The organism is Phaeobacter gallaeciensis (assembly GCF_001678945.1).
Taxonomy (GTDB): domain Bacteria; phylum Pseudomonadota; class Alphaproteobacteria; order Rhodobacterales; family Rhodobacteraceae; genus Phycobacter; species Phycobacter gallaeciensis_A.
Genome location: NZ_CP015124.1, coordinates 3,936,699 through 3,991,303 on the forward strand (window position 1 = coordinate 3,936,699; position 54,605 = coordinate 3,991,303).

The 54,605-nt window shown below is 61.4% G+C and carries 55 protein-coding genes and 1 tRNA gene (2 of these 56 cut by a window edge); 30 read left to right on the forward strand and 26 right to left on the reverse strand.

All coding sequences use genetic code 11. The annotated features are described in order from the left end of the window. The 7 genes from JL2886_RS18520 to JL2886_RS18550 all read right to left on the reverse strand — a co-directional run. Positions 1-800: the 5' portion of an acetyl-CoA C-acetyltransferase gene (locus JL2886_RS18520; RefSeq protein ID WP_065273343.1), read on the reverse strand. It extends 412 nt beyond the left edge of the window; the window shows 800 of its 1,212 coding nt (coding positions 1-800); it begins with the start codon at positions 798-800; its stop codon lies beyond the left edge, outside the window. A gap of 10 nt (positions 801-810) precedes the next feature. Next, positions 811-1,443, reverse strand: a complete 633-nt coding sequence (locus tag JL2886_RS18525; protein ID WP_065273344.1) for a glutathione S-transferase family protein — start codon at positions 1,441-1,443, stop codon at positions 811-813. 30 nt (positions 1,444-1,473) lie between these two features. After that, positions 1,474-2,625: an acyl-CoA dehydrogenase family protein gene (locus tag JL2886_RS18530; RefSeq protein WP_065273345.1), complete on the reverse strand. Its 1,152-nt coding sequence runs from the start codon at positions 2,623-2,625 to the stop codon at positions 1,474-1,476. A gap of 35 nt (positions 2,626-2,660) precedes the next feature. Then, complete coding sequence (locus JL2886_RS18535; RefSeq protein ID WP_065273346.1) at positions 2,661-2,873, reverse strand: hypothetical protein; 213 nt, start codon at positions 2,871-2,873, stop codon at positions 2,661-2,663. An 84-nt stretch (positions 2,874-2,957) separates the two neighbouring features. Beyond that, positions 2,958-4,739 (reverse strand): acyl-CoA dehydrogenase C-terminal domain-containing protein, encoded by a 1,782-nt coding sequence (locus JL2886_RS18540; RefSeq protein WP_065273347.1) that lies wholly within the window; start codon positions 4,737-4,739, stop codon positions 2,958-2,960. Positions 4,740-4,817: 78 nt separating this feature from the next. Then, positions 4,818-5,219, reverse strand: coding sequence for a MerR family transcriptional regulator (locus JL2886_RS18545; protein ID WP_065273348.1), 402 nt, complete (start codon positions 5,217-5,219; stop codon positions 4,818-4,820). 371 nt (positions 5,220-5,590) lie between these two features. Continuing rightward, positions 5,591-5,959 carry a MerR family transcriptional regulator gene (locus JL2886_RS18550; protein WP_065273349.1) on the reverse strand — a complete coding sequence of 123 codons (369 nt, stop codon included), beginning with the start codon at positions 5,957-5,959 and terminating at the stop codon, positions 5,591-5,593. 173 nt (positions 5,960-6,132) lie between these two features. Here JL2886_RS18550 and JL2886_RS18555 point away from each other — a divergent pair, with 173 nt between their 5' ends. The 3 genes from JL2886_RS18555 to JL2886_RS18565 are packed head-to-tail and all read left to right on the forward strand — an operon-like array spanning position 6,133 to position 8,406. After that, on the forward strand, positions 6,133-6,555 hold the full coding sequence (locus tag JL2886_RS18555) for a PaaI family thioesterase (RefSeq protein WP_065273823.1): 423 nt from the start codon (positions 6,133-6,135) through the stop codon (positions 6,553-6,555). After that, positions 6,552-7,070, forward strand: a complete 519-nt coding sequence (locus JL2886_RS18560; RefSeq protein ID WP_065273350.1) for a PaaI family thioesterase — start codon at positions 6,552-6,554, stop codon at positions 7,068-7,070. The genes JL2886_RS18555 and JL2886_RS18560 overlap by 4 nt, the downstream gene beginning before the upstream one ends. Before the next feature lie 13 nt (positions 7,071-7,083). After that, on the forward strand, positions 7,084-8,406 hold the full coding sequence (locus JL2886_RS18565) for an MATE family efflux transporter (protein WP_065273351.1): 1,323 nt from the start codon (positions 7,084-7,086) through the stop codon (positions 8,404-8,406). Here JL2886_RS18565 and arsC read toward each other — a convergent pair. The 4 genes from arsC to JL2886_RS18585 are packed head-to-tail and all read right to left on the reverse strand — an operon-like array spanning position 8,403 to position 10,562. Next, positions 8,403-8,744 (reverse strand): arsenate reductase (glutaredoxin), encoded by a 342-nt coding sequence (gene arsC, locus JL2886_RS18570; protein ID WP_065273352.1) that lies wholly within the window; start codon positions 8,742-8,744, stop codon positions 8,403-8,405. The genes JL2886_RS18565 and arsC overlap by 4 nt on opposite strands. Beyond that, complete coding sequence (locus JL2886_RS18575; RefSeq protein WP_065273353.1) at positions 8,741-9,799, reverse strand: quinone-dependent dihydroorotate dehydrogenase; 1,059 nt, start codon at positions 9,797-9,799, stop codon at positions 8,741-8,743. The genes arsC and JL2886_RS18575 overlap by 4 nt, the downstream gene beginning before the upstream one ends. Beyond that, entirely contained in the window at positions 9,796-10,227 is a 432-nt protein-coding gene (locus JL2886_RS18580) for a DUF1330 domain-containing protein (protein ID WP_065273354.1), read from the reverse strand. The genes JL2886_RS18575 and JL2886_RS18580 overlap by 4 nt, the downstream gene beginning before the upstream one ends. Then, entirely contained in the window at positions 10,224-10,562 is a 339-nt protein-coding gene (locus tag JL2886_RS18585) for a DUF952 domain-containing protein (RefSeq protein ID WP_065273824.1), read from the reverse strand. The genes JL2886_RS18580 and JL2886_RS18585 overlap by 4 nt, the downstream gene beginning before the upstream one ends. A 174-nt stretch (positions 10,563-10,736) precedes the next feature. Here JL2886_RS18585 and JL2886_RS18590 point away from each other — a divergent pair, with 174 nt between their 5' ends. Next, a complete protein-coding gene (locus tag JL2886_RS18590) occupies positions 10,737-12,314 on the forward strand; it encodes a bifunctional metallophosphatase/5'-nucleotidase (RefSeq protein WP_065273825.1) in 1,578 nt (525 codons plus the stop codon). Positions 12,315-12,420: 106 nt separating this feature from the next. Here JL2886_RS18590 and JL2886_RS18595 read toward each other — a convergent pair whose 3' ends face one another. Next, positions 12,421-14,646, reverse strand: a complete 2,226-nt coding sequence (locus JL2886_RS18595; RefSeq protein ID WP_065273355.1) for a hybrid sensor histidine kinase/response regulator — start codon at positions 14,644-14,646, stop codon at positions 12,421-12,423. Between the two features lie 707 nt (positions 14,647-15,353). On the opposite strand from JL2886_RS18595, the gene JL2886_RS18600 reads away from it, so the two are divergent. Continuing rightward, on the forward strand, positions 15,354-16,316 hold the full coding sequence (locus JL2886_RS18600; RefSeq protein WP_065273356.1) for a Gfo/Idh/MocA family protein: 963 nt from the start codon (positions 15,354-15,356) through the stop codon (positions 16,314-16,316). Between the two features lie 131 nt (positions 16,317-16,447). Here the strand turns inward: JL2886_RS18600 and JL2886_RS18605 are convergent, their stop codons facing one another. The 4 genes from JL2886_RS18605 to JL2886_RS18620 all read right to left on the reverse strand — a co-directional run bounded on the left by JL2886_RS18605 (position 16,448) and on the right by JL2886_RS18620 (position 19,937). After that, the gene (locus JL2886_RS18605) at positions 16,448-17,761 is read right to left on the reverse strand and encodes a TRAP transporter large permease (protein WP_065273357.1); all 1,314 of its coding nucleotides are present in this window, start codon (positions 17,759-17,761) and stop codon (positions 16,448-16,450) included. Next, positions 17,754-18,260: a TRAP transporter small permease gene (locus JL2886_RS18610; protein WP_065273358.1), complete on the reverse strand. Its 507-nt coding sequence runs from the start codon at positions 18,258-18,260 to the stop codon at positions 17,754-17,756. Before JL2886_RS18610 ends, JL2886_RS18605 begins: the two co-directional genes overlap by 8 nt. A 75-nt stretch (positions 18,261-18,335) precedes the next feature. Beyond that, positions 18,336-19,358 carry a TRAP transporter substrate-binding protein gene (locus tag JL2886_RS18615; protein WP_065273359.1) on the reverse strand — a complete coding sequence of 341 codons (1,023 nt, stop codon included), beginning with the start codon at positions 19,356-19,358 and terminating at the stop codon, positions 18,336-18,338. Positions 19,359-19,475: 117 nt separating this feature from the next. Continuing rightward, entirely contained in the window at positions 19,476-19,937 is a 462-nt protein-coding gene (locus JL2886_RS18620) for a MarR family winged helix-turn-helix transcriptional regulator (protein WP_420480632.1), read from the reverse strand. Between the two features lie 102 nt (positions 19,938-20,039). Here JL2886_RS18620 and JL2886_RS18625 point away from each other — a divergent pair, with 102 nt between their 5' ends. Genes JL2886_RS18625 through JL2886_RS18660 form a run of 8 tightly spaced genes read left to right on the forward strand, consistent with a single transcriptional unit; the run spans position 20,040 to position 28,311 of the window. Beyond that, the gene (locus JL2886_RS18625; RefSeq protein WP_065273361.1) at positions 20,040-20,984 is read left to right on the forward strand and encodes a PDR/VanB family oxidoreductase; all 945 of its coding nucleotides are present in this window, start codon (positions 20,040-20,042) and stop codon (positions 20,982-20,984) included. A gap of 10 nt (positions 20,985-20,994) precedes the next feature. Continuing rightward, the gene (locus JL2886_RS18630; protein ID WP_065273362.1) at positions 20,995-22,335 is read left to right on the forward strand and encodes an aromatic ring-hydroxylating dioxygenase subunit alpha; all 1,341 of its coding nucleotides are present in this window, start codon (positions 20,995-20,997) and stop codon (positions 22,333-22,335) included. After that, positions 22,332-22,805 carry an aromatic-ring-hydroxylating dioxygenase subunit beta gene (locus JL2886_RS18635; protein WP_065273363.1) on the forward strand — a complete coding sequence of 158 codons (474 nt, stop codon included), beginning with the start codon at positions 22,332-22,334 and terminating at the stop codon, positions 22,803-22,805. The genes JL2886_RS18630 and JL2886_RS18635 overlap by 4 nt, the downstream gene beginning before the upstream one ends. After that, the gene (locus tag JL2886_RS18640; RefSeq protein WP_065273364.1) at positions 22,802-24,406 is read left to right on the forward strand and encodes an AMP-binding protein; all 1,605 of its coding nucleotides are present in this window, start codon (positions 22,802-22,804) and stop codon (positions 24,404-24,406) included. The genes JL2886_RS18635 and JL2886_RS18640 overlap by 4 nt, the downstream gene beginning before the upstream one ends. Beyond that, on the forward strand, positions 24,403-25,572 hold the full coding sequence (locus tag JL2886_RS18645; protein WP_065273365.1) for a thiolase family protein: 1,170 nt from the start codon (positions 24,403-24,405) through the stop codon (positions 25,570-25,572). Before JL2886_RS18640 ends, JL2886_RS18645 begins: the two co-directional genes overlap by 4 nt. Next, on the forward strand, positions 25,569-26,819 hold the full coding sequence (locus JL2886_RS18650) for an SDR family NAD(P)-dependent oxidoreductase (protein ID WP_065273366.1): 1,251 nt from the start codon (positions 25,569-25,571) through the stop codon (positions 26,817-26,819). The genes JL2886_RS18645 and JL2886_RS18650 overlap by 4 nt, the downstream gene beginning before the upstream one ends. After that, on the forward strand, positions 26,816-27,589 hold the full coding sequence (locus JL2886_RS18655) for a cyclase family protein (protein WP_082996133.1): 774 nt from the start codon (positions 26,816-26,818) through the stop codon (positions 27,587-27,589). Before JL2886_RS18650 ends, JL2886_RS18655 begins: the two co-directional genes overlap by 4 nt. Continuing rightward, positions 27,586-28,311: an SDR family NAD(P)-dependent oxidoreductase gene (locus tag JL2886_RS18660; RefSeq protein ID WP_065273368.1), complete on the forward strand. Its 726-nt coding sequence runs from the start codon at positions 27,586-27,588 to the stop codon at positions 28,309-28,311. The genes JL2886_RS18655 and JL2886_RS18660 overlap by 4 nt, the downstream gene beginning before the upstream one ends. 151 nt (positions 28,312-28,462) lie before the next feature. Here the strand turns inward: JL2886_RS18660 and JL2886_RS18665 are convergent. Both JL2886_RS18665 and JL2886_RS18670 read right to left on the reverse strand, forming a co-directional pair. Then, positions 28,463-28,538: transfer RNA gene (locus JL2886_RS18665), tRNA-Ile, on the reverse strand. A 37-nt stretch (positions 28,539-28,575) separates the two neighbouring features. Beyond that, positions 28,576-29,505, reverse strand: a complete 930-nt coding sequence (locus tag JL2886_RS18670; RefSeq protein ID WP_065273369.1) for a LysR family transcriptional regulator — start codon at positions 29,503-29,505, stop codon at positions 28,576-28,578. Positions 29,506-29,624: 119 nt separating this feature from the next. On the opposite strand from JL2886_RS18670, the gene JL2886_RS18675 reads away from it, so the two are divergent. The 4 genes from JL2886_RS18675 to rnd all read left to right on the forward strand — a co-directional run bounded on the left by JL2886_RS18675 (position 29,625) and on the right by rnd (position 33,600). Beyond that, positions 29,625-30,593, forward strand: coding sequence for an MBL fold metallo-hydrolase (locus JL2886_RS18675; RefSeq protein WP_065273370.1), 969 nt, complete (start codon positions 29,625-29,627; stop codon positions 30,591-30,593). Positions 30,594-30,719: 126 nt separating this feature from the next. Continuing rightward, positions 30,720-31,766 (forward strand): phosphoribosylformylglycinamidine cyclo-ligase, encoded by a 1,047-nt coding sequence (gene purM / locus JL2886_RS18680; protein ID WP_065273371.1) that lies wholly within the window; start codon positions 30,720-30,722, stop codon positions 31,764-31,766. Further along, positions 31,763-32,359, forward strand: coding sequence for a phosphoribosylglycinamide formyltransferase (gene purN / locus JL2886_RS18685; protein ID WP_065273372.1), 597 nt, complete (start codon positions 31,763-31,765; stop codon positions 32,357-32,359). The genes purM and purN overlap by 4 nt, the downstream gene beginning before the upstream one ends. A gap of 83 nt (positions 32,360-32,442) precedes the next feature. Beyond that, a complete protein-coding gene (rnd, locus tag JL2886_RS18690; RefSeq protein ID WP_065273826.1) occupies positions 32,443-33,600 on the forward strand; it encodes a ribonuclease D in 1,158 nt (385 codons plus the stop codon). 113 nt (positions 33,601-33,713) lie between these two features. Here rnd and JL2886_RS18695 read toward each other — a convergent pair whose 3' ends face one another. Then, a complete protein-coding gene (locus JL2886_RS18695) occupies positions 33,714-34,223 on the reverse strand; it encodes a hypothetical protein (protein ID WP_065273373.1) in 510 nt (169 codons plus the stop codon). Positions 34,224-34,358: 135 nt separating this feature from the next. Between JL2886_RS18695 and JL2886_RS18700 the strand changes: the two genes are divergently transcribed. Then, positions 34,359-34,769: a SufE family protein gene (locus JL2886_RS18700; RefSeq protein ID WP_065273374.1), complete on the forward strand. Its 411-nt coding sequence runs from the start codon at positions 34,359-34,361 to the stop codon at positions 34,767-34,769. Positions 34,770-34,787: 18 nt separating this feature from the next. On the opposite strand, the gene JL2886_RS18705 is transcribed toward JL2886_RS18700, so the two are convergent. Further along, positions 34,788-35,501 carry a helix-turn-helix transcriptional regulator gene (locus tag JL2886_RS18705; protein ID WP_065273375.1) on the reverse strand — a complete coding sequence of 238 codons (714 nt, stop codon included), beginning with the start codon at positions 35,499-35,501 and terminating at the stop codon, positions 34,788-34,790. 96 nt (positions 35,502-35,597) lie between these two features. Between JL2886_RS18705 and JL2886_RS18710 the strand changes: the two genes are divergently transcribed. Further along, positions 35,598-36,227 carry a glutathione S-transferase family protein gene (locus tag JL2886_RS18710; protein WP_065273827.1) on the forward strand — a complete coding sequence of 210 codons (630 nt, stop codon included), beginning with the start codon at positions 35,598-35,600 and terminating at the stop codon, positions 36,225-36,227. 30 nt (positions 36,228-36,257) lie between these two features. Here the strand turns inward: JL2886_RS18710 and JL2886_RS18715 are convergent, their stop codons facing one another. Beyond that, complete coding sequence (locus JL2886_RS18715) at positions 36,258-36,983, reverse strand: DUF1638 domain-containing protein (protein ID WP_065273376.1); 726 nt, start codon at positions 36,981-36,983, stop codon at positions 36,258-36,260. A 1-nt stretch (position 36,984) separates the two neighbouring features. Further along, positions 36,985-37,686 carry a corrinoid protein gene (locus JL2886_RS18720; protein WP_065273377.1) on the reverse strand — a complete coding sequence of 234 codons (702 nt, stop codon included), beginning with the start codon at positions 37,684-37,686 and terminating at the stop codon, positions 36,985-36,987. Positions 37,687-37,908: 222 nt separating this feature from the next. Here JL2886_RS18720 and JL2886_RS18725 point away from each other — a divergent pair, with 222 nt between their 5' ends. Then, complete coding sequence (locus tag JL2886_RS18725; RefSeq protein WP_065273378.1) at positions 37,909-38,988, forward strand: PA0069 family radical SAM protein; 1,080 nt, start codon at positions 37,909-37,911, stop codon at positions 38,986-38,988. Between the two features lie 43 nt (positions 38,989-39,031). Next, positions 39,032-39,250 carry a DUF6500 family protein gene (locus tag JL2886_RS18730; protein ID WP_065273379.1) on the forward strand — a complete coding sequence of 73 codons (219 nt, stop codon included), beginning with the start codon at positions 39,032-39,034 and terminating at the stop codon, positions 39,248-39,250. Between the two features lie 104 nt (positions 39,251-39,354). On the opposite strand, the gene bmt is transcribed toward JL2886_RS18730, so the two are convergent. From bmt to JL2886_RS18745, 3 genes are all read right to left on the reverse strand, one after another. Further along, on the reverse strand, positions 39,355-40,377 hold the full coding sequence (bmt, locus tag JL2886_RS18735; RefSeq protein WP_065273380.1) for a betaine--homocysteine S-methyltransferase: 1,023 nt from the start codon (positions 40,375-40,377) through the stop codon (positions 39,355-39,357). A 70-nt stretch (positions 40,378-40,447) separates the two neighbouring features. After that, positions 40,448-42,427 carry a phosphatidylglycerol lysyltransferase domain-containing protein gene (locus JL2886_RS18740; protein ID WP_116560306.1) on the reverse strand — a complete coding sequence of 660 codons (1,980 nt, stop codon included), beginning with the start codon at positions 42,425-42,427 and terminating at the stop codon, positions 40,448-40,450. Positions 42,428-42,557: 130 nt separating this feature from the next. Continuing rightward, on the reverse strand, positions 42,558-42,875 hold the full coding sequence (locus JL2886_RS18745) for a DUF1476 domain-containing protein (protein ID WP_065273829.1): 318 nt from the start codon (positions 42,873-42,875) through the stop codon (positions 42,558-42,560). Between the two features lie 209 nt (positions 42,876-43,084). Here JL2886_RS18745 and purC point away from each other — a divergent pair, with 209 nt between their 5' ends. The 7 genes from purC (at position 43,085) to JL2886_RS18785 (ending at position 52,380) form a co-directional block, all read left to right on the forward strand. Further along, a complete protein-coding gene (gene purC, locus JL2886_RS18750) occupies positions 43,085-43,846 on the forward strand; it encodes a phosphoribosylaminoimidazolesuccinocarboxamide synthase (protein WP_065273381.1) in 762 nt (253 codons plus the stop codon). Positions 43,847-43,961: 115 nt separating this feature from the next. Beyond that, positions 43,962-44,192: a phosphoribosylformylglycinamidine synthase subunit PurS gene (purS, locus tag JL2886_RS18755; protein WP_065273382.1), complete on the forward strand. Its 231-nt coding sequence runs from the start codon at positions 43,962-43,964 to the stop codon at positions 44,190-44,192. Between the two features lie 202 nt (positions 44,193-44,394). Further along, the gene (gene purQ / locus JL2886_RS18765) at positions 44,395-45,063 is read left to right on the forward strand and encodes a phosphoribosylformylglycinamidine synthase subunit PurQ (protein ID WP_065273384.1); all 669 of its coding nucleotides are present in this window, start codon (positions 44,395-44,397) and stop codon (positions 45,061-45,063) included. Positions 45,064-45,099: 36 nt separating this feature from the next. After that, a complete protein-coding gene (locus JL2886_RS18770; RefSeq protein WP_065273385.1) occupies positions 45,100-46,884 on the forward strand; it encodes an ATP-binding protein in 1,785 nt (594 codons plus the stop codon). Positions 46,885-46,911: 27 nt separating this feature from the next. Beyond that, complete coding sequence (locus tag JL2886_RS18775; protein ID WP_065273386.1) at positions 46,912-48,249, forward strand: sigma-54-dependent transcriptional regulator; 1,338 nt, start codon at positions 46,912-46,914, stop codon at positions 48,247-48,249. 608 nt (positions 48,250-48,857) lie between these two features. Continuing rightward, positions 48,858-51,914 carry an Rne/Rng family ribonuclease gene (locus JL2886_RS18780; RefSeq protein WP_065273387.1) on the forward strand — a complete coding sequence of 1,019 codons (3,057 nt, stop codon included), beginning with the start codon at positions 48,858-48,860 and terminating at the stop codon, positions 51,912-51,914. 58 nt (positions 51,915-51,972) lie between these two features. Next, complete coding sequence (locus tag JL2886_RS18785; protein WP_065273388.1) at positions 51,973-52,380, forward strand: nuclear transport factor 2 family protein; 408 nt, start codon at positions 51,973-51,975, stop codon at positions 52,378-52,380. A 48-nt stretch (positions 52,381-52,428) separates the two neighbouring features. Here JL2886_RS18785 and JL2886_RS18790 read toward each other — a convergent pair whose 3' ends face one another. Next, the gene (locus JL2886_RS18790; RefSeq protein ID WP_065273389.1) at positions 52,429-52,662 is read right to left on the reverse strand and encodes a sulfurtransferase TusA family protein; all 234 of its coding nucleotides are present in this window, start codon (positions 52,660-52,662) and stop codon (positions 52,429-52,431) included. 93 nt (positions 52,663-52,755) lie between these two features. Between JL2886_RS18790 and JL2886_RS18795 the strand changes: the two genes are divergently transcribed. Together JL2886_RS18795 and JL2886_RS18800 are read left to right on the forward strand one after the other, a co-directional pair. Next, complete coding sequence (locus JL2886_RS18795) at positions 52,756-53,508, forward strand: cytochrome c biogenesis CcdA family protein (RefSeq protein ID WP_065273390.1); 753 nt, start codon at positions 52,756-52,758, stop codon at positions 53,506-53,508. Positions 53,509-53,578: 70 nt separating this feature from the next. Continuing rightward, positions 53,579-54,605, forward strand: the 5' portion of a protein-coding gene (locus JL2886_RS18800) for a hypothetical protein (protein WP_065273391.1). Its footprint extends 266 nt past the window's final position; 1,027 of the gene's 1,293 nt are visible here — the first part of the coding sequence; its start codon is at positions 53,579-53,581; the stop codon falls past the right edge of the window.

Sequence of the window (54,605 nt, forward strand, 5' to 3'; positions counted from 1 at the left end):
ACGGCGGCAGCGCCATCGACGATGCCAGAGGAGTTGCCCGCGTGGTGGATATGGTTGATCCGCTCCAGGTGCGGGTACTTCAGCTTTGCCACAGCATCAAAGCCGGGCATCTGTTCACCCATCATCTGGAACGAAGGGTTCAGCGCACCAAGGCTCTGCATGTCGGTCTGGGGGCGCATGTATTCGTCGCGGTCCAGAATGGTCAGACCGTTCTGATCGGTGACGGCGATCACCGACTTGTCGAAACGGCCATCGTCCCAGGCTTCCTTGGCGCGGCGTTGCGATTCAACGGCCAGCGCATCGGCCTGCTCACGCGAAAAGCCGTATTCTGTGGCGATGATATCGGCTGAGATGCCTTGCGGGACGAAATAGGTTTCCATCGCAACCGAGGGATCCACGGCGATGGCGGCGCCATCGCTGCCCATGGCAACGCGGCCCATCATCTCAACGCCGCCCGCGATATAGGCCTTGCCTGCGCCGCCCTTCACCTGGTTGGAGGCCAGGTTCACGGCCTCCATGCCCGAGGCACAGAAACGGTTGATGGCGAGGCCCGGAATGCTTTCGTCCAGATCCGAGGCCAGAACCGCGGTGCGTGCAAGGCAGCCGCCCTGTTCCATGACCTGGGTGACGTTGCCCCAGATCACGTCCTCGACGGCGTGACCGTCCAGATTGTTGCGCGCCTTCAGAGCGTTCAGGGTCAGCGCGGACAGGCGCACCGAGGTCACCTCGTGCAGGGAGCCGTCCTTGCGGCCCTTTCCGCGCGGGGTGCGGATCGCGTCATAGATATAAGCTTCGGTCATAAGTATCTCCTCAAGCTCGGTCCGACGGGTTGCCGGGCATCAGATCATAGGGGTGTTTCCAGCCGGGCGTTTCGCTGAGACGGGTCAGCCAGGCGTCGATATGGGGCCATTCGGCACGGTCAAAGCCGAAGGGTTCGGGATAATAAAGGTAGCCGCAGCACGAGAGGTCAGCATTGGTGATCCCATCGCCAACGATCCAGTCACGTCCGTCCAGATGGGCGTTCAGGGTCGCATAGGCGGCCTTGAGGCGTCCCTGCATGAAGCCAATCACCTGGTCGGGGCGCTTGTCTTCGGGTAGGAAGTTCATCAGGAACCGGGTCATGCCCGCCTGGCTGGAGAGTTTGTGGTTATCCCACAGAACCCAGCGCAGCACCTCGTATTTGTCCTCCGGCGCGCCGCCGAATTTGCCCGTTTTGTCGGTGATATACTGCTGGATGGCGCCGGACTGGGTCAGGCGCATGTCGCCGTCTTCCAGTACCGGTGCTTCGCCCATCACGTTCATTTCCCGGAATTCCGGCGTGCGGTTCACCCCGGCAAAGAAATCAACAAAGACCGGCTCCCACTCAAGGCCCGACAGCTCAAGCGCCAGGGCGGCCTTATAGGCGTTACCGCTTTCTCCGAAACAGTGCAGTTTGATGGTCATTCTTCAAATCCTCCCACGGAATTCAGCAGATCAAAGGCTGCGCGAAATCAGTTCCTTCATGATTTCATTGGTGCCACCGTAGATGCGCTGCACCCGGGCGTCAGCCCACATTTCCGCGACGGCGTATTCCTGCATGAAGCCATAACCGCCATGCATCTGGACGCATTCGTCCAGCACTTCGCCTTGGGTGTCGGTGGTCCAGTATTTCGCCATCGCCGCCTTTTCGACGGTCAACTTGCCTTGCAGATGCTCAGCCATGCATTCATCGAGGAAGGCGCGCGCAACCTTGGTCTTGGTCAGGCATTCCACCAGTTTGAAACGGGTGTTCTGGAACTGCGTCAGCGGGCCACCAAAGGCTTCGCGTTCCTTGCAATAGGCGATGGTGCGCTCGACCGCGCCCTCCATGGCCCCTACGGCACCACAGGCGATGATCAGACGTTCCTGCGGCAGCTGCTGCATCATCTGATAAAAGCCTTTGCCCTCTTCCTGGCCAAGGATGTTTTCCGGCGGGATTTCGACGTTGTCAAAGAACAGCTCGGAGGTGTCGGCAGCATGCAGGCCCACCTTGTCGAGGTTGCGTCCGCGCTGGAAGCCTTCGGCGCCGTCGGTTTCAAGCGCCACCAGCGACACACCTTTGGAACCCTGCGAGGGGTCCGTCTTGGCTGCGACCAGAATAAGATTGGCGTGTTGGCCATTGGTAATAAAGGTTTTTTGCCCGGACAGACGGTAGGCATTGCCATCGCGGATCGCCTTGGTCTTGATCCGCTGCACGTCCGAACCGGTGGAGGGTTCGGTCATCGCCAGTGCGCCAACCAGCTCACCTGATACCATCTTGGGCAGCCAGCGTTTCTTCTGCTCCTCGGTGCCGTACTGAAGAATGTAATGCGCAACGATGCCGGAATGGATGCCATGGCCCCAGCTCGCCAGATTGGCGCGGCTGCCTTCAATCAGGATTGCGGCCTCGTGCCCGAAATCACCGCCCGCGCCGCCGTATTCCTCGGGGATCGAGGGGCAGAGAAGCCCCAATTCACCGGCTTGGTTCCACGTCTCGCGGTCCATCATCCCCTGTTTGCGCCATTTTTCGTATTTTGGCATCCATTCGTTGGTGATGAACTGCGCCGTCATGTCGGCCAGCATCTGGTGCTCGTCTGTCATCCAGGCGGAACGGGTCTCGGTGCTCATGTCTCTCCCTTTCAGCACGCGTCGTTGCGGCGTGCCTATCGTTTTCTGTCCTCCAGCGCGCTGTTGAAAAGACGCAGCCGGTGGGTCAGGTTTTCGCTGTCGGTGACGCTGTCGAAATTCTCAAAAAGGAATGACAGCGCCTCTCCCTCGTCCAACCCGGCCTCATGGGCAAAACGTCTCAGCCTGCGATAACCATCCTCGGTCATGGCAACCGGAAAGCGGCGGGTCAGGCGGAACCGTTTTGGCATGGTTCGGTGGTCCTTTTGGTCTGGGCACCGGGCCGGAAGTGAAGGCAAAGCAGGGCGTCCCGGTTGGAACGCCCCGGCAAAGGATCAGAAGCTTGCCGCGTCCAGCGCCATCACCGTATCCGCACCGCTCTGGATGCGCACAAGGTGCAGCTGCGTGGCGGGCAGGCGCCGTGCCATGTAGTAACGGCCGGTGGTCAGCTTTGTCTTGTAGAACGCCGCGTCAGAGGTTCCGGCCTCCAGCGCAGCATGCGCCGCCTTTGCCATCTGCGCCCACATCAGGCCAAGGCAGACATGACCGAACATGTGCATGAAGTCATAAGAGCCAGAGAGCGCGTTGTTGGGGTTCTTCATGCCGTTCTGCATGAAATACATGCCCGCGGCCTGAAGATCCTTGGAGGCGGCCTTCAGCGGCTCGATGAAGTCCTTGGCGTAATCCTCGGAGATGCCGGCGTTTTCCTTGCAGAAATTTTTCACCAGCTCAAAGAAGGCCATGACGTGCTTGCCGCCGTCCTGCGCCAGTTTGCGGCCCACGAGATCCAGCGCCTGAACGCCGTTCGCACCTTCATAGATCTGCGCGATACGGGCGTCGCGGGTGTACTGGCTCATCCCGTGTTCTTCGATATAGCCGTGGCCGCCATAGACCTGCTGGGCCTTCACGGTCATGTCGTAGCCTTCGTCGGTCAGGAAGCCCTTGATCACCGGAGTCAGCAGCGAGACCAGACCGTCGGCGTCCTTGTCACCGTCGCGGTGCGCCTTGTCGATCATGGTTGCGCCCCACAGAAGGAAGGCACGGCCCCCTTCGACAAAGCTCTTCTGATCCATCAGGCTGCGGCGGATGTCCGGGTGCACGATCAGCGGATCGGCCGGGCCATCGGGGTTCTTGACGCCGGTCACGTCACGGCCCTGGAGGCGGTCCTTGGCGTATTCAACAGCGTTTTGATAGGCGGCTTCGGCCTGGGCCACGCCCTGCATACCGACACCCAGACGGGCTTCGTTCATCATGGTGAACATGGCGCGCATGCCCTTGTGCTCGGTGCCAAGGAGGTAGCCGGTCGCCTCGTCATAGTTCATCACACAGGTCGAGTTGCCGTGGATACCCATCTTCTTTTCGATATTGCCCACCGAGACGCCATTGCGTTCGCCGACCGAGCCGTCTTCGTTGACGATGAATTTCGGGACGATGAACAGGCTGACGCCCTTGATACCCTCGGGGCCGCCGGGGATCTTGGCCAGAACCAAATGGATCACGTTGTCGGACATGTCGTGATCGCCAGCCGAGATAAAGATCTTCTGGCCTGACACCTTGTAGGTGCCATCTGCCTGCGGTTCTGCCTTGGTACGCATCAGACCCAGATCGGTGCCGCAATGCGGTTCGGTCAGGTTCATGGTGCCGGTCCATTCGCAAGACACCATCTTGGGCAGGTAGGTGTCTTTCTGCGCGTCGGTGCCATGCGCCAGGATCGCCGAGGCGGCGCCATGGGTGAGGCCCTGATACATCACAAATGCCTGGTTGGCCGAGGAGAACAGCTCACCCACCGCGGTGCCCAGCACATAGGGCATGTTCTGGCCGCCGTATTGTTCTGGCATATCCAGACCGGTCCAGCCGCCTTCCTTGACCTGCTCAAAGGCGTCCTTGAAGCCGGTCGGGGTGTAGACAATCCCGTTTTCCAGGCGGCAGCCTTCGGTATCACCCACCACGTTCAGCGGGTGCAGAACCTCGGAGCTGATCTTACCAGCCTCTTCCAGAATGGCGCCGGTGAAATCGCGTTCCAACTCGCTATATCCCGGCGTGGCGGCCTCGGAGACTTTCAAGACATCGTGCAGGATGAACTGGGTGTCCTTGGTGGGAGCATTGTAAACGGGCATCGCGGTCCTCGTTGAATTTCTTCAGTGTTTGTCTGGCGTGACCTCCCGAAGGACGGAAGGCCGGGGCGGGGCAGCCGGTTATTCGGCAGCCTCCTGTTCGGATTTCATCGAGGCGATGACACTTTCGCCCCATTTCAGCTGCTGTTGCAGATCTTCGATCGCTTCGTTCAGCTCGTCCCGCTGGCGTTCCATATCGGCGAGCCGTTCGCAGGCGACATCATAGGTGCGCGAAAGCTGCGTCAGCTGCTGGTCCCCGATGTGATAAAGGTCCAGAAGCTGGCGGATTTCCTCAAGGCTAAAGCCAAACCGTTTTCCACGCAGGATCAGTTTCAGGCGTGCGCCGTCCCGCTTGGTGAACAGGCGTTTCTGGCCGTCGCGGATCGGGAACAACAGTTCCTTGGCTTCGTAAAACCGCAGGGTGCGCGGAGTCACGTCGAACTCATCGCACATCTGACGGATGGATTTTGTCTCTTCGGTCATCGTCGTCACTCTTGACTGCTGGGTGCAGCCTAAAATTGAACAGCTGAGGCGTGTTTTACAACATCTTCTTGACGTTTACGTAAGCTGTACGCTGCGTCACATGCGTGGGTGACGTGGAGAGAGCCGTTTATGACGCTGCGTCGGGCTCCGGAACGCCCGGAAAATCCGACGAAATGCGGATCCGGGGCAGGGGAAAAGACGGAATTCAGGTCGGATCTTTCGGGATTCGATGCGGCGGTGCGGCGAATCCCACCCAGCACGTCAGATATGCCGCGCGGGCGGTTCAAGGGCACTTCACAGCGCGGCCACGCAGGCATAGCTGCCGCGTGAAATCCGGTATTCCGAGAGCCGCCGAAACGGGAGTTTTCGTGTTATTTCGCCAGAGCCAGGGTGGTGACGCGCAGGGCGCTCAGCTCTTCCATGGCCTCATCCAGCTGCTCGCGCTGCTTTTGCAGCTCGATCATCTGCCGGTCCGCCATCTCCACAAAGGCCTGCATTTGTGCCTGATCGCCTTCGTTTTCGCGGATCAGCAGCCATTGCCGGATCTCTTCCAGCTGAAAGCCGAACCGGCGTCCGCGCAGGATCAGCTTCATCCGCGCCTTTTCGCGCGGGCCGTAGAACCGCGACCGCCCTTCGCGATCGGGCTGCAGCAGCTCGATGTACTCGTAATAGCGCAATGTACGCGGTGTCACATCGAACGCAGCGCACATTTCCTTGAATGACAATCTGGCTTCGGTCATCCACTTTCTCCCCTTGGCCGCGAACCTATGCAACTGCGGCAAACAGTGCAAGCACCCGCAGCAGGCAACTTCATCCGACGTCACGGAGCGCTGTGATCACGGGGTTGCGCTTTGGGGCGGGCAGGGCCAAGGTTGCGCATACAAAGACCAAACAGATCAAAGGGAACGCCCCTATGGCGGATAAGACCCAGCTGGCGCGCCAGTTCATCGAAGCCATCCCCCACGCCCGTGAATTGGGCATGGTGCTGACCGAAATCGGCGATGGTATGGCCGAAATCACCATGGCTTATGATGAAAAACTGATCGGTGATCCAGAAACGGGCGTTATTCATGGCGGCGCGGTTTCGGCCGTGATGGACACCTGCTGCGGTGCGGCAGTGATGAGCCATCCCTCGGCGCCCGGCGGCACCGCAACCATTGATCTGCGCATCGACTATATGCGGGCAGCGACCCCGGGGCAGACCATTGTCACCCGGGCCACCTGCCATCACATCACCCGCAACGTTGCCTTTGTCCGCGCGGTTGCGATGGATGACGACAGCGACCGCCCCGTGGCTACGGCTTCGGGTGCCTTCACAGTGGAGAAAGGGTTTTGAACCGTTCCCGACCCGAACCCGTTCAGGTGGTCAAGCAGCGCCGCGATGCCGCCCTTGCCGCCCTTGTCGAGGCCGTGCCTTATATCCGTTTTCTGGGGATCACCTTTGACCGGCGCGGGGATGAGCTGACGGCGATCCTCAACTTCGATGAGAAGCTGATCGGCAATCCGTTCCTGCCCGCTATCCATGGCGGCGTCACGGCGGCTTTCCTTGAGGTCACATCAGTGGTCACACTGAACTGGGCGCATTTGTGGCCGAAAATCGAATCCGGCGAGCTGGACCCGAATGAGCTTACGGCAGGCAAACTGCCGCGCCAGCCCAAGACGATCGATTTCACAGTTGATTACCTGCGATCTGGCCTGCCGCGTGATGCCTATGCGCGGGCGACGGTGAACCGGGCTGGGCGCCGCTATGCCTCGGTCCATGTCGAGGCCTGGCAGGATCACAAGGACCGGCTGTTCGCGCAGGCCACCGGCCATTTCCTGATCCCGCAGGATCCTGTGAAAAAGGATTGAACCGGGTGTCGCGATGACTGCCGCGTCCGAGGCGCCAATCACCCACGGCCGGGTTCTGAAGATCGCGGTGCCGATCGTGCTGTCCAACGTGACGGTGCCGATCCTTGGCGCGGTCGACACCGGCGTGGTGGGGCAGATGGGGCAGGCGGCCCCGATTGGCGCCGTGGGTATTGGTGCCGTCATCCTGGCCACCGTCTACTGGATCTTCGGGTTCCTGCGCATGGGCACCACCGGGCTTGCGGCGCAGGCGCGTGGCGCCGGGGATATGGCTGAAACCGGCGCTCTTTTAATGCGGGGACTGATCCTGGCCGCATTGGCCGGTGGCGTCTTTATCGTGTTTCAGACGCTTCTGTTCTGGGGCGCCTTTGCGCTGGCCCCGGCCAGCGCCGAGGTGGAGACGCTGGCGCGCGAGTATCTGACCATTCGGATCTGGGGCGCCCCTGCCACAATTGCGCTTTATGCCGTGACCGGCTGGCTGATCGCGATGGAGCGGACACGCGGCGTCTTCATCCTGCAGATCTGGATGAACGGGCTCAATATCCTGCTGGATCTGTGGTTCGTTCTGGGTCTCGACTGGGGCGTCGAAGGCGTCGCGGCGGCGACCCTGATCGCCGAATGGAGCGGCCTGGCGCTGGGGCTGTGGCTGTGCCGCGATGCCTTTGGCGGCAATCAGTGGCGCGACTGGGGACGGGTGTTCGACCCCGCACGGCTGCGCCGCATGCTGCAGGTCAATGGCGACATCATGGTGCGCTCGGTTCTGCTGACCGGCTCCTTCACCACCTTCCTGTTCATTGGTGCGGATCTTGGCGATGTGCAGTTGGCGGCCAATCAGGTCCTGTTGCAGTTTCTGGAGATCACCGCCTTTGCGCTTGATGGCTTTGCCTTCTCTGCCGAGGCGCTGGTCGGCGGTGCCGTCGGGGCAAAAAGCCGCGACCGGATGCGCCGGGCGGCCTTGCTGGCCTCTTTCTGGGCGCTTGGCGGTTCGGTGGTCCTGTCGCTGGCCTTTGCCTTTGGTGGCGGTACGATCATCGATGTGATGACAACCTCGCCCGAGGTGCGTAGCACGGCGCGGCTGTTCCTCTTCTGGGCGGCCCTGGCGCCTGTGCTGAGCGTTGCCAGTTACATGCTCGATGGTGTCTTTATCGGCGCCACATGGACGCGGGACATGCGCGTTGCGATGATCCAATCGGTAACGCTTTATGTGGTGTCGCTGCTGGTGCTGGTGCCGCTGTTTGGCAATCATGGCCTTTGGGGCGCACTGATGGTGCTGAACGTGGCGCGGGCCGCCACGCTTGCCCTTCGATATCCACGGCTGGAGGCCAGTGTCGCCGCCTAAAGCAGCGCTTCGATGGCCTCGGTCGGGCGGCCAATCACGGCCCGGTCACCCTTGATGGCGATGGGGCGTTCGATCAGGATCGGGTGTTCCGCCATTGCGGCCAGCAAATCTGCCTCGGCGCTGTCCTTGGAAAGGTCCAGCTCCTTGAAGGTCTTTTCGCCCGTGCGCATCATGCCGATTGCAGGCAGGTCCAGCGCGGCTTGCACCGTCTTGAGCTCTTCCAGGCTGGGCGCGTCTTTCAGATATTGCCGCACGTCGACTTCGGCGCCGCGCTCCTCCAGCAGGGCCAGACCAGCGCGGGATTTTGAGCAGCGAGGATTGTGCCAATAGGTGATCACAGCCAGTCCTTTCTTTTGGTTCCAACAGCTTGCGCGACGTTGTCAAAGCCGTCACGTGCCAGCAGCGCATCCAGCCCGCGTGCGATATCGCTCGCCAGCGACAGACCGCCAAAGACCATCGCGGTGTAGAACTGCACCGCCGAGGCGCCTGCGCAGATCTTGGCATAGGCTTGTTCTGCGTTGCTGATACCGCCAACCCCGATCAGCGGGACCTGGTCCTGCAACAGCTCTGAAAGCTGCGCCAGAACCCGGGTAGAGCGGTCAAACAGCGGCGCTCCGGACAGTCCGCCTGCTTCGTCCCGATGCGCGCTTTTGAGGCCCTCGCGCGACAGGGTGGTGTTGGTGGCGATCACCGCGTCGATGCCGCTTTCCAGTGCCACTGCGGCGATATCCTCAATCCCGGCGCGGTCCAGATCGGGGGCGATCTTCAGGAATACGGGAACCCGGCGCGGCAGACCATCACGGGTTTCGATCACCCCGGCCAGGAGCGCCGACAGCGCTGCCTTGCCCTGCAGGTCGCGCAGTTTTTCGGTGTTGGGGGAGGACACGTTGACGGTGGCAAAATCCAGATGCGCGCCGCAATGGGCCAGGACCCGTGCGAAATCGGCAGCGCGGTCCTCGCTGTCCTTGTTGGCGCCAAGGTTCAGACCGATGACGGCATCGCGGGGACGCTGCGAAAGGCGCTTGCCGATCACCTCCATGCCTTCGTTGTTGAAGCCAAAGCGGTTGATGGCAGCGCCATCCTCGGTCAGGCGGAACAGGCGCGGTTTGGGGTTGCCGGGCTGCGGGCGGGGCGTTGCGGCGCCCACCTCGATAAACCCGAAACCGGCGCGCGACAGCGGCAACAGCGCCTCGGCGTTCTTGTCAAAACCTGCCGCCAGACCCACCGGGTTCGGCAATTCGATCCCGGCCAGCGTTGTCTTCAGACGCGGCGACGTCACCGGGCCGGGCGTCGGTGTGAACCCCGATGTCAGCGCCTTGATCGACAGCCCGTGTGCGGTTTCGGGATCAACGCGGTGCAGGGCGGCAAGGGCCAGCTTCTCTGTCAGCTTCATCCGAAACTCGCTCCGCCTTTCGCAGGGCTGGTGCGGATCAGGCGCGAGGTCTCAACCGCGGCCTGACGGTGCACCACCGCCTTGCGGTAATCGGGGTCGGTCACCATCTCCAGAAACGCATGGGCAGTGGGGTAGCGGGCGATGAACATCTCGTCCCAGACCTCATCCCCCGGGCCGATCAGGGTTGCCTGCCAATTGCCGCGCCAGACGATACCGGCGCCGAGGCGGGCGATGATCGGCGCGGTTTCGCGGCCGTAATTTTTGTAAGCCTCGGCCCCCGTCAGCCCGGTGCCAGCCAGCGCGTGATCCTCGGGGTAGGCGGCGGTGTCGCGTAACTTCACAAGGTTCAGCATCTCGATGGGCTGGTCGCGGTCGAGCCCCTTGAAGGCTTCGAACTGGGCGCGGTCCGGGTCGATATAATGGCTCATGTCATCTCCTGCGGGAATTGGTGACGCCCATCCTTCAGCGGCAGCGGTTTGGCCCAAAGCACCTCGTCCAGCGTCATTTCGCGATAAAGATGGGGGAACTCCGCGCCGCCGCGCGAGACTTCCCATTTCAGCGCATCGCCCAGGGTGTCAGCCTCCAGCGCGAGGAGAAACAGCCCCTCCGCACCCGCGAAATGCTTGGCCGCGGTCTCGGCGGCCTGTTCGGCGGTGGAAAAGTGGATGTAGCCATCGGAAAGGTCGATCGGCGCGCCGCGGGTGGTGCCCGCAGCCTCAAATGCGGCCCATTCGTCCGCCCGGAAGATTTTGTAGATCAGCATGAAATCGTGATGCCCCGCGCCGCGCATGGAATCAAGCCTGTAATCCGGCGGTGCTGATGCCCACTGCCTGCGCAGGCTGACCCTAGGAAACCCGGTCTGGTTGTTTTTCCCCTTTGACTGGCGCGTTGTTTGGTCGCACCATTCCTCCAATCATAAAACAAGGGAGTCCTGATGATGATGACACGTTTCCTGATGTCGGTTGCGGCACTGGGGCTGACGGCGGGCGTTGCTGCTGCCGATTACAAGCTGACCATTCTGCACACCAATGATTTCCACTCCCGGTTTGAACCGATCAGCAAATACGACAGCGGTTGCCGCGAGGGTGACAACGCCGAGGGCAAATGCTTTGGCGGTTCCGCCCGTCTGGTGAGCGCGATTGCCGATGCCCGCACCCGTAGCAACAATTCGATCCTGGTGGATGGTGGTGACCAATTCCAGGGCTCGCTGTTCTACACCTATTACAAGGGTAAAGCCGCGGCCGAGATGATGAACAAGATGGGCTATGACGGGATGACCGTCGGCAACCACGAGTTCGACGATGGCCCCGAGGTGCTACGCGGGTTCATGGATTCCGTCGGGTTTCCGGTGCTGATGTCCAACGCCGATGTTAGCGCGGAACCTGCGCTGGCCGATGTGCTGAAGAAATCCACGGTGATCGAGCGCGGCGGCGAAAAGATCGGTCTGATCGGTCTTACGCCCGAAGACACACATGAGCTGGCCAGCCCCGGCAAGAATATCACCTTCTCCGATCCGGTGGTTGCCGTGCAGGCCGAGGTCGACCGTCTGACAGCGGAAGGCGTCAACAAGATCATCGTGCTGAGCCATTCGGGCTATGGTGTAGATCAGCGCGTTGCGGCCGAAACCAAGGGGGTCGATGTGATCGTAGGAGGGCACAGTAACACTTATCTCTCCAATGTTTCGGATCGGGCGGTTGGGCCTTATCCGACGATGGTGAACGGTGTGCCCATCGTGCAAGCCTATGCCTATGGCAAATTCCTGGGCGAGCTGAACGTGACCTTTGATGAGGCTGGGAACCTGGTCGAGGCGGTAGGTGAGCCGCTGATCATGGATGGCACCGTGGCTGAGGATGAAGCCACCGTCGCCCGTATCGCCGAGCTGGCGCAGCCGCTTGATGAGATCCGCAACAAGGTGGTGGCCGAGGCTGCGGCTGCGGTGGACGGAGACCGCCAGACCTGTCGCATTCAGGAATGCCAGATGGGTAATCTTGTTGCGGATGCGATGCTGGACCGGGTCAAGGATCAGGGCGTGCAGATCGCCATTGCAAACTCGGGCGGTATCCGTGCCAGCCTGGAGCCGGGCGAGGTGACGATGGGCGAGGTTCTGACCATCCTGCCGTTCCAGAATACGCTTTCGACCTTTGAAATCTCGGGTCAGGAACTGATTGCTGCGCTTGAAAACGGTGTCAGCCAGGTGGAAGAGGTCAAAGGCCGCTTTCCGCAGGTGGCCGGGCTGACCTTCACCTGGGATCCTGCGGTTGCCCCGAACGAAGGGCGCGTGCAGGAGGTGATGGTCGATATGGGCGACGGATTTACCCCGCTGGATCCAGCCAAGACCTATCTGGTTGTAACCAACAACTACGTGCGCAATGGGGGCGATGGCTACAAGGTCTTCTCAGGGGATGACAAGAACGCCTATGACTTTGGTCCCGATCTTGCGGATGTGCTGGCGGAATATCTGGCAGAGCAAGGGGCATATTCGCCCTATACCGATGGGCGCATCGCTCAGAAGTAATCGGGCTTGCGGGTAGTGGATTCGCGCGCAGTCAAAGGCTGCGCGCAAATCATACATTTGACGTGCCCCGCCTCTATGGGGGCGGTTCTGGAACGTTGAACTGCCCCTATGCGGCCTTCCGGGGGACCTGTTGCAAGAGCGACAGCAACTGAGGCTTTGACACCGGCTTCGCCAGAACCTCGTCCATGCCTGCCGCCAAATATTGTTCCAGTTGCTCAGGCATGGCGTTGGCGGTGACGGCGACGATAAAGCAGGGCAGCCGACGGGTGGCCTGTTCCATGGCGCGAATCTTCTGCGTCGCCTCTACGCCGTCCATACCGGGCATCTGAATATCCATCAGAACCACATCAAAGGCAGAAGCGCGCACCATGTCGAGTGCTTCTGTGCCGCTACAGGCACTGTGAACCTCGCAGGAGGTATGGCACAGGAACTTTTCGAGGATCAGCCGGTTGGTCTTGTTGTCATCGACTACCAGAACCTCCATCGCCGGAGCGTCTGACAAGGTGGCGACATCCGTGGTGGACTGAAGCGGTCCCGTGTCTACGTCAGGGCCTGGGACCAGGGGTAGTCTGATTTCAAAGGTTTCGCCTTTCCCGGCTTTATCGGCCAGTTCCAGGCTGCCGCCCATCAGGTGGCACAATTGACGGGAGATCGACAGCCCCAGACCGGTTCCGCCGAACTTGCGTGTGTCGCCCGCATCCGCCTGCTGAAAAGGAAGAAAGATCGCCTGCCGGGCCCCGATGGGAACGCCGGCACCGGTATCACTGACCCGGACCAACAGCTCGCTACCCTCAGCCGTGGGTTCCGCTGTGATGGTGACGCTGCCTGACTGGGTGAACTTGATGGCATTGGAGACCAGATTGTGGAGGACCTGGCGGAACCGGTGTCCGTCGCCGACGATCATCTGAGGCAGATCCTCATGAATGCTGGCGCTGAGCTGCAGGTGTTTTTCTTCGGCTCTAGCTGAAAACAGTGATCGCGCACCTTCGATTGCATCGCGGAGTGCGAAAGGCCGGGTTTCCAGAGCCATCCGTCCCGCTTCGATCTTTGACAGATCGAGAACATCGCCGATCGTCGTGAGCAGCACCTGACCGGAATCCTCGATAATGCGAAGATAGTCATGCTGTTCCCTGTCCAGCGCGGTTTCGCTCAGCACCGAGGCCATCCCCAGAATGCCATTCAACGGCGTACGGATTTCGTGGCTGACATTTGCCAGAAAATGCGATTTCGCGCGGTTGGCGGCTTCTGCTGTCGCCAGCGCCTCGCGCAGGGCCTCGGCAGACCGTTCTCTTTCGGTGATGTCGACAAGGGAAACGGACCAACCCAGGAGCGGGCTCTTGCTTTGCATAGGGCTTTCGATCGGCAGCGCGCGCAGATCAAAGATACGCTGGTTGAGCCGGATCGGTTCCGCGTTGGCCAGAATGCCACTGTTCAGGAAGGACTGCAGTGTCGTACCGATCTTGTCCAGATGATCCAGCGTGTCGCCATGGCGTGGAAGGGTTTCACCAAACAGCATTTTGGCGGCGGGATTGGCCCCTGCAAAGCGACCGTCTGCGTCCAGAATGATCACCGGATCATGGGTGGCATAGAACAACAGGCTCCGGCCCTGTGCGACGGTATCCATCATCGTGTTGTTCAGCAGCAGCCAGCTCAGCGCGATGAGGGTCACGGCAAACATGAAGGGGGTGGGATCATATCCGAAAACAGTGAAACCATTGAAGATATAGGCCAGATTGGCCGTGAGCGGCGCTGCGGTGATGAAAATCAGCACCGCGAGGAATGGCCGAATGATTTTCCTGGCCCGGATCAGCGCATAGGTCAGCAGCCCAAGGGCGGTGCTCACAAAAATATAAAGCCCAGCCGCAACCGCATAAAACAGGGGGCCATGGTCAAAAATGACGAATGTATTTTTGCCCTCGGTCACAAGCCGGGTGTCAGGACCATACAACAGCTGCGTCTGACTGTTGGTGGCAGCGATGAGGGCGACAAGGATTGGCAGAGCGACATAGAGCAACAACCGGATCGGTTGCCGCTGGCGGCTGGAATTCATCGTGTAGTCGAAGACAAAGAAGGACCAGGCGATCGGCAGCAAGGTGATGCCGGGCCAGGCAGCAAGGGACCAGGCAACCTTGCAGGCTTCTCCGGGCGAAGCGAGATCGGCGGCAACGGTAAAAAGCCACCACAGCATCGCACTCAATGTCAGCAGAAAGGCGGGCTTACCCGCAAAGCGGGTGTTGCGTGCGACCCAGAACAAGATCATGGCGCAGATCGCCCAGAGCATGGCAGCGGTCGCAGCGGCCAGCGTAACATGCAGGTGTGTCAGGCAGGTCATGGCCTAACCGGAACACCCTGGGGGCAAGTTGTGCAGCGTAGAGGCGAGAGCATGAAAAGATATCTTCGATATTGATACGTATGGCGTCCGGTTTCGCACAAAGGGTGTCGATCATTGTTTCGTGAGGACAGAGTGACGGTATATCGCGAAGATATTGAAAACAAGGCGGAAAGCCTGTGTGGTAAATGGTGTGTTGCCGGGCTTGGGCCGGGCTGTCGATTGCCCATATCTTTGAGCTTTCTCAGCAGAGCAGGATTCGCTGTCGCCCCTCAGCAAGTGGGCGATGGCCGGTTTTGGGCCAATACAGGTTAATTCCAAGGGCAATCTTGGCCGTGGCAACAGGGGCAAAGCGAGGCTTTGTGATCGTTTCTGCGGTCACAACTCCGGCTTGCAGGTGCCGTCAGGTAACCGGAGGTTTGTGATTGAGGTACCGCTAAGCTCCAGTCATACGTAGATTGTTTTCATTTTGAGACCTGAGCGGCTGCTACTTTTGATCGCGGCGTCTGTGGCATGGGGGTCCGGAAACAGGTCGCATCGCTCTCTTTGCATGTGTTAGGGATAATTGTCACAAAGCGCCTGCTGCGGAAGCGCCGATCTGTCTGTAATTACACATGACAAACAACAGTAGCCGATCCACCTCTGTGGGGCGGGACCTTTGATCCGGCGATGCTGGATCAATACAATTGGAAGTAAAAACAGGAGCCAACATGGCCGTAAAGACAGCGGTAATCGGACTGGGGATCATGGGGCAGCGGATGCTTGAGCAACTGATCCTGCACAAAGACTACACTCCGGTAGCCCTTTGGGATCCGTCTGCGGACGCTTGCGCAGCCGCGCAGGCACTGGCGCCTGAGGCTGAGGTGACAGGTTCGCCCGAGGCGGCGATCGCGGCGGCTGATCTGGTCTATCTTGCTTGCCCTCCGGTACCGCGCAAAGCCTATGCCCTGGCGGCGGCTGCGGCTGGCAAAGCGGTGTTTCTGGAAAAACCGCTGGGCGTTGATCTGGCGGAAAGCGAGGCGCTGGTGGCAGGGCTCAAGGCCAGCGGCGTACCAGCAGCGGTGAATTTCACTCAGGCCGCCGGTGCGGCTCTAACGGATATCTCCAGTGCTGCCCTTGCAGGGGAAATGGGCGATCTCGTCGGGGTGGATATGGTGGTGACCTATGCCGCCTGGCCGCGCGCCTGGCAGCAGGCGGCGGATTGGCTGCGGTTCCGCGCCGAAGGCGGCATGACGCGCGAGGTCCTGTCGCATTTCCTGTTCTTCACCCAGCGGATCTTTGGCCCGCTCACCGTCTCATGGGCGCAGCCCTCTTACCCTGGGGACCCGGCGCTGTGCGAAACGGCGTTGTTGGCCCGGCTGGAAAACGAGGAAGGATTGCCGGTGTCGATTCTGGCTTCGGTCGGCGGTGCGCAGCCGGATCGTCAGGAGTTCACCATCAAGGGCAGAAAGGCCAGCCACCGGGTTTCGAATTTCTCGGACCATGCCATCTCGGAAGGGGGCGACTTCGTTCCGGTGCCCCAACCTCCGGCTGACCGTCGCACCGTCGCGCTGCAAGCGCAGCTGGACGATTTCCTTCTGTGCAGGGCGGGCAAACCTCACCGGCTTGCCACCCCGCAAGAGGCGCTGGAGGTGCAGCGCCTGGTTGAGGAGATGTTGGGCGGAAAAGGCTGACAGGCGTTTGGACCTGCCGTTGGGGCAGGTCCATCCTCGATACCTTGCTAGGTGGCGGAGAGGTGAGCCGCCCTCACGTGGTACATGCGCCTCGGCCCACGAAACTCCAAGCACCAGTTCCGCCGCGCTTCCTACATTTGACTTGGCAAGAACAGCACAAGCGTAGGGAAGGCGAGTAGCAGGATCAGGCGCAGGATATCCATCAGCCAGAAAGGCGTCACGCCGCGAAAGATGGTAGCGGTCGAAACGTCACCAACCACCCCTTTGAGGATGAAGACATTCAGGCCGACGGGAGGCGTGATCAGGCTGATTTCAATCACGACGACGACAACGATCCCGAACCAGACCGGATCGAACCCCAGCGATGTGATCAGGGGAAAGAAAATCGGTACGGTCAGAAGCAGCATCGACATGCTTTCAAAGATGCAGCCGAGGCCGAGGTAGATCAATATGATCAGGATCATCACGACCCAGGGCCCCAGATCAAGCGATGTGACCAGCGCTAGTAGCCCTTCGGGCAGACCGGCCAGATTGACGAAGTTGGAAAACACCCAGGCCCCTATAAGAACCGCAAAGAGCGAGGCCGTGGTCAGAGCCGTCTCGCCCAGGACTTCGCGAATGCTTCGCCAATTCAGGTTGCCCCGGGCCAGAGCGATCAGGAAGGCGCCCATTGCCCCCATGCCTGCGGCCTCGGTCGGGGAAAAGGCGAGATTCAGCGGCCAGAAATTGAGCGCTCCGTAAAGGCCGCCGATGACCAGAAAAAACAGCAGCAGAACGGCCCAGACATGGCTGAGCGCCTGCAGGCGTTCGCCCCATGTGGCACGCGTCCCGGCAGGGCCTGCCTCTGGGTTGCGCATCACGGTCAGGCGCACGGCCGCAAGGTAGAACAGGACGCCAAGGAAGCCGGGAACGATGCCCGCGATGAACAGCTTGCCGATCGATGTTTCCGTGAGCAGCCCGTAGATGACCAGGATCACCGAGGGCGGAATGAGAATGCCCAGGGTGCCGCCCGCCGCGATGGAGGCACTGGAAAGACCGTCTGCATATCCGTATTTGCGCATTTCCGGCATGGCCACCTTGGCCATGGTTGCCGCCGTTGCCAGAGAGGATCCGCAGATGGCCGCAAACCCACCGCAGGCCACGATTGTGGCCATGGCCAGACCGCCACGGAAATGTCCCAGAAAGGCGTTCGAGACGCGGTAGAGTTCGCGACTGATCCCACCCTTGTTGACGAAAAGCCCCATCAGGATGAACAAGGGAATGACGCTGAGCCCATAGTCCTGTGCGGTGTCGATGATTAAGCGCCCGACCATCGAAATCGCAGCGCGATAGCTGGTTTCGTAAATCAGCCCGATCATGCCGACAAAACCCATGGCAAAGGCAATCGGGATGCGCAGCAGGACCAGAACGAAGACGGCGATAAAGCCAAGGAAGGATTCAAGCATTCTTGGCCTCCAGCATATGCGGCGCAATGAGGTGCAGCAGGCCGCGCCCGATCAATGCGACAGCGGTGACGTAGATCATCGCTGCGATGAAATAGGCGATATAAAAGGTGGGGATCGACAGATATTCTGTCACGTCGCCGTAGCTGCGCGAGCGTTCCGCCAGATCGACAACACGGCCCGCCGGATACCACAGCATCACAGCACAGATCAGGGCAACAGCCGCATCACGCCAGCGTTCAAGTCTCATCCTGCGGAACGGCCCGTCCAACAGATCAACGGCGATATGGCCGTTCTGGGCGCTCAGAACCGGCAAGGCGGCGAACACGATAAGCGCAATGCCGATACGGATCAGTTCGGTTGCCGCTTCGATCGGGGCATTGAAAACCGAGCGCATCAGCACATCTGCAAAGGTCAGGCACATCAGCGCAAAAAGGGACAGGTTGGCCAGGAACATCGGCAGTTTTGAAAGGGCGGTCAGGAACCGGAGGGCGTATTGCATCGGGCCTCGCTTGAGCGCAGGTGGATATGAAAGGACCGGCGCCCATCTGTGCGCCGGTCCCGTTTTCCGGATCGTTTACTTGCCGGACGCGGCGGCCATTTCCTTGACCATCATGTCATAGGCGGCTTGCCCGTCGATGCCTGCGGCTGTCACCTCTGCGATGATCTTGTCGCGGACCTCTGCGGCCATGACGGCAAAGGCTGCCTGATCTTCCGCGCTGGCCTCAACGATCTTATTGTCCGCGGTGTCCAGGGTCAGCTTGCGTGCGGTCGCGTCGCTTTTGTCCCAGACCGCGCCCATCATCCGCGAAGCAGGTTCGCCGAAGACCTTGCTGTCGAGGGCCTCCTGCACATCGGCGGGCAGGCTGTCGAATTTCTCCTGGCTCATGATGACCGAGAAGGAGCCACGATAGAAACCACCGGGCATTTCGTAAACGTTCTTGGCAACTTCGTTCAGTTTGAAGCTGATCCGTTCGCCAAGGTTCATGGCAACGGCATCTGCAGCGCCAGAATCAAGCGTCTCGTAGACCTTGGGGGCAGGCACCTGGATGCCGACAAGGCCCAGTTTCGCGCCTACGTCTGCGGAGACACCACCGCCCAAACGTGTCTTGAGGCCAGACAGATCGGCCAGGGTGTTGACCTCTTTGTTCGAGTGGATCTGCCCCGGGCCGTGGGTCGTCAGCGCGATGACCTTGACGCCGCGATGCTCGTTCAGGTCCTTGAGAATGGCTTCGTGCACCCGCCAATGAGCGACCGAGGAGGCTTCGGCGTTGCCCTCGTAGCCGGGGATCTCGACCAGCTTGGTGCCGACGAACCGTCCGGGCGTGTAACCGTGAAACAGGATTGCCACATCCGCGATGCCATCAAGGACCAGATCCATCTGCGCAGGCGGCGAGGCAAGGCCGCTCTTCAGCTCGGTTGCAACGGCACCGTCTGTCGCCTCTGACATCATCTCGCCCAGTTGAGCGAACATTTCAGTGTTCACCGGGTGGGTGGGCGGCAGCCATGTGGAAATGGTGATCGTTTCGGCAGAAAATGCACTGGTTCCCATGCTGATCGCAACGGCGGCGCTGGCCAGAATCTTGGTTAGCTTGGTCATTGGAGTGTCTCCCAGAATGTTGGATTCATACCATTTTCAGGGTCTAGCGCCCCAATTTGGAAGGTATATGCGTTTTCATGTAACTCCATTTTTGCCGTCTTGAAAACTATTTTCTGCTTAAAGCTTCTCTGGCGCGTCCTCTTCCAGGGTGTTCAGCAATGCATGCAGTATGGGCTTCAGTTGGTGTCCGCCGTGCTCTGTCAGGCGTTCTAGCAAGGCTTTTTCATGGGCTTGTGCCTGTGGAACCAGCCTGTTGGTCAACGCGCGCCCCTCCGGCGTCAAAAAGACGCGGACCCGTCTGCCATCTTCGGGATCACTTTGGCGGATCAGTAGTCCGCGCTTCTCCATCTGGGCGATGATGCGGGTCAGGCGGGATTGCTCCACCAGCGCGATCCGGGCCAGCTGCGTAATCATCGCGCCTTCGCAGTCGTGCAGGCAGGCCAGCACCCGCCATTCCGGCACGCGCAGGCCCGAGCTGCGGACTTGGGCGTGAAACTGGGCACTGGCCCCTTCGCTGGCGGCAGCAAGCAGATAAAGCAGGTAGTTGCTCACAAACCCCGGTGTGCCATCCGGGCTCACTGGCATTGTCATAGGTCCACCCAGCATGCGCCAAGGCGACGCCCAGAAATGTCTTGACCTGAGTTATATGAAATTTCATATTCTTTCAAAAGGAGGACTCCCGTGAGCAAAATTGATGGTGTCGTACTGGAGGTTGCACCGCTGACCGACCGTATCAGCAGCCTGACAGTGGCTGCAACAGATGGTCGCGTGTTGCCCGAATGGGAGGCTGGCGCGCATGTCGAGTTCGACGTGCCGGGGGGAACCCGCGCCTATTCTCTGGTGGCCTTTGACCCGGGCCTCATGTCCGCGCCGAAGGAATACCGCATCACCGTTCAGCGCGAAGATGAGGGGCAGGGTGGCTCCAAGGCGATGCATGCGCTGACGGTGGGAGATCCTGTCACTCTCGCAGCGCCCAAGAATGATTTCCCGGTGAAGCTGGACGCCCCGGCTGTTCTATTGGCGGGCGGTATCGGGGTCACGCCAATGATTTCGATGGCGGCGGCCTTGCAGGCGGCAGGCCAAAGATTCGCGTTCCACTATGCGGGCCGTACGGGTGCCGCCATGGCCTATCACGAGAGGCTGGCGGACACCTTTGGCGAGGCGTTTCACCTGCATTGCGATGATGACACGAGCGCGCTGGATCTGGATGCTCTCATAAGTGGGCTGGGGGATGCGCATCTATACGTCTGTGGTCCGCGCGGGTTGCTGGATGCGGTGCGCGCCAAGGCCGAAGATGCCGGTATTCCAGCGGATCATGTGCATTTTGAACTCTTCACCGCAGCCGAGGCGCAGGACGGTGACAGCGCCTTTGAGGTGCAGATCAACGATGGCAGGGTCTTCACCATCCCTGCGGACAAAACCATCGTGGAGGTGCTGGAGGAGCATGACGTCGATGTCCTTTACGATTGCCAGCGCGGCGATTGCGGCATCTGCCAATGCGATGTGATCGAGGGCCTGCCGGATCACCGCGATGTTGTGCTCAGCGAAGCGGAACGCGCCGCTGGTGATGTGATGCAGATATGCGTGAGCCGTGCGAAATCCGCGCGGCTGGTGCTGGATATATAGGGGAACGGACATGGTCAGCTATTCAGGAAACCCAACTGCCGCGGCGTCCCTTGTGCAGCCCCATCAGGTGCACCGGGATGTCTATATCAACGAGGACATCTTCAAGCTTGAGATGAAGCACGTCTTTGCCAATTCATGGGTGTTTGTCGGCCACGAAAGCCAGACCCCGGCCAAGGGCGATTACTTTGCGACCCAGATCGGGGATCAGCCGGTCATCCAGGTGCGCCACAAGGCGGATGACATTCACGTTCTTTATAATCGCTGCCCGCACAAGGGCACCAAGATCGTCATCGACCGGCAGGGCAACACCGGTAAATTCTTCCGCTGCCCCTATCACGCGTGGTCCTTCAAGACCGATGGCTGCCTGCTCGCGATCCCACTCAAAAAGGGATACGAGGGCACCGGCCTTGAAGACACCGAAAGCGGCAAAGGCATGAAGGCGGTCGGCGCCGTCAAGAACTATCGCGGCTTCATCTTTGCGCGGCTCGCCGAGGAGGGCATCAGTTTCGAGGAGTTCTTTGGCGACAGCCTCAGCTCGCTCGACAATATGGTGGACCGCTCGCCCGAAGGTCGGCTTGAGGTGGTTGGCCCGCCGCTGCGCTATCTGCACCACTGCAACTGGAAAATGCTGGTCGAGAACCAGACCGATACCTGCCACCCGATGGTCGCGCATGAAAGCAGCGCCGGAACCGCAGTGAAGCTATACGAAGAGCTGGACCTGCCGGAAGGCACGCCCAAGCCCCCCGCGATGGAGATCATCGCGCCCTTCATGTCTCCCTATGAGTTCTTCGAGGGCATGGGGATCCGTACATGGCCCAACGGGCACGGGCACACGGGTGTCAGCCATTCGATCCATTCGGATTACTCCGCCATTCCCGGATACTTCGAGGCCCTGACCGAAAGCTACGGCGAAGAGCGGGCCAAGGCCATTCTGGACGACAACCGCCACAACACCGTCTATTTCCCCAATATCATGATCAAGGGGCCGATCCAGCAGTTGCGGGTCTTCATCCCGCTCGCGGCCGACAAGACCATCGTCGAAAGCTATATCTATCGTCTGGTTGGGGCGCCGGATGCGCTGACCGCCCGTACGGCGATGTACAACCGCATGATCAATGCGCCCACCTCGATTGTGGGGCATGACGACCTTGAGATGTACGAGCGCGCGCAGGAAGGATTGCACGCCGACGGTATGGAATGGGTCAATGTCCAGCGTCTTCTCGAAGACGACGAGGATTTCAGCGAGGAAGCCGTCCACAATGGCACCACCGAACGCCAGATGCGCAACCAGTTCAACGCCTGGGCCAAGTTCATGACCTATGATGCCCCGGAACAGGAGGTGGCGGAATGAGTGTCACACGGGATCAGCTGATCGATTTCATCTATGACGAGGTGCGGATGCTGGACGAGGGGCGCTATGACGAGTGGCTGTCACTCTGGCTGCCCGACGGGATCTACTGGATGCCGCTTGATTACAAGCAGACCGATCCGATCAATCAGACCTCGCTTCTATACGAGGACATGTTCATGCTGAAACTGCGGGTCGAGCGTCTGAACGGCGCGCGCACCTTCAGCCAAAAGCCTAAAAGCCGCTGTCATCATGTCATTCAGCGCCCATTCGTGGACGAGATGGGCGAAGACCGTTTCGTGACCAATACCTCGATGCACTACGTGGAGACGCGCCTGGACGAGCAGCAGTTGCTGGCCTTGACCGTGCGGCATGATCTCGCCCTGGTGGACGGGGCGCTTCGGATCGCGGGCAAGCGGGTTGATCTCCTCAATTGCGACGCGGCCTTCCGCAATATCCAGTTGCTGCCATGATCACCGCACAGACCGTTTTTGGCGCATTTGCAGAAAGCGCCGCCCGCTGGCCCGACCGCCCGTTCCTGAATGTGCTGCCTGAGACGGCAGAGATCTACGGGATCGACACAGGTGAGATCACCTACGCCGAGGCCCTGAAGACGGTGCAGGACCATGTCGCAGAGATTGAGGCCGCCGGATACGTCAAGGGCCAGCGCGTCATGGTCCTGCTGGAAAACCGGCCCAGCTATTTCCTGTGGTGGCTGGCCTTCAATGCGCTGGGGATCTCCGTCGTTCCCGTGAACCCCGATCTGCGCGCTGCAGAGATGGAATATATGATCGGGCACGGCGAACCTGTTCTGGCCTTGTCGCTGGCCAGCCGCGCGGACGAGCTGCGCAGCGCCGCTGAGGCGGCCAAGGTCCAGATGCCTGTGGTGACACTCGGTGACCCTCTGCCACGGGCCGTCACGACCGAGGCGATTGCCGCAAGGACCGGCGATGCAGAGGCGGCGCTGCTCTATACCTCCGGCACCACCGGGCAGCCCAAGGGCTGTATCCTGACCGATGAATATTTCACCGAGGCGGGCCGCTGGTACAGCACCGCAACCGGCGTTTGCGCACTGAACACCGACGGCGAGCGGATGATCACGCCGCTGCCGATCTTTCACATGAACGCCATGGCCTTTTCCTTCATGGCGATGGTTGCCGTGGGCGGCTGCCTGACGGCGCTGGATCGTTTCCATCCACGCAGCTGGTGGGACTCGGTGCGCCGCAGCCGGGCAACCTGCCTGCATTATCTGGGCGTGATGCCCTCGATGCTGATGGGGGCGGAGCCTTGCGCGGAGGATCGCAATCATTCGGTGCGCTTCGGGTTTGGCGCAGGGATTGATCCAAAACTCCATGCCCCCTTCGAGGAACGCTTCGGCTTTGCCCTGACCGAGGCTTGGGCGATGACCGAAACCGGGGCAGGGGCCACGATCTGTGCCAACCGCGAACCACGCAATGTGGGCACCTCCTGCATCGGCTGGCCGCAGGACACGGTCGAGGCGCGGCTGGTGGATGACAGTGGCGCCGATGCCGATCAGGGTGAACTGCTGGTGCGTCACGCAGGGTCGGATCCGCGCAAGGGGTTCTTTGCGGGATATTTCAAGAACCCGGACGCCACGGATGAGGCCTGGGAAGGCGGTTGGTTCCATACCGGCGATATCGTGCGGCGCGCGGCGGACGGGACGATGTATTTCGTCGACCGCAAGAAGAACGTGATCCGCAGATCCGGGGAAAACATCGCGGCGGTCGAGGTGGAATCCGTGCTGGCCCGCCATCCCGCAATTGCCGGTGTCGCGGTCGCGGCTGTCCCTGATGAGATCAGGGGAGACGAGGTCTTTGCCTGCATCATTGCAAAAGATGCGGCCAACCCGCAGCTCGCCGAAGAGATCACCACTTGGTGCCTGACGCAGCTGGCCTATTACAAGGCGCCCGGCTACATCGCCTTTGTCGACGAGCTGCCCGTCACCGCGACCCAGAAACTGCAACGGGCGGTGTTGAAGGCGCGCGCCGCTGAACTGCTGACCGATCCGCAGACCGTTGATACCCGGCATCTGAAAAAGCGGAGCGCGGCATGAGGCGCTTGCCCTATGATGGCGTCGTTTTAACGGCCCCCGTGTCGGTGCCCTACGTCCGCTACACCAACGAGACGGCCCATTGGTGGATCGCCCGCGCCCTGCGCGAGGCGCTCAACGTGATCGGGATGACCCCGCAGCAGCTGGACGGGCTTTCTGTCTCCAGTTTCACGCTGGCGCCCGATACGCCGGTCGGCCTGACGCAGCATCTGGGCCTTTCGCCTCGGTGGCTCGATACCGTTCCGATGGGCGGGGCCTGCGGCGTTGCCGCCCTGCGCCGGGCGGCGCGTGCGGTGCAATGCGGCGATGCCAATGTCATCGCCTGCGTGTCGGGGGATACCAACCGGATCGATAGTTTCCGCACCCTTCTGTCCGCCTTTTCGCGGTTCTCGATGGATGCGACCTTTCCCTATGGGTTCGGCGGCCCCAACGCGAGCTTCGCCCTGTTGCAGGACGCATATATGCAACAATTTGGCGCCACGCGTGAGGATTTTGGCCGTATCGCGGTGGCGCAGCGGGCCAATGCCCTGAAGAACCCGCAGGCGATCATGAAAAAGCCGCTGAGCCTCGATCAATACCTTGAGGGCCGCATGATCTCGGACCCGATCGGCCTGTTTGATTGCGTGATGCCCTGCGCGGGCGCTGAGGCCTTTGTGGTGATGCGCGAAGAGATGGCCGTGGCCAAGGGCCTGCCCTTTGCCCGCATCAGCGCCACCATCGAGCGCACCAATGCCTTTCCTGAGGATCCCATGCAGCTGCGTGGCGGCTGGGCCGTGGACGTGGACGAGCTGTGGCAGATGGCGGGCCATGGCCCTGACGAGATCGACGTCCTGCAAACCTATGATGATTACCCGGTGATCTGCATGATGCAGTTCGAAGACCTGGGGTTCTGCGCCAAGGGCGAGGGCGCTGAGTTTGTGCGCCGCCATGATCTGACCATCGGCGGCGATTTCCCGCATAACACCTCGGGCGGGCAGCTGTCCGTCGGACAGGCCGGAGCCGCAGGCGGCTATCTTGGACTGGTCGAAGCACTGCGACAGGTGACGGGCACAGCGGGACCAACCCAGGTCGAGGGCGCCCGCCGGGCGGCCGTGTCGGGCTTTGGCGTGATCAACTATGACCGGGGTCTTTGTTCCTCTGCCGCCGTGATCGAAGGAGGGACGACATGATCAGGCCACTTTCCCCGCCGAAAAAGAAAGACCCGCAAAAACGCACCACCGTGCCGGTGCTGCCCCCCGCCACGCGCAGCCGGGCCGCGTTGGGGCTGGGTGTGATGGCCGCGCAGGGTTGTTTTGGCCTGCAGGTCTGCGCAGACTGCCAGGCGGTGCAATATCCACCGCGTGATGCCTGCCACAAATGCCTGTCCACTGATCTGCCTTGGCAGGATGTGGATCCATCCGGCACGGTCATGGCTGAAACCACGATCCGTGTGTCGCCTGAACCCTATTTCCGTGAACGGATGCCCTGGCGCATGGGGGCGGTGAAACTCGATGCCGGGCCCATGCTCAACTGCCATCTGCATGGCGAGGTTGGCCGCGGTGATGCGGTGCGCATGGCGTTGAAACTGGACAGGGCCGGGCAAGGCGTATTGGTTGCGCTGCCACAGAAAGGAAGCGATGCGATGCAAGATGATTCCGTGCTGCGGGCGATGTCGTCCGATCCAAAATACCGCCGCGTCCTGATCAGTGATGCGCGCGCGCCGGTGGCTCTGGCCCTGACGCAGGCTCTGCTCAAGGCTGGTGCCTCTCACGTGTTTCTGGGAGAGCCTGAGGCCTGGCGCAGCTGGCCGGAACGGGCGGCGTTCGAGCAGCTGGAGAATGTCTCGCTTCTGCCGCTGGATGTGACGGATGTGGCCTCGATCGAAAAGCTCGCTGCCGAGATCGGCGGCAAGGTCGATATCCTGATCAACACGGCCAGCTTTGTGCGCCCCGGCGGGATCATGGGCAATGACACGGTCTTTGCCCGCGACGGTTTCGAGGTGAACAGCATGGGCCTGATGCGGCTGGCGCAGGGGTTTGGCCCCGGCATGGCGGCGCGGGTGCAGGATGGAACCAATTCGGCGGCGGCCTTCGTGAATATCCTCTCGGTTCAGGCGCTGGTGCCGGATCCGGGTTTTGGCACATTCGGGGCGTCCCAGGCGGCGGCGCGGTCGATCTCGCAAAGCCTGCGCGCCGAATTCCGCCAGAGCGGCTTGCGCGTGATGAATGTCTATATCGGCCCCATCGAGGGTGATGCCTGGTTTCAGCCGCTGCCGCCGCCCAAGGTCACGCCGAACGCCGTCGCGCGCTCGGTCGTCGGCGGGCTGGTTGATGGGCTGGAAGAGGTCACCTGCGGCGATATCGCCCGTGATCACTATGCGCGCTGGCAGGCTGATGCGCTGTTGCTGGAACGGGAAATGACCGGAGGCGGATCATGAGCGATCTTATTGCAGATGTGGCCGTGGCGCTGGGCAGCGGTGCGGCGCGTATCGTGGACCTGACCCATACGCTGGACCCGGATTTTCCGGTCATCATCCTGCCGCCGGAATTTGGCCAATGCGCCCGCTTCCGCATGGAAGAGGTCAGCGCCTATGATCATCGCGGCCCCGCGTGGAAGTGGCACAACCTGACCCTCAATGAACACACGGGCACTCATTTTGACGCTCCTATCCACTGGGTGTCGGGCAAGGATGTGCCCAATGGCGCAGTGGATGAGATCGACCCGGGCGTCTTTGTCGGACCGGTCGTGGTGATCGACTGTTCCGAAGGCGCGGCCAAGGACGACGATTTCGAGCTGACACCAGAGATCATCGAAGCTTGGGAAGCCGAACACGGAGAAATCCCTGCCGATAGCTGGGTCTTGATGCGCACCGACTGGTCCAAGCGCAGCGGGGCAGCCTATCTCAACATGGCAGAGGACGGGCCGCATTCACCGGGGCCGACCCCGGCAGCGATCGAGCTGCTGCTGAAGCGGGACATTCGCGGGTTCGGGACGGAAACCGTTGGCACCGATGCCGGTCAGGGATCTCATTACGTGCCACCCTATCCGGCGCATTACTTGCTTCATGGGGCAGGCAAATTCGGGCTGCAATGCCTGCGCAACCTAGATCAGCTGCCCCCCACGGGCGCGCTGCTGATTGCCCCCCCTCTCAAGATTAAAGGCGGTACGGGCAGCCCCCTGCGCGTGCTGGCAATGGTGACGACATGAGCAAGTATACAGCCGTGATCACGGGCGGCAGCAAGGGCATTGGCGCCGATCTGGGGCAGCGCCTGATTGCTAGGGGATACACGGTTGTCTCCCTGTCACGCGGCGCGCCTGAGTGGTCGGATCCGGGCCTGCACCACGTGGAGGTCGACCTGCTGGACGCAAGCGCCACGGCGCAGGCCGCAGCAGAAATCGCAGCCAATCATGATGTGACACATCTGGTGAACAATGCCGGGATGATCTGGCCCAATCTGCTGGAAGAGGCGACGCCCGAAGATCTGGCCGGGCTGACGCAGCTGCACCTTGCGGCCCCGCTGACGCTGTTGCAGGCCTTCTTGCCTGCGATGAAGGCGAAGGGCTTTGGAAGGGTTCTTTTCAACGGTTCGCGCGCTGCGCTTGGCGTGCCGACACGTACGGCCTATTCCGCCACCAAGGCGGGGATCATCGGCATGGCCCGCACCTGGGCGCTGGAACTGGCCGGGCATGGCATCACGGTGAATGTGGTCTCTCCCGGCCCCGTGCAGACCGATAACTTCTGGGGGATCATTCCCAAGAGCAGCGACCGTGAGGCAGAGCTGGCGAAGCGCATTCCGGTGGGGCGTCTCGGCACGGTGCGCGATATCTCGAACGCCTTTCTGTTCTTTTGCGATCCGGAGAACGGGTTTGTCACTGGTCAGACCCTGTATGTTTGCGGTGGCGGCAGCGTCGGGGCGATGTCGCTTTGACCGGGGCTGCTCCGTAGCGCTTGAAAAATGCACTGCAATTCTAAAGCAAAAGTACGGCCGCTGTCGGCTTGTGCAACAGCGGTGCTGCGCCGCAAGAAAAACCGATGGGTGCGCAGGTGTACTGCGGCATTGAGGCAAGTCATTGGTGGTGTGGTAGGCCCGGCAGGATTCGAACCTGCAACCAAAGCGTTATGAGCGCTCTGCTCTAACCGTTGAGCTACAGGCCCGCCGTAAGCAAGTGGTTAGGAAATGGCGCGGGCAAGGTCAAGCGGTGATTGTCGCGGGTCTCGGCTGCGCCGCTCGGCGGTGTATTTGGGTCAGGCGCTCTGTCACTCCATCGATCACCAGTTCCCGCCGCCGGTCGATACTGTGGCGCGAGGGGAAGACCGCAAAGACGTCCTTGTCCGGGGCGTTGTACTCCGGCAGCACCTGTTCGAAGGTGCTATCGCGCAGCTGGTCATCGACAAAAGGACGCGGGGCGCGGGTGTAGCCAGAGCCGTTGGTCACCGCCTGAATGATGAGTTCGGGATCGTCTGCCGTGAAACCAACCCGTATCGGCGCCAGGACTTCCTCGCCATCACGGTGCAGCGGAAAGAAACCTTCGGTCTGGTCTTCGTGCAACTGGATGAACTTAAGCCTTAACAAGTCTTCGGGCTGCTGCGGTCGCCCCACGGCATCAAGATAGGCCGGGGAGGCAAAGAGCACGGTTTCCAACTCCGCGATCTTGCGGCCCACGCCATCGGTGCTGCCCAGCTTGCCGCTGCGGATGGCAAGATCGTAATTCTCGCGCACCACGTCGACCAGCCGGTCCTCCAGCCGCATGACGATGTCTAGATCGGGGTATTGCCGGTCCAGCTCCAGCAGAAGCGGTCCGACCACGCTGCGGCCAAGGAAGGTACTGGTGCTGATGCGAAAGGTACCGGAGACGCTGGCGTTCAGGCTGTCCAGCTCGGCCGTTAGTCGGTCATAGCCACCCAGCAGCCCCTGCGCGTGGGTAAAGACCAGATCCCCGGCGCGGGTGGCCTGCACCCCGCGAGCACTGCGGTGCAGCAGTTGCTGGCCCAGCAGGCTCTCCAGTTGCTTGATCTGCTGGCTGACGGCGGATTGGGTCATACCCCGGCGCTGCGCTGCGCGGTTCAGGCTGCCTTCATCCAGTGCCACGACAAATGTTTCCAGAAGTGAAAGCCGGTCCATGATGTACCTATTAGCAAAGCTTATAATCGGTATCTGACTTTTGTGACTGATACCTAAGATATGTGCGTCTTATCTGCAGGGTGCGGGGAAAATCCGCTGATCAGATATTGGAGCACCTTATGACTATCACCCGAAGAACCCTTTTGAAAGCCGCTGCGATCGCCCCAGCGGCGGCTGCAGCACCTGCATTGATCACTCCTGCTGCTGCGGCGCCGCAGGGGCCGACGCCAGTGCTACATCAGTTCACACTGGGCGATGCGCGGATCACCGCGCTGCTGGATGGGCATCTGGCGATCAAGCCGGAGTTTTTCACCGGCTATGACGCCGCCAAGGCAGAGGCGGCGCTGGCAGGCTCGCTTTATCGCGAAAATGCGAAAGGTCTGGAAATCCCGGTCAATGGCTATCTGGTGGAGCAGGGCGGTGAATATACCCTGATCGATACCGGGACGGCGCAATTGATGGGACCTGATCTGGGCGCGCTGCCTGCGGCCCTGGCAGCGGCGGGTGTGACGCCTGAGCAGATTACGACCGTGCTGCTGACCCATATCCACCCTGACCATAGCGGTGGATTGCTGACGCCGGATGGCCGTGCCGCCTTTGCCAATGCGGAACTGGCGGTGGCTGCGGCGGAGTGGGATTACTGGCACGATGAGGCGGTTCTGGCTGCGGTGCCCGAGGAAAGCCGCGGCTTCTTCCAGACGGCGCGCAGCAGCGTCGCACCCTACGCAAACCGTCTGAAACTACTGACGGGCGAGGCTGAGGCCGCAAGTGGGCTCAGCGCGGTGCCGCTGCCCGGCCACACGCCGGGCCATACCGGATTCATGCTTGATGCGGGCAGCGAGGCGCTGTTGTTCTGGGGCGATGTTGTTCACAGCGCCGCCCTGCAATTCGCCGAGCCGGACTGGACCATTCCCTTTGACGTCGATCAGGCGCTGGCCGCGCAGACACGGCGGCAGATGTTCGACCGGGCTGCGGCGGATGATCTGCTGGTTGTCGGGATGCATTTGGACTTCCCGGGGCTGGGCAAGGTGCTGCGCGCAGGGAAAGGCTTCCGGTTTCATCAGGCACCTTGGCAATTCGGCCTGTAATCCGGGCGTGAGAGACGCAGTTTGACAGGTTTGCCGTGCTGCCTCTTGCGGCGCGGCAGATTCCCTTGTTCCCTTCCGAAGCGCCTTGCGTTAAAGGCTGCGCAACGTTTCTAAAGGAGCCAAGTGATGACCAGCGGCAAGAACGGTTTGACCTATGCGGATGCAGGTGTGGACATTGATGCAGGAAATGCATTGGTGGACCGGATCAAGCCGGCCGCGAAACGCACCAATCGCTCTGGCGTGATGAGCGGTCTGGGCGGTTTTGGAGCGCTGTTTGATCTGAAAGCCGCCGGCTACAATGATCCGATCCTGGTTGGCGCCACCGATGGCGTCGGCACCAAGCTGCGCATCGCCATCGACACCGGCGTGGTGGACGGCGTCGGCATCGATCTGGTTGCCATGTGCGTCAACGATCTGGTCTGTCAGGGCGCCGAACCTTTGTTCTTCCTTGACTATTTCGCCACCGGCAAGCTGGACACAGAAACCGCCGCCCGCATCATCGAAGGCATCGCCGAGGGCTGCGTGCGCTCTGGCTGCGCGCTGATCGGCGGCGAGACGGCAGAAATGCCGGGCATGTATCCCGAAGGCGATTTCGACCTTGCGGGTTTTGCCGTCGGCGCGATGGAGCGCGGCACCGCGCTGCCCGAAGGCGTGGAAGAGGGTGATGTCCTGTTGGGGCTGGCCTCGGACGGGGTGCATTCCAACGGCTATTCGCTGGTGCGCAAGCTGGTCGAGGTTTCCGGCCTCGGCTGGGATGCTGATTGTCCCTTTGCCGAAGGTACTCTGGGGGAGGCGCTGCTGACTCCGACCCGGCTATATGTGAAACAATCGCTGGCGGCGGTGCGGGCAGGGGGCGTGCATGCGCTGGCCCATATCACCGGCGGCGGGCTGACCGAGAACCTGCCGCGGGTGCTGCCCGAAGGGCTGGGCGCCGATATCGACCTCAGCGCCTGGGACCTGCCGCCTGTGTTTAAATGGATGGCGGAAACCGGCGGCATCGCCGAGGCAGAAATGCTGAAGACCTTCAATTGCGGCATTGGTATGATCCTGTCGGTCTCTGCCGACCGCGCAGATGCGCTGACCGAGGTTCTGGAAGGCGAAGGCGAGACCGTCAGCCGCCTTGGTACGGTGACTGCGGGCGAGGGTATGCGTTATTCGGGCAAGCTGCTGTGAGCCACAAGAAGGTTGCCATTCTGATTTCGGGCGGCGGCTCCAATATGGTGTCGCTGCTGGAAAGCATGACCGGAGACCATCCGGCGCGCCCTTGTCTGGTGCTGTCCAACAATGCCGATGCGGGCGGGCTGAAGAAGGCCGCCGCTGCCGGTGTTGCCACCGCAGTGGTGGATCACCGCCCGTTCAAGGGCGACCGCGAGGCGTTTGAGGCGGAACTGGTCAAACCCATTCTGGAGGCGGGCGCCGATATCGTCTGCCTTGCCGGGTTCATGCGGGTTCTGACCGCTGGTTTCGTGTCGCAGTTTCAGGGCCGGATGTTGAATATCCACCCGTCGCTGCTGCCCAAATACAAGGGGCTGCACACCCACGCACGCGCGCTGGAGGCTGGCGACAAGGAACACGGCTGCACCGTGCACGAGGTCACGCCCGCGTTGGATGATGGCCCGGTTCTGGGGCAGGCGCGGGTTCCGATCCTACCGGGGGACACGCCCGAGGATCTGGCCCAGCGGGTTCTGGTCAAGGAACATCTGCTCTATCCGGCAGTGCTGCGTCGTTACGCAGCCGGGGACCGGACACCGGTTCTGATCGACTGATCTTTCCCGCGCCGTTTGCATTGCAGGAACCAAGGGCGTATCACCGGGTGATACGCATGAAATATAAAGAAAAGCCGCGACCGATGAAAACACTCACCACCACCGTAGAGTTGACTGCCTTCTGTCAGGAGGCTGCCAAGCATGACTATGTGACGGTGGATACCGAGTTCCTGCGCGAGCGTACCTATTATTCCAAGCTGTGCCTGATCCAGCTGGCGTTTTCCGGCGATGGTGAAACGGACGCGGTGCTGGTCGATCCGCTGGCCGACGGTCTGTCTCTGGAGCCGCTTTACACGCTGTTCCGCGATGAAAGCGTGGTGAAGGTGTTCCATGCCGCGCGGCAGGATCTGGAGATTTTCTGGGTCGATGCGGGCGTTTTCCCGAAACCGCTGTTCGACACGCAGGTGGCCGCCATGGTCTGCGGATTTGGCGAACAGGTGGGCTATGAAACTCTGGTGCGCAAGATCGTGAAACAGGGGCTCGACAAGACCTCGCGGTTTACCGACTGGTCGCGCCGCCCCTTAAGTGATGCGCAGAAAACCTATGCGTTGGCGGATGTGACCCACCTGCGCCGGATCTATGAATACCTCGCGGCTGAGCTGGACCGCAGCGGTCGCAGTCATTGGGTGGCCGAGGAACTGCAGGTTCTGACCGACCCAGCTACTTATGACATTCGCCCGCAAGAGGCCTGGCGCCGGATCAAGACCCGCACCACCTCGGGTAAATTCCTGGCCGTGGTGCGCGAGCTGGCGGCCTTCCGCGAAGATTACGCACAGCGCAACAACGTGCCGCGCAACCGTGTGTTCAAGGACGACGCACTGGTCGAGCTGGCCTCGACCAAACCGCGCACCGGATCGGATCTGGGTGGTTCGCGCCTGCTGCTGCGCGAGGCCCGCAAGGGCGCCATCGCCGAAGGTATTTTGGAGGCAGTTGGCCGCGGTGTGAACTGCCCGCCGGAAAAACAGCCCAAGCCCGACCGCAGCCGTGAAAAACTGCAGGTCAATCCCGCGCTTGCGGACCTGTTGCGGGTACTGCTGAAGGCAAAGACCGAAAGTTCAGGCGTCGCGGCCAAGCTGATCGCGCCTAGCGCTGATCTGGATGCTATCGCCGCCGGGCAGCGCGATGTGGCGGCCCTGACGGGCTGGCGCCGCGAAGTCTTTGGTGCCGATGCGCTACGTCTGTGTGACGGGGAAATCGCGCTGGCGGCGCAGGGGCAATCCGTGAAGGTTGTTTCCCTCTAAGCGGCACCCGTTCCTGCGAAAAATCTCTCACACTGCCCTGACGAACCTTTGGTGGTCGTCAGGGTCTAAGCGCGGGTGCAAAGGGCAGCAGCCTGTTCGCGTACGGCGCCTGATCAGCGACGGCGGCTTTCGCGGGCGTTGCCGGATCCGTTGACGCGGATCGTGCGAATACCCGCCAGATCCTGCCTTCCGAGGCTGACCGCAGCGCGCAGGGTGCGGCTGAAGGCACTGCCCACGGCGGTGGCGTCTTCGGGATAGACCACCCGGAAATCATATTCGAGAACGGCAGGATCGTCATTCGGCACCGGGCGCATCTCGACATCAAAGGCGCCCAGCCGCGAGGCAACACCAGTGGCATAGACGATGGCGCCGGTGGGGGTCTTTTCAATGCGCAATTCACTGACCTCAGCGATCAGAACGCTGCGGTCCTCGGCCTCGGGTTTGTCGAGCAGGCCATTGCCGACCTTTTCGGGGATCAGCGGGTTCACATCGCCGTCTACCGGGGCCTCAGCCACACGGGAGCTGCCGAACCAGTTGCTCGGGTTGATGCGGGAGTCACGCCAGCCGCCGCAGCCCGCCAGAACAATTGCACTGGCCAAGAGTAGTGAAAGGGGTTTGCGCATGATGTCCTGCCCGTTTGAGTTCTCCCTGATTGTGGTTACCCGATTGCTGCTGCGTTGAAAAGCGGTTGAAAAGACCGGGCCAGCCGCATAACTGCTGATCTGCTCGCACCGTAACCAACAGGGGATTGTCCTTTCATGGCCAGCGCCGCATTTGAAGAGATCGTCGAGGACTTCGAATTCCTGGAAGACTGGGAAGACCGCTATCGCCATGTCATCGATCAGGGCAAGGAAATGACCCCGCTGGACGATGCGCTGAAGGTCCCCGCAACCAAGGTCGAAGGCTGCGCCAGTCAGGTCTGGCTGCATCCGGTGATCGAAGGCGGCCGGTTCCATTTTGACGGCGACAGCGACGCGATGATCGTGCGTGGTCTGATTTCGGTTCTGCGGTCGCTTTATAACGGGTTGACGCTGGCCGAGGTTCTGGCCGTGGATGCCAAGGCTGAACTGGGCCGCTTGGGGCTGAACGATCACCTTTCGGCGCAGCGCTCCAACGGTCTGCGCGCCATGATCGAGCGGATCCGCGAGACCGCCGCCGCCGCGACCTGATCCTCCCCTGATCTGCGCCTATGAAGGGAACCCTGTCTGGGATGGTTCACAGCGCGCCTTTAGCTGTTCGATAAACTCTCTGAGCAGGGCAACCCTGCGCGGGCGAAAGCTTTCGCCGGTTTGCTCGTAGCCTTCGATGCGGGTGACGTGAAAGAAACGGAAATCCCGCCGTTTGCAACACCAGGCGAGCAGCATTACAGTGCGATCATTGTACGACAGGGCCAGCGGATAGATCCGCCGCTGCGTGCGCGCGTCCTGCAGATCGCGATAGCCAATATCCAGCGCCTCCTCGGCCCACATCGCCTCGCGCAGAAGGGTCATGTCGATCGTCGCCTGCGGCGGCGCATTGAACCGGTGTACCAGATTGACCGCATGCATTGCTTGGCGCTGCTGGCGTTCGGGCAGGGTAGCCAGAATCTTGATCAATGCATCATTTGCCGCCTGCGCCAGATCCGCATCACCCCGCTGGTTCACATCGGCCAGCCCCAGCATCAGGGCCTCCAGTTCGATCTGGCTAAAGGTCTGCGGTGGCAGGGCAGGGTCCTCGGTCATGGTGTAGCCGAGACCTGCCTCGCCTTCGATCCGGGCCCCGGCGGCGCGCAGGCTGTCGATGTCGCGATAGATCGTGCGCTCGGATACCTCCATTGCAGCAGCAAGCCGCGCAGCCGTTACCGGCGGGCGCAGACCCCGGATCAGGTGCAGCAGTCGGAACAGTCGGTCGCTTTTGGCCATGGGGGAGATATACCCGGAAACATCCTGACAGAAATTGGCAAGAGGGTAACGGCATAGCTGCGTCATCAGCAACCCATCAACACGAAGGTCATGGATATGCCCACTCTCTATCATTCCCCCCACAGCCGCTCCTCTCGCGTGATTGCCCAGCTCATGCTGATCGGCAAGCTGGACGCGGTCGATGTCGTCATCGTAGATGTCGCACGCGGTGATGGCACCGGGCGTCACGACCCGCGCAATGTCCATCCCGAAGGCAAGGTGCCCTATCTGATCACCGATGACGGGCAAGAGGTCCGCGAAAGCGCCGCGATCATGATGTATTTCGATGAGCTCTTCGGTCAGCCGCTAAGCCCTAAGATCGGCACCCCTATGCGTGGGAGCTTCCTAAGCTGGATGAGCTATTATGGCGGCGTCATGGAACCCGTCATCGTGTCCGCCTTCTCCGGCATTGACCATCCGGCGATCACCGGGAATTTTCGTGGGATGGCAGAGGTTTGCACCGCACTGGAGGCGGGCTTGAAGGATCGGCCGTTCCTGTTGGGAGAGGACATTGGTATTGCAGACATCCTTCTGGCTTCACCCTTTCAATGGGCGCCCCATCTGATGCCGGACAGTCCTGCGATCAAGGCCTGGGTCAAACGGGTTGGCGATGCCTTGGATGGTTCGGCGCTGGCGACTTTCGAGGACAAGGCGGTGGCGGAGCTCGGTGCGTTGCAAAGCGCCTGAGCGAGACGGACCAAATTGGGGGCGCGTAGGTCAGTCCAGCGTGTCCCTAGCGCCCCAGCGCCGGATCGCGGTTTCCAGATCGCCATAGCCCGTGTGGCGGTGCTCGAATTCCAGCCCCATGCGATCTGCGCAGGCGCGGGCCTTTTCCACCAGCGCGGGATCGCTGATCTGGGACTGATAGACCAGCTTGGTATAATTGCCGAACACCATGTCGCGCAGCTCGGGGTGCTTATCCAGCCCCATGGGACGCCAGACAAAGGCGTCGAACTGTTTGACCAGAAAATCGGTGAGGTAAAAGGCGGTGATTTCGCCCTCGTCAGCCTTTTGAGCAAAGGCTTCGTTTCCCTCGAAAAAGGCATAGCAATGCGGGCCGGGCACCAGTTCCACGCCCAGTTCTGCGCAGCGCTTTTCGAGCGTACCGCCAGTGCCGCAATCGGCATAGACCACATAGATCTGGTCGTAGACCTGCTGGTGTTTCAGCACGGCCTCTTCGACGGCTTCGGTGATCTTGTCGGGATAGATATGCAGTTTCGCGGGCAGGCAGGTCAGATCCATGTGATCCAGACCGTTCTTTTCCTTGATATCAAGGATTTCCCGGGCCAGGGCGCCACATCCGATCAGCAGGATGCGCCCGGTCTTTTTCTCGGGGGCGGCCAGCCCCTGTTCCGCAAGGGAGGCGGTATCGAGACTGCGCCCGGTTGGGGGGCGGAAGGCAGCCCGCTCATTCAGGCGGGCTGCGCGTCCTTTGCGTGCCAAATCAGGCGCTCATCTGGTTGTGCTTGCGCGCGACGAAGTCCTTGGCGGTTTCCACCGCAACAGCCGCATCGCGGCAATAGGCGTCTGCGCCGATGGCCTTGCCGAACTCTTCGTTCAGCGGGGCGCCGCCAACCAGAACGATGTAATCGTCCCGCTTGCCCTGTTCGACCATCGTGTCGATGACCACTTTCATATAGGGCATGGTGGTGGTCAGCAGAGCCGACATGCCGAGGATGTCGGGCTGGTGCTCTTCCAGAGCTTCCAGGTAGTTTTCAACCGGGTTGTTGATGCCCAGATCCACCACTTCGAAACCTGCGCCTTCCATCATCATCGACACAAGGTTCTTGCCGATGTCGTGGATGTCGCCCTTGACCGTTCCGATCACCATCGACCCCATGCGCGGCGCGCCGGTTTCTGCCAGCAGCGGCTTCAGGATGGACATGCCGCCCTTCATCGCGTTTGCGGCCAGCAGCACTTCGGGCACAAAGAGGATCCCGTCGCGGAAGTCGGCACCGACAATGGTCATGCCGCCGACCAGCGCTTCGGTCAGGATCTTGTAGGGCGCCCAGCCGCGTTCCAGAAGGATATTCACACCTTCTTCGATCTCTTCTTTCATTCCATCGTAGAGGTCGTCGAACATCTGCTGAACGAGTTCCTCGTCATCCAGTTCCGCCAGGATGATTTCGTCTTCTTCTTCCGACATGGGCTTGTTCCTTGACTGGCGGGGTATCCCCGGCTTGGCCTTATTCACCGAACTAATGGGCCAGAATGACGCAGCGAAACTGCATTATTTGCGACACTGCCTTTATCCGAACCGACCTATAGGCGGAAAAGATGCCGAATGATAATGAAGATTTCGCAAGGAAATCTTCGCGTTTGCTTGTTTGTTCTTTATTTGTTCCTGTCGCTCTGTCATCCTTGGCGTATGAGTATCGAAAGCGACCAACCCCACATGCGCCGCAAAGGGCGCGCCAGTGCCAGCAATGCGACAGGCCGGTTCGATCTGCCGAGAATCGCGGTCGATGACGGCTGGGAGCAAGAGGCGCCGCCGGAGGTGATTCCCACCGAAATCCGGCAGGAAACGGCGAAATCCATCATCAGCTACAACCGCTCGCCGGATCTTCCCTTCGATCGCTCCATCAATCCGTATCGGGGCTGCGAACATGGCTGTATCTATTGTTTTGCGCGGCCCACGCATGCCTATCTGGGCCTGTCGCCGGGGCTGGATTTCGAAACCCAGCTGATCGCGCGGCCCAATGCCGCCGAGCTGCTGCGCAAGGAGCTCTGCGCGAAGCGATACAAGGTGGCGCCGATCGCCATCGGCACCAACACCGATCCCTACCAACCCTGTGAGCGGGATCTGGAGATCACCCGCAGCTGCCTGAAGGTGCTGCGGGATTTCCGGCACCCCGTGGCCATCGTCACCAAGGGAGCGCTGGTCGAGCGGGATATCGACATTCTGTCAGAGATGGCCGCGCTTGGGCTGGTACGGGTTGGCATTTCGGTCACGACGCTGGATCCGTACCTATCCCGCCGGATGGAGCCACGGGCGCCATCACCCGCCCGGCGGCTGGCCACGATCCGCCGCCTGTCGGAGGCGGGGATCCCGGTGCGGGTCATGACGTCGCCCATCGTGCCGGGATTGACCGATCACGAGATTGAGGCTCTGCTTGCTGCCGGGGCCGAGGCGGGCGCCGATGCTGCCAGCTGGATCATGCTGCGCCTGCCGCGCGAAGTGTCCGAACTCTGGCAGGAGTGGCTGTCCTTGCACGCGCCGGGCCGGGCGGCCAAGGTAATGGCCCGCCTGCGGGAGATGCATGGCGGGCGGGAATATGATCCGCGCTGGGGTGAGCGGATGCGGGGCACTGGTGAATATGCCGGAATGATCGGGCGCCGGTTTCGCGCCGCCTGCAAGCGTCTGGGCCTGACCGAGAGGTCTGAACCGCAGCGCTGCGATCTCTTTGCGCGCCCGGCGCAGGCCGGGGATCAGCTGGCGCTGTTTTGACCGGGCCGGTCTGGGCACTGGAATGTGGGAATGGGAGTGAGCTATGCGCGCCGAGCTGCGTCAGAAGATCCTTACGGTCTGCGACCGTAAAATTGCTCAGAAGGGGGCCGGTGTCGGCCTGTCCTTTTATGCCTTTTTCGCCAATCGCAATGATGATCCCGCCCTGTTGATGGAGGCGGCTACCTGGTGGATCGAGACGCATCAGCTGGATCATTTCGAAAAGGCAGTGAAGGTTCGAGCCATGGTGGCGGATGGGCTTTAGGCGCTTGCGGGTCACGGAACCCGCTGAACAGGGCTGCGATTGGTGAAACGAAAAACGGCGGCCCGGGATTGGACCGCCGTTTCATAGAATAAAGAGGGGGAAGCTTAGCCGCGGCGGCGACCCCGGCGGGTGCGGCGCTCACCGGCAGCAGCGGCATCTTCACCGGTGCCATCGCTGGCCGAGGAGAAGGGGCCAAGCACTTCGACGATCTGCTCCAGTGTGGGGCGGTCACCGCGCGGGCGGCTGTCCAGCGCGGCGCGCATGTGGCGCAGATGCTCGGGCATGGTGCCACAGCAGCCGCCGATGATCTTGGCGCCGCAATCGCGCGCCATCACCGCGTATTCGCCCATCAGTTCGGGCGTGCCGTCATAATGGATGTGGCCGTCGACGTATTTCGGAATGCCGGCGTTGCCCTTGGAGATGATCGGCCGCTCGGTGCCCTGCGCCGAAAAGCCGAGCACGGTGCGCAGGATGTCTGAGGCGCCGGTGCCGCAATTGGCGCCAAAGGCGAGCGGCGGATTGTCGAACTCCTCGACCAGCTGCGCCAGCGCTTCGGAGGTGACGCCCATCATGGTACGCCCGGCGGTGTCAAAGCTCATGGTGCCGCACCAGGGCATATCCGCGAGTTTGAACGCCTCGGCCGCGGCGCGGAATTCTTCAGGGGCGGAAATGGTTTCCAGCCAGAGCACGTCGACGCCGCCTTCTTTCAGGGCTTCGGCCTGTTCGTGGAACATTTCCACCGCCAGCGCGTGCGACAGTTCTCCGACCGGCTGCATGATTTCACCGGTGGGGCCGACCGAGCCCGCGACGGCGATCTTGCGCCCGGCCTTGTCGGCGACCTCGCGACCCAGTTCCGCAGCGGCGCGGTTCAGCTCGCGCACGCGGCCCTGGGCGTCGTGCAGTTTCAGGCGGGCAGCGGTGCCGCCAAAGCTGTTGGTCAGGAACAGATCACTGCCCGCATCGACCGAACCCTGATAAAGCGCCATGATCTTTTTCGGCTCGTCGGTGTTCCACAACTCGGGCGCATCGCCCGATTGCAGGCCCATGTTGAACAGGTTGGTGCCGGTGGCGCCGTCGGCCAGCAGCACGTCTTTGTCTTGCAGGAGCTGAATAAAGGTGTTGGTCATCGCTGATCGGTCCCGTCAAAGGGTTGGCACTGGGGCGCACTGGCGGGCCAGTGCGGAGTGGCCCCTCCTGTCACGGCGCGGCGCGCAGGGCAATTTCATTTTGCTCAAGTTCATTATGAGCCGGATAGCGGTCGAGGAGATCATTCTCTGCGTCCGAAGTCTGGCCTGCGTCATCGCTACTGGTCTGCAGGACTGGCTGCACGGGACCCGGGCGGTGCACAAGACGCAGAAGCTCAATCAGGGAGACAGCCATCTGCGGCCAGCTGGGCGACGCCAGATAGCGTGGCTCCCAGCGCGGCGCGAAACAGGATTTGAACCGGCGCAGTCCCGGATCGGTATGCTTGGCCCAGCGGTGGTCGGGCACTGCCGCCAGCGACAGGCGTGGCACGTTTTCCAGCGCGGCGGCAGCAATCGCGGTGCGCACCAGCGCGTGGCCTGTGCCATCCGGCGCGTCAGGCACAATGCGGATCAGGTCCAGGCACCACTCTCCGGGCGTGGCGTGCAGGCTGACAAATCCCTCAAGCCGTCCGTCCTTCCAGCCAAGGAACACGCGCTGCTCGGCCAGATATCCCGGTTCGAACCGGCCCATGGTGGTGCCGTGGGCGTGACCGTGCGTGGACTGCCAGGCGGCGTCGATGGCGCCCATCTGGTCGATCGGCAGAGAGGCGGGGGCCTGCATGACCTTGAGGCCCGCCTTTTCCGCATGGCGGAGCTTGCGGCGCAGCTGCCGGTGGGAGGAGCCGCTATCACTGAAGGTGGTGGGCCGGACCACGGCCTCTTGCGCGATGCGTAGGATCTTCCATCCGGCCTTGCGGGCCTGCGTCCCAGTGCGGGCGCCGCATTTGTAGAAACAGGCAGAGCCATTCCGCTGCCGGGCATAGGCGGCAAGCGGGGCAAAGACTTCGGGCGTGTGGCCCGACAGGGGATCAAAGAAAGCTACCGTGCATTGCGGGCTGTCAAGGATGGCAAGCTGATTGAGGCCCAGGGCCTGCACGTGGCCTCCGTTCTGCCGGATGATTGCCGCTTCGGCGCAGGCGCGGGTTGCGGGCAGATCTGCGGCGGGGGTGCGACGGGCGCCCAACAGGTCAGCATCGGTCGGGGCGCTGGATTTCGCGCGGCCCATACCCGGCAGGAACAGCATGCCGCAAGCCAGCGCGGCAGGCAGCACATAGTATACAAGGCGAAAGGCGACGAGGGCGCCGAGGAGGGCGCCCGTATCCGCGCTTGGCAGCAGGGCGCAGACCGTCAGCTCCAGAGGACCGGCGCCACCGGGGGCCGAGGACAGGATCGCAGCGCCAAGGGCGATCAGATAGACAGGCACCAGCGTTGACCAGGCAATCTGGACCGTATCCGGCAGCAGCATCCAAAGAGCAGTTCCCGCCGCCACCACATCGATCAGGGTCCAGCCCATCAGCGCCGTCAGGGCAATCAGTGAAGGCCAGCGCAGTCTGAGCTTTCCGATCCTCAGGGACGGAAACCAGAAGCTGGCCGCAACCGCACAGATGAAACCGGCCAGCAACAGCCCGCCAATCCAGCCAAACCCCTGTATTGGCGGGAAGAGCACGAGGGCAACCCCGGCGATAGCGGCCAGCGTGGCCATGAAGGTGAACCCGACAAGGGCAGTGATCTTGGCGGCGTGCAGCGCGGTAAGACCCGGCAGCAGGCGCCAGCGGGCATAGGTGCCGGTGATGAGCCCAAAGCCAGCTGTCTGTGAGAACGCGATGGCGGCCATTCCGGCGCGGCGGGCCGCGGCGCCATCAAGGCCGGTTTGCAGATGGCGGTGTGCCACGGAGTCGTAGCGCCCCAAAGCCCAGAAACTGATTGCAGTGGCGATAGAGGCCCCCAGCCAGCCCCATGCGGGCAAGGCGGCTAGTGTGTGACCAAGTTCGGCAAGGGAGGGAAGGCCAAGTTTTGCCTCGAAGGCCCAGAGACACAGGACCGTCATGGCCACAGGCGCGGCCCACCGGAAACCGGCGCCAAAACCGTCCTTCAGGCTCGTCCAGAGGTGGCCGCGGCCTGCACCGGAAAGAGGGAGAGTGTGGATTGTCATCAGCATCCCTGCGTAATCGCCGCACCAGCGGTTCGCGCAGGAGAATACCAAAGAAGGCGTTCTTCTTCAGTTAATATCGATGATTTCAGTTAATGCCCCTCCCGACCAAGTTGGGCGGGAGATGCATGCCTCAGCTGATTTCGGACAGAATCTGTTCCTTGGCAAGGGCCAGCGTGTCGGTCATCTTCTCGCGGATGTCATCGGCGCTCACCCGGCCAGTCAGATCCTCCGCCAGCTTGCGGACAACGTCCTCGTGCCCGGGTTCCTGAAAATCGGCGGTAACCACCGTTTTGGCATAGGCCTCTGCTGCATCGCCGGACTTTCCCAGCATTTCGGCCGCCCAGAGACCGAGCATCTTGTTGCAGCGGGCCTGCGCTTTGAACTGCATTTCCTCATCATGGGCAAATTTGGCCTCGAAAGCCTGCTCGCGACTGTCAAAAGTACTCATCATTTCCTCCTGTTCCGCACTATGGCATGAAATGACTATGCGCCTGCCCCGGGCGCACTGCAATAGCGCCAAGAGCGGCCTGCGGAACCAAATATCCCTTCACAGCAAGCCTGTGACCGCGCGCCGCGCTTGCGGCGCAATGTCGCTTGCACTAAGAGAGCGGCAAGAAACCGGGACGGATTCCCGCCCCTGACCCCGAAAGGTTCCTCATGGCACGTCGCAAGAAGATCTACGAAGGCAAAGCCAAGACATTGTATGAAGGTCCCGAGCCCGGAACCATCGTGCAGTACTTCAAGGACGACGCAACCGCGTTCAACGCCGAAAAGCGGGACGTGATCGAGGGCAAGGGGGTTCTGAACAACCTCTTGAGCGAATTCTTCATGCAGGGGCTAGGCCAGATCGGCGTGCCGACGCATTTTCTGAAGCGGCTCAACATGCGCGAACAGCTGGTGCGCAGCTGCGAGATTATCCCGCTTGAGGTGATCGTGCGCAATTACGCGGCCGGCAGCATGTCCAAACGTCTGGGTATCGACGAGGGCACGCAATTGCCACGCCCCATCGTCGAGTATTGCTACAAGGACGACGCGCTGGGTGACCCGCTGGTTACAGAGGAACATATCGCTGCCTTCGGCTGGGCCAGCCAGCAGGACATGGACGATATCCTGAGCCTGGCGTTGCGGGTCAACGATTTCCTGTCCGGCGTGATGCTAGCTGTGGGCATTCGCCTGGTCGACTTCAAGATTGAGATCGGCCGGGTCTACGACGGTGATTTCCAGCGTCTGGTTGTCGCTGATGAGATCAGCCCGGACAGCTGCCGCCTGTGGGACATCGAAACCGGCCAGAAGCTGGACAAGGACGTGTTCCGCCGCGATCTGGGTAGCCTGACCGACGCCTATACCGAAGTGGCACGCCGTCTGGGCGTGATGCCGAACAACCCGCCTGCAGCGGGAAAGCCGACTCTGGTCAACTGACCGACCCGTCCCGCCTATCCGGGGCTGTGGTCCCGTGAAGATGGCAGGCAGGGCATAGATCTGACAACAACAAGCCCGTGGCGGGCTTTGTGACCGAAAGCTGAGGAAAGACGCGATGAAGGCACGGGTGCATGTGATGCTGAAGAACGGAGTTCTGGATCCCCAGGGCGAGGCGGTCCGCCACGCGCTTGGCGCCATGGGCTTTGACAAGGTCGAAGGCGTCCGTCAGGGCAAGGTCATCGATCTGGAGCTGAGCGACGACGCCACCGAGGCGGATGTGCGGGACATGTGCGAGAAACTGCTCGCCAATACCGTGATCGAATCCTACGAGATCGAGCTGGCCTGACCGATGCGGGCGGCGCGGCTTATCGGCTTTCGCCAGCCGCTGGAGTTGGTAACCCTGCCGGATCCGTCGCCCGCGCCGGGCAAAGTGCTGACCCGCGCCATCTCTCTTTTAAAGGCCAGTGCGATCTGGCCGCGTTTGACCGCCCGGCGCCTTCGGGTTGGGGCGGTCATTACCGATTTCGCAAGCTAGGAAGGAACCCCTGATGCGTGCTGCCGTTGTCGTTTTCCCCGGATCCAACTGCGACAGGGATCTTGCCGTGGCCTTTGAACAGGCCGGATTTGATGTCTCCATGGTCTGGCACAAGGACAGCAAGCTGCCCGAAGGCATCGACATTGTCGGCGTGCCCGGCGGGTTCTCCTACGGCGACTACCTGCGCTGCGGCGCCATCGCGGCGCAATCGCCGATCTGTCAGGCGGTTGTGGAGCACGCTAACCGGGGCGGTTACGCGCTTGGTGTCTGCAACGGGTTCCAGATCCTGACCGAGACCGGCATCCTGCCCGGCGCCCTGTTGCGCAACGCGGGGTTGAAATACATCTGCCGCACGGTGGACCTGAAGGTCGAGACCACGAGCAGCGTCTTTACTGAAGGCTATTCGGCAGGGGACGTCATCGGCATCCCGATCGCCCACCACGATGGCAACTACTATGCAGACGCCGACACTGTCGCGGCGCTGAAGGATCAGGACCGGGTGGCCTTCTCCTATGTCGACAATCCCAACGGATCGGTTGCTGATATTGCCGGGATCCTGTCCGAGAACCGCCGGGTTCTGGGCATGATGCCGCACCCCGAACGCGCGGCGGACGAAGGTCATGGCGGCACCGACGGGACGGCAGTCTTCCGCGCATTGACCGGGATCGTCGCTACAGCGTGACTTGAGGCAGGCGGGCAGCCGCAATAGGTTAAGCCTATGAGCACCCCGCCTGATCGCACAGAACTCCCCGTTGCCAAGTCCGGGTCCGCCGCAAGATCGCGCACGATCTCCTGGCGGGCGCGGTTGGCCTTGGTCCTGTTCATGGCGGTGGCGGCAACGACGGTCTGGGTGACCAACCGAATGCTGACGCACCGGTTCACCGAAAGTACCCGCAACCGGGCCGAACTGCGCCTTGCGCTTTACTCCGGAAACCTGGTCAGTGAGCTGCGCCGCCATGCCATCGTGCCGCAGCTGCTGGCGCGTGACCAGGCGCTGATATCAGCACTGCAAAGTCAGGATTTTTCGCTATCCACCCACCGGCTGATTTCTTTTGTTGAGGAAATCGGCGCTGCCTCAATCATGTTGCTAGCCAGCGACGGGCGTACCGTGGCGGCGACCAATCGCAACCGTCTGGGCGAAACCCACCGCAACGCGCCCTATTTCGTCGATGCGGTGCGGGCCAAATCTACCGTTTTTTCCGTCATTGAACGCGAGGTGGGCGGCTATCGTTTTACCTATTCGCGGCGCATTGTTGACACCACCGGGACGCTCGGCGTGATCGTGATCGAGGTCGATCTGCAGAAATTCGAACGGGCCTGGGCGGGGATTTCAGACGCGGTGATGGTGAGTGACAGCACCGGCCGTATCGTTCTGGCGACCGAAGCGCGCTGGCGCGGTAAGGAAGAGCGCGACGCATTGCGCCTGCAAACACCGGAGGGCGCCATTCAGCGCGCAATCCGGGCAACCGCGGATTGGACCGTCCTGCCGGCCGATGCCTATCTGCAAGGCGAGGCGGTGATGCGACTGGAAACGCGGGTGCCGTTCCAGGGCTGGCGGCTGACCTCCTTCACCACCTATGCCTCGATCCGCGAGCGGGTGAACGCGGTTCTGGCGCTTGAAATCATGGGATTCGCGATTCTGCTGGCGCTGGCCTTCTATGCGCTCAGCCGCAAGACGGCGCTGCGCATGGCGCTGTTCCAGCGCGAGTCGGCGGAGCTTCGCGTATTGAACGCAAGGCTGCAGCGGGAAATCGCCGAACGGGAACGGGTGCAGGAAACCCTTGCCGTGGCCGAACAAAGCCTGGCGCAAAGCTCGAAACTCGCGGCGCTGGGGGAGATGTCAGCGGCGGTTAGTCACGAGCTCAATCAGCCGCTGGCGGCGATGAAAACCTATCTGGCCGGGGCGCGGCTGCTGCTCAACCGCAACCGCCCCGAAGAGGCACTTGCCTCCTTTGGGCGTATTGATGATCTGATCGAGCGCATGGGGGCCATTACCCGGCAGCTGAAATCTTACGCCCGCAAGGCAGGCGATGCCTTTGCCCCTGTAAACATGGGCGATGCGCTGGCGTCGTCCCTGTCGATGATGGAGCCGCAGCTGCGTCAGCGTCAGGTCAAGATCACCCGAATGCTGCCCGATCAGCCGGTTTACGTTATGGGCGACCGGTTGCGGCTGGAGCAGGTGATGGTCAACCTCTTGCGCAATGCACTGGATGCCACCAAATCTGTAGAGGACCCCGAGGTGGAGATCCTGCTGGCGGCAGGCGAGACAGCAACCCTGTCGGTGCGCGACAATGGCAACGGGATCAAGGATTTCGACAATCTGTTCGAACCCTTCTACACCACCAAACAGCCCGGCGATGGGGTCGGACTAGGGCTTGCCATCTCCTCGGGGATCGTGAACGACCTCGGGGGGCGGCTGATTGCCCGCAACGGGCAAAACGGCGGCGCCGTGTTTGAAATACAGTTGCCGATCCTTGTGGACGGTATCGAAGCCGCTGAATAAGCGGCGTTAAAGATGGAGAGGCCGCGCATGGCACAGGCTATGAAGATCGCGATCGTTGATGATGAACAGGATATGCGCCAGTCGATCAGCCAGTGGCTGGCCCTGTCGGGCTATGACACTGAAACATTTGCCAGTGCCGAGGATGCGCTGAAGGTTCTGGGCTCGGATTACCCGGGGATCGTGATCTCCGACATCAAGATGCCTGGCATGGACGGGATGCAGTTCCTGAAGAAACTGATGGGCAGCGATAGCGCCCTTCCGGTGATCATGATCACGGGTCATGGTGATGTGCCCATGGCAGTCGAGGCGATGCGCGTCGGGGCCTTCGATTTCCTCGAAAAACCCTTCAATCCGGACCGGATGTCGGAACTGGCGAAGCGGGCCACCAACTCCCGCCGCCTGACGCTCGACAACCGGGCGCTGCGCCGCGAATTGTCCGATGGCGGCCAGATCATGAAGAAACTGATCGGGATGAGCCCGGTGATGGAACGCCTGCGCGAGGATATTCTGGACCTGGGCCAAGCCGACGGGCACGTGCTGATCGATGGCGAAACCGGCACCGGCAAGACGCTGGTGGCCCACGCCCTGCATGCCGTCGGCAGCCGGGCGGGCAAGAAATTCGTTCTGGTTTCCTGCGCGGCGCTGGAGGAAGAGGCCCTATCGAAGCGTCTGTTTGGTCCGATGCAACCCGAGGACAGCCTGCTGCCCGCCATTGAAGAGGCCCGCGGCGGCACATTGGTGTTAGAGGACGTGGAGGCGCTGAGCGAGGCGCTGCAGGCCAAACTCCTGAGCGTGATCAACGAACAGGGTATGCCGGGCGAAACCCGTATCATCGCCATCTCGAACCTACAGGAGGCGGGCAAGACCTGCGAGGACGCGCTGCGCCCGGATCTGTTCTACCGCCTTGCGGCGTTGCGGATCACCGTGCCGCCCCTGCGCCAGCGCGGCGAGGATATCCTGACTCTGTTCACCCGCTTCAGCGAGCAATTCTCTGAAGAATACGGCTGCGAGGCACCGCAGGTCACCGCACAGGAGGCCGCACAGCTGTTGCAGGCCCCCTGGCCGGGCAACGTGCGTCAGCTGATCAATGTGGCCGAACGAGCGGTTCTGCAATCCCGGCGCGGATCTGGCACGATTGCATCCCTGCTGATGTCCGATCACGAGGAAATGCAGCCGGTGATGACTACCGAAGGTAAGCCCCTGAAGGAATACGTCGAAGCCTTTGAACGCATGTTGATCGACAACACCATGCGCCGCCACAAGGGCTCCATCGCTTCGGTGATGGAGGAGCTGTGCCTGCCGCGCCGGACTCTGAATGAGAAGATGGCCAAATACGGATTGCAGCGCTCAGAATACCTGAGCTGACAGCTGCAGGCTTGGACTGCAACCTGGCTGAGGCAGGTTTTGGCTTTGATCGACATTGATGCGGCGCCGGGATGCACCGGCGCCGTTTTCCATTCAGGTCGCTTTTTTGCGGAAAAACACCGCAGTTTTTCGGGGATTTGTTAACCAATACCGTCTAAGGAAGAATAGTTTACACTTTCAGCAATACCCGTGCCGAATGGCCATTGTCATTTCCCTGTTTCAGGCCTTATGCTGAAAATACAGGAAAAGGATGCCTCTTTCGCATCCAGCCTTATGAGATTCGCTGTCTCATGCTTTTGTCCGGAAAGAACCGAGAAAGCTGAGGCAGACCGATTTGCCCCTTGTGAAGGGGCAGCCTAGCACCTCTTCCGGCACGACCGGGAAGGAATAACATGGCAGGGTTCGGGATATCCCACCTGTCGGAGAAGAACCGCGATGACGCGCGCGAGAGCGAAGAGCATACAGGACAAAGGGCCGGACGCATGTTTCGGGACCCTGACCTGCGGCGCGCAGTCTGAAATCGCCCTGACAAGACACCACCCAAAACACGCGCAGCCCCCCGGAAGAGGAGGGGCTTTGTTTGCACTGGGCAGGTGCACCAAGGAAACATGGCCAAGAAGATGCTTATCGATGCCACCCACGCGGAAGAGACCCGCGTCGTGGTGGTTGATGGAAACAAGGTCGAGGAGTTCGACTTTGAATCCGAAAACAAACGCCAGCTTGCCGGCAATATCTATCTCGCAAAAGTAACTCGGGTCGAACCTTCGCTTCAGGCGGCCTTTGTCGATTACGGTGGAAACCGCCACGGGTTCCTCGCGTTTTCGGAAATCCATCCGGACTATTACCAGATCCCCGTCGCCGATCGTGAGGCGCTGATGGAAGAAGAGCGCGCCTACGCCGAGGCGATGCGCGCCCGCGACGAGGAAGAAGAGAGCAAACCGTCCCGTGGCTCGCGCTCGCGCAGCCGCAAGTCTTCGCGCACCAAAGCTGCCAAGGCGAACGCCGGTGATGCGGTGGAGACCAAAGAGGTCACGCCGCAGTTCAATGGTGATGATGCGTCCACCCAGGCCCCGGAAAAAGACAGCCCGAAAAAGGCTGAAATCGCGGGTATGGAAACCATTGATCTGGACGCCGAAGATGGCGCTGCGGATGACAAGCTTGCCGAGGTCCCCGAGGGCACCTCGCCGATGGAGACCGTTGCGGAAACCCCGGTTGAAGAGCCGGATGGGGACGATCAGAACGGTGCAGAGGTTACCAGCACCGAAGAAGCCGCTGGCGATGACGCGGCCGCCGATGCTGAGACAGCCGAGGATGCCGGTGCGGACAACGGTGTTGCCGCCGACAAGGCTGAGTCTGCCGAACAAGATGAATCTGACGATCAGGACGAGGACGACAAAGAAGACACCGCGAAGTCCGACGCGACCTCGAAAGATGAGACCATCGAATCCGTCGCCGACGAGGATGACAGCGAGGACATCCGTCCGCCGCGTAAGCCGCGTCCGCGTCGCTACAAGATTCAGGAAGTCATCAAGGTCCGTCAGGTTCTTCTGGTGCAGGTCGTCAAGGAAGAGCGCGGTAACAAGGGCGCGGCGCTGACCACCTACCTGTCGCTGGCAGGCCGTTACTGCGTACTGATGCCCAACACCGCCCGTGGCGGTGGCATCAGCCGCAAGATCACCAATGCCGCCGACCGCAAGAAACTGAAGGATATCGCAACCGAACTGGACGTGCCGCAGGGCGCGGGCCTCATCGTGCGTACCGCTGGTGCCAAGAGGACCAAGGCCGAGATCAAGCGCGACTATGAATACCTGCAGCGCCTCTGGGAACAGATCCGCGAGCTGACGCTGAAATCCATCGCGCCGGCCAAGATCTATGAAGAGGGCGACCTGATCAAACGCTCGATCCGCGATCTATACAACCGCGAGATCGACGAGGTTCTGGTAGAGGGGGAGCGCGGCTACCGCATCGCCAAGGACTTCATGAAGATGATCATGCCGTCCCACGCCAAGAACGTGAAGAACTACAACGAGACGCTGCCGTTGTTCGCGCGTTACCAGGTGGAAAGCTACCTGGCGGGCATGTTCAACCCGACGGTGCAGCTGAAATCAGGCGGCTATATCGTGATCGGTGTGACCGAGGCGCTGGTGGCCATCGACGTGAACTCCGGCCGGGCGACCAAGGAAGCCTCGATCGAGGAAACCGCGCTCAAGACCAACCTGGAGGCCGCCGAGGAAGTGGCGCGCCAGTTGCGTCTGCGTGACCTTGCGGGCCTTATCGTCATCGACTTCATCGACATGGACGAGCGCAAGAACAACGCCGCCGTCGAAAAGCGTATGAAGGACAAGCTGAAGACGGATCGTGCCCGCATTCAGGTGGGCCGTATTTCCGGCTTTGGTCTGATGGAAATGTCGCGTCAGCGTCTGCGCCCCGGCATGATCGAGGCGACCACGGCGCCGTGCCCGCATTGCCATGGCACCGGCCTTATCCGCTCGGATGACTCGCTGGCTCTGTCGATCCTGCGTCAGATCGAGGAAGAAGGCACCCGACGCCGCTCGCGTGAGGTTCTGGTGAAATGCCCGGTGGCCATCGCCAATTATCTGATGAACCAGAAACGCGAACATATTGCGCAGATCGAAGCGCGCTACGGTCTCTCCGTGCGCATCGAGGGCCACCCGCATCTGGTTAGCCCGGATTTCGAGCTTGAGAAGTTCAAAACCGCATCGCGCACTGTTCCGGTGGCCGCATCGCCCGTGGTCTCTGTTGATACTTCGATCATGGATCAGATCGATGCCGACGAAAGTGAGGCCGCTGAAGCAGAGGAGACAACCTCTGTCGACGAGGGCAACAAGACCCAGCCTGAGGCCGAAGGCGATGGTGAGAACAAACCCAAGCGCAAGCGTCGTCGTCGGCGGCGGCGCAAGTCCGGATCCTCGGATCAGGACAATGGCGAGAACAACGGCGATCAGTCCGAAGGTGATATAGACCAGTCTGCTGGAGTTGCGGAGGGTGACAAGTCTACGGAAGACGGTTCGGCGCAGGACGCCAAGTCTGATCAGCCCGCTGACGCAGCCGAGGCCAAGGCGGAAGGCGCGGAAGAGGGCGCTGAGCAGGAAGAGAAGAAGCCTGCCAAACGCACCCGTCGCACCCGCACCAGCCAGAGTCGCAGCCGCAAAAAATCTTCCGATAAACCGGCAGAGGCTGCAGAGGCCGAGACTGCAGATGCGGTGACCGAAGAGAAACCCGCAGAGCCCGAGCAGGCCGAAAGCCCCGCGTCGCAGCCAGAAGAAGCCGTTGCTGCCGAAGCACCTGCGGAAGCAGCTGCCGAAGCGGAAGCTGCACCCGATGCCGCTGAGGCTGCGCCCGCGGCAGAGCCCGAGGCGGTAGAACCCGCCGAGGCAACTGCTGCTGCTGAGCCGGAGGCCGCGCCTGAGGTGGAACCGGTGGCAGAAGAGGCGGCCGCCGAAAATGCACCTGCCGAGGCGGAGACCGCTGCGCCTGAAGAGGCCGAGAAACCCGCTGAGCCGGAAGCTACGGCCCCTGAGGCAGCAGAACCGGAAACCAAGGAGCCCGAGGTGGCTGTGGCAGCGGCAGAACCTGCGCCCGCGCCTGAACCGGAAGCCCCGCCCAAGCCCAAGCGCCGCGGCTGGTGGTCACTGGGAAGCTGAGACTGATATCGGGGCGGGCCACAGGGTCCGCCCCTTTTTCATTACTTAGGGGATCGCCATGGCAAAGACGCGGCCGCACAGCGACACGGAGCTACTGAACGCACTGCTGGAGTGTGAGGCGCGGGTTTGGCAGGCGCTGCAGACCGGCGATAGTGCAGCAGACGCCGCCTTGCTCAGTGCGGATTTTCTGGGGGTTTATCCGGACGGATTTGCGGGCCGGGAGGATCACGTGGCGCAGATCAGCGCTGGTGCGTCGATTGACCGCTACGAGATCACGGATGCAAAAGTCAGGGCAATGGGTCAGGATCACGGACTGCTGTCTTACCGCGCACTCTACAGCCGCTGCGGTAAGGAGGTGGAAGAGGTGATGTACGTCAGCTCCATCTGGCAGCGCAGTGATGCAGGCTGGGTCAATACCTTCAGCCAGGACACTCCGGCGCTTGGTCCCGAGAGAGAGACAAACTGACCTGTTCAGGTGCGTGCACCTGGCTTTCGCCCCATGTAAATAGGGATCTCAGCCGCCTTTTCGGATGCGGTAGATCTGGTGACCGGTCCCGTCGCTTTGGCCAAGGAACTCATGCCCGGCCTCGGCGCAGAAATGCGGCACGTCGATAATGGCCGCAGGATCATCCGCCAGAATGGTCAGCGTATCGCCCGGGGCCAGAGCCTTCAGCCGTTTGCGCGCCTTCAGAACGGGCAGGGGGCAAAGCAGCCCGATGGCATCAAGAGTGGTGTTTTCATCTGTCATATCCAGCAGATAAGACGCCTCTCACATCCTGTCCACAAGGATGTGACCGCAGGTACCAGTGACCTTTGGTCTGCGCTGGATTAAGTGAAGGCTATGTTTGGAATCGAAATCATCGACGCAGGACTGATTCCTGCCATGTTCGTGGCGCTGACGGCTGGTCTTATCAGCTTTCTGTCGCCCTGTGTGTTGCCGATCGTGCCGCCCTATCTGGCCTATATGAGCGGCGTCACCATCGGAGAGATGCAGGGCACGGCGACCGCCCGGCGCAAGGTGATCGTCTCGGCACTGTTCTTTGTGCTGGGGCTGTCGACGGTGTTCCTGCTGCTGGGGTTCACCGCCTCGGCCTTTGGCGCCTTCGTCCTGCAAAATCAGGAGCTGTTCGCCAAGGTCTCCGGCGTTGTCGTGATCGTCTTTGGCCTGCACTTCCTGTCGGTCTTCCGCATTCCGATCCTCGACCGCGAAGCACGGATGGAAGCGGGGCAATCCGGAGGGTCCGCCATCGGGGCCTATGTGCTGGGTCTGGCCTTTGCCTTTGGCTGGACGCCCTGCATCGGCCCGCAGCTGGGCGCGATCTTGTCGCTTGCGGCCTCTGAGGCTTCTGTCAGCCGCGGCACGCTGTTGCTGGGTGTCTATGCGCTGGGACTGGGCGTTCCCTTCCTGCTGGCAGCGATCTTCCTTAACCGCTCGATGGCGCTGATGAACCGGATGAAGCGCCACATGGGGCTCATCGAAAAGGTGATGGGCGGCCTTCTGCTGGTGGTTGGGATCATGCTGGTGACCGGTCTGTTCTCCACCTTCTCCTGGTGGTTGCTGGAAACATTCCCCGCGCTTGCAACACTTGGCTAAGAGCCGCCGCCGGGGTCTTACTCTTGCCCAGATCCGCCGCTAATCTCGAGTGAAATCGAATGAGGCCGGAATGGGCAGAACGGCAAGGCAGGACTGCGATCAATCCATCGGCGGTGCAACAGTGCGCCGCCGACAGGTTTTTTACATCCCCGGTTACGATCCCATCCACCCCCGCCGCTATCGTGAGCTTTACCGCAGCGAAAGCGCCGCCCAGGCGGCGATCTCTGGCTACCAGATCTCGCAGCGCCCTAAACAGGCTGACGGCCCCTATGGCTGGCACGTAGAGGCCGAGATCGACGGGACCGAGGTGACGGCCGATGTTGAGGTTCTGGTCTGGTCTGACATCGTGCGGGGCAGCATGGCGGTCTCCATCCCGGCGACCTATCTGCAACTGGCGCGCACCGCCTGGACCTATATCTCGACCGGCGCGCTTTTCCGCCTGATGCGTCTGCGTAAGGGGCCGGTGATTGCAGCGCTTTATCCGGTGGGCATGCTGCTGCTGCAATTGCTGCTGGCGCTGGCGTTGGGGGCCGTTGTCGGCGGTGCAATCGACTGGCTCGCACAATGGGCGCTCACCCCCGTGGCTGGGCCTCAGGCGGCGGCTGTCATCGGCGCGGTGGCATTCATTGCGGCGCTGATTTTAACTGCGATTGCACTGCTGCGCTGGTTCAAGGCGCGCGATGGTAAGCTTTTCGCCTATTACCTGATGCATGATTACGCCTATTCCGCAGCCTCGCGCGGGGCCAACCCGCCCGAGCTGGAGGCGCGCATAGCAGAGTTCCGGCAGCTGATCCGCCGCGCCATCGAAGAAAACACAGTGGATGAGGTTCTGGTCGTTGGCCACTCATCCGGCGCCCATGTCGGTGTTTCGGTGCTTGCGGATCTGTTGCGCGAAGGGTTGCCCGCGGCGCGCCCGGCGTTGGGGTTTCTTAGCCTTGGTCAGGTCGTGCCGATGGTGTCCTTCCTGCCAATGGCCGACCGGCTGCGCGGCGATCTGCGGTATTTGTCGGCCAGTCCAGAGCTTTCCTGGGTAGATGTCAGCGCGCCGGGGGATGGCTGCGCCTTTGCTCTGTGTGATCCGGTCTCAGTCACCGGTG

What these genes read in the sequence shown, in the direction of transcription:
- JL2886_RS18525 (WP_065273344.1), bottom strand. Translation starts at nt 1,443, where the DNA reads ATGACCATCAAACTGCACTGTTTCGGAGAAAGCGGTAACGCCTATAAG.
- JL2886_RS18530 (WP_065273345.1), bottom strand. Translation starts at nt 2,625, where the DNA reads ATGAGCACCGAGACCCGTTCCGCCTGGATGACAGACGAGCACCAGATG.
- JL2886_RS18535 (WP_065273346.1), bottom strand. Translation starts at nt 2,873, where the DNA reads ATGCCAAAACGGTTCCGCCTGACCCGCCGCTTTCCGGTTGCCATGACC.
- JL2886_RS18540 (WP_065273347.1), bottom strand. Translation starts at nt 4,739, where the DNA reads ATGCCCGTTTACAATGCTCCCACCAAGGACACCCAGTTCATCCTGCAC.
- JL2886_RS18545 (WP_065273348.1), bottom strand. Translation starts at nt 5,219, where the DNA reads ATGACCGAAGAGACAAAATCCATCCGTCAGATGTGCGATGAGTTCGAC.
- JL2886_RS18550 (WP_065273349.1), bottom strand. Translation starts at nt 5,959, where the DNA reads ATGACCGAAGCCAGATTGTCATTCAAGGAAATGTGCGCTGCGTTCGAT.
- JL2886_RS18555 (WP_065273823.1), top strand. Translation starts at nt 6,133, where the DNA reads ATGGCGGATAAGACCCAGCTGGCGCGCCAGTTCATCGAAGCCATCCCC.
- JL2886_RS18565 (WP_065273351.1), top strand. Translation starts at nt 7,084, where the DNA reads ATGACTGCCGCGTCCGAGGCGCCAATCACCCACGGCCGGGTTCTGAAG.
- JL2886_RS18575 (WP_065273353.1), bottom strand. Translation starts at nt 9,799, where the DNA reads ATGAAGCTGACAGAGAAGCTGGCCCTTGCCGCCCTGCACCGCGTTGAT.
- JL2886_RS18580 (WP_065273354.1), bottom strand. Translation starts at nt 10,227, where the DNA reads ATGAGCCATTATATCGACCCGGACCGCGCCCAGTTCGAAGCCTTCAAG.
- JL2886_RS18585 (WP_065273824.1), bottom strand. Translation starts at nt 10,562, where the DNA reads ATGCTGATCTACAAAATCTTCCGGGCGGACGAATGGGCCGCATTTGAG.
- JL2886_RS18590 (WP_065273825.1), top strand. Translation starts at nt 10,737, where the DNA reads ATGATGACACGTTTCCTGATGTCGGTTGCGGCACTGGGGCTGACGGCG.
- JL2886_RS18595 (WP_065273355.1), bottom strand. Translation starts at nt 14,646, where the DNA reads ATGACCTGCCTGACACACCTGCATGTTACGCTGGCCGCTGCGACCGCT.
- JL2886_RS18600 (WP_065273356.1), top strand. Translation starts at nt 15,354, where the DNA reads ATGGCCGTAAAGACAGCGGTAATCGGACTGGGGATCATGGGGCAGCGG.
- JL2886_RS18605 (WP_065273357.1), bottom strand. Translation starts at nt 17,761, where the DNA reads ATGCTTGAATCCTTCCTTGGCTTTATCGCCGTCTTCGTTCTGGTCCTG.
- JL2886_RS18610 (WP_065273358.1), bottom strand. Translation starts at nt 18,260, where the DNA reads ATGCAATACGCCCTCCGGTTCCTGACCGCCCTTTCAAAACTGCCGATG.
- JL2886_RS18615 (WP_065273359.1), bottom strand. Translation starts at nt 19,358, where the DNA reads ATGACCAAGCTAACCAAGATTCTGGCCAGCGCCGCCGTTGCGATCAGC.
- JL2886_RS18630 (WP_065273362.1), top strand. Translation starts at nt 20,995, where the DNA reads ATGGTCAGCTATTCAGGAAACCCAACTGCCGCGGCGTCCCTTGTGCAG.
- JL2886_RS18635 (WP_065273363.1), top strand. Translation starts at nt 22,332, where the DNA reads ATGAGTGTCACACGGGATCAGCTGATCGATTTCATCTATGACGAGGTG.
- JL2886_RS18640 (WP_065273364.1), top strand. Translation starts at nt 22,802, where the DNA reads ATGATCACCGCACAGACCGTTTTTGGCGCATTTGCAGAAAGCGCCGCC.
- JL2886_RS18645 (WP_065273365.1), top strand. Translation starts at nt 24,403, where the DNA reads ATGAGGCGCTTGCCCTATGATGGCGTCGTTTTAACGGCCCCCGTGTCG.
- JL2886_RS18650 (WP_065273366.1), top strand. Translation starts at nt 25,569, where the DNA reads ATGATCAGGCCACTTTCCCCGCCGAAAAAGAAAGACCCGCAAAAACGC.
- JL2886_RS18655 (WP_082996133.1), top strand. Translation starts at nt 26,816, where the DNA reads ATGAGCGATCTTATTGCAGATGTGGCCGTGGCGCTGGGCAGCGGTGCG.
- JL2886_RS18660 (WP_065273368.1), top strand. Translation starts at nt 27,586, where the DNA reads ATGAGCAAGTATACAGCCGTGATCACGGGCGGCAGCAAGGGCATTGGC.
- JL2886_RS18670 (WP_065273369.1), bottom strand. Translation starts at nt 29,505, where the DNA reads ATGGACCGGCTTTCACTTCTGGAAACATTTGTCGTGGCACTGGATGAA.
- JL2886_RS18675 (WP_065273370.1), top strand. Translation starts at nt 29,625, where the DNA reads ATGACTATCACCCGAAGAACCCTTTTGAAAGCCGCTGCGATCGCCCCA.
- purM (WP_065273371.1), top strand. Translation starts at nt 30,720, where the DNA reads ATGACCAGCGGCAAGAACGGTTTGACCTATGCGGATGCAGGTGTGGAC.
- rnd (WP_065273826.1), top strand. Translation starts at nt 32,443, where the DNA reads ATGAAAACACTCACCACCACCGTAGAGTTGACTGCCTTCTGTCAGGAG.
- JL2886_RS18695 (WP_065273373.1), bottom strand. Translation starts at nt 34,223, where the DNA reads ATGCGCAAACCCCTTTCACTACTCTTGGCCAGTGCAATTGTTCTGGCG.
- JL2886_RS18700 (WP_065273374.1), top strand. Translation starts at nt 34,359, where the DNA reads ATGGCCAGCGCCGCATTTGAAGAGATCGTCGAGGACTTCGAATTCCTG.
- JL2886_RS18705 (WP_065273375.1), bottom strand. Translation starts at nt 35,501, where the DNA reads ATGGCCAAAAGCGACCGACTGTTCCGACTGCTGCACCTGATCCGGGGT.
- JL2886_RS18710 (WP_065273827.1), top strand. Translation starts at nt 35,598, where the DNA reads ATGCCCACTCTCTATCATTCCCCCCACAGCCGCTCCTCTCGCGTGATT.
- JL2886_RS18720 (WP_065273377.1), bottom strand. Translation starts at nt 37,686, where the DNA reads ATGTCGGAAGAAGAAGACGAAATCATCCTGGCGGAACTGGATGACGAG.
- JL2886_RS18725 (WP_065273378.1), top strand. Translation starts at nt 37,909, where the DNA reads ATGAGTATCGAAAGCGACCAACCCCACATGCGCCGCAAAGGGCGCGCC.
- JL2886_RS18730 (WP_065273379.1), top strand. Translation starts at nt 39,032, where the DNA reads ATGCGCGCCGAGCTGCGTCAGAAGATCCTTACGGTCTGCGACCGTAAA.
- bmt (WP_065273380.1), bottom strand. Translation starts at nt 40,377, where the DNA reads ATGACCAACACCTTTATTCAGCTCCTGCAAGACAAAGACGTGCTGCTG.
- JL2886_RS18740 (WP_116560306.1), bottom strand. Translation starts at nt 42,427, where the DNA reads ATGACAATCCACACTCTCCCTCTTTCCGGTGCAGGCCGCGGCCACCTC.
- JL2886_RS18745 (WP_065273829.1), bottom strand. Translation starts at nt 42,875, where the DNA reads ATGAGTACTTTTGACAGTCGCGAGCAGGCTTTCGAGGCCAAATTTGCC.
- purC (WP_065273381.1), top strand. Translation starts at nt 43,085, where the DNA reads ATGGCACGTCGCAAGAAGATCTACGAAGGCAAAGCCAAGACATTGTAT.
- purS (WP_065273382.1), top strand. Translation starts at nt 43,962, where the DNA reads ATGAAGGCACGGGTGCATGTGATGCTGAAGAACGGAGTTCTGGATCCC.
- purQ (WP_065273384.1), top strand. Translation starts at nt 44,395, where the DNA reads ATGCGTGCTGCCGTTGTCGTTTTCCCCGGATCCAACTGCGACAGGGAT.
- JL2886_RS18770 (WP_065273385.1), top strand. Translation starts at nt 45,100, where the DNA reads ATGAGCACCCCGCCTGATCGCACAGAACTCCCCGTTGCCAAGTCCGGG.
- JL2886_RS18775 (WP_065273386.1), top strand. Translation starts at nt 46,912, where the DNA reads ATGGCACAGGCTATGAAGATCGCGATCGTTGATGATGAACAGGATATG.
- JL2886_RS18780 (WP_065273387.1), top strand. Translation starts at nt 48,858, where the DNA reads ATGGCCAAGAAGATGCTTATCGATGCCACCCACGCGGAAGAGACCCGC.
- JL2886_RS18785 (WP_065273388.1), top strand. Translation starts at nt 51,973, where the DNA reads ATGGCAAAGACGCGGCCGCACAGCGACACGGAGCTACTGAACGCACTG.
- JL2886_RS18790 (WP_065273389.1), bottom strand. Translation starts at nt 52,662, where the DNA reads ATGACAGATGAAAACACCACTCTTGATGCCATCGGGCTGCTTTGCCCC.
- JL2886_RS18795 (WP_065273390.1), top strand. Translation starts at nt 52,756, where the DNA reads ATGTTTGGAATCGAAATCATCGACGCAGGACTGATTCCTGCCATGTTC.